Raw genomic sequence first — 57,671 nt, 5'->3', positions numbered from 1 at the left:
CGAACAACTCGCGCCCGAATCCGAACTCATTGCCGATGAGGTCGGCTTCCGCCGTGCGGCGCAGCGCGAACTCCGTCCCCGGCACCAGCACCTCCAGCGTGCCGGCATCCGCATCGAGGCGGATGATGTCGCCGTCATGGATCCTGGCGATCGGCCCGTCCTCGACCGCCTCCGGCGTCACATGGATCGCCGCCGGCACCTTGCCGGAAGCACCCGACATGCGCCCGTCGGTCACCAGCGCCACGCGCTGGCCGCGATCCTGCAGGATGCCGAGCACAGTAGTCAGCTTGTGCAGTTCCGGCATGCCGTTGGCCTTCGGCCCCTGAAAGCGGATCACGGCGACGAAGTCGCCGGTAAGCTGGCCGGCCTTGAAAGCATCATTCAGGCCCTGCTGGCTGTCGAACACCTTGGCCGGCGCCTCGATGACGCGCCGTTCGGGCTTGACCGCGGAGGTCTTGATCACGGCATGGCCGAGATTGCCCGAAAGCACCTTCAGTCCGCCGGTCGGCTGGAACGCTTTCTTGACCGGCGCAAGCACCTTCTCGTCGCCGCTGTTGAGCGGCGCCGCTTCGCGCAGCACGCTGCCGTCGTCGCCAAGCCTCGCCTCGACCGCGTAGGGCCGCAGCCCTTCGCCCCACACCGTCTGCACATCTTCGTGCAACAGGCCTTCGTCGAGCAATTCGCGGATCAGGAAGCCGAGCCCGCCTGCCGCGTGGAAGTGGTTCACGTCGGCAAGCCCGTTCGGGTAGACGCGTGCGAGCAGCGGCACGGCCTCCGACAGGTCGGAAATGTCCTGCCAGGTGAGCGCAATGCCGGCGGCGGCGGCCATGGCGATGAGGTGGATCGTATGGTTGGTCGAGCCGCCGGTGGCATGCAGGCCGACGACGCCGTTGACGATCGAGCGCTCGTCGATCATGCGCCCGACCGGCGTATAGGCGTTGCCGAGCGCGGTGATCGCCAGCGCGCGCTTCGCCGCTTCCCTGGTCAGCGCGTCGCGCAGCGGCGTGCCCGGATTGACGAAGGAGGCGCCGGGCGTATGCAGGCCCATGATCTCCATCAGCATCTGGTTGGAATTGGCGGTGCCGTAGAAGGTGCAGGTGCCCGGCCCGTGATAAGACTTGGACTCCGCCTCAAGTAGTTCGGCGCGGCCGACCTTGCCTTCGGCATAGAGCTGGCGGACCTTGGCCTTCTCGTCATTCGCGAGGCCGGTCGTCATCGGCCCGGCCGGGACGAAGACGGCAGGCAAATGCCCGAAGGTGAGTGCCGCGATCACCAGCCCGGGCACGATCTTGTCGCAGACGCCGAGGAAGACGGCCGCGTCGAACATGTTGTGCGACAGGCCGATCGCCGCCGCCATGGCGATCACGTCGCGCGAGAACAGCGAAAGCTCCATGCCGGGCTGGCCTTGGGTGACGCCGTCGCACATCGCCGGCACGCCTCCCGCGACCTGAGCGATGCCGCCCGCTTCCCGCGCTGCTTCCTTGATCAGCGCCGGGAACGTCTCGAAGGGCTGATGTGCCGACAGCATGTCATTGTAGGAGGTGATGATGCCGAGGTTCGGCACGCGGTCGCCCCCGAGCGCGATCTTTTCGGACGGGCTGCACACGGCAAAGCCATGGGCGAGATTGCCACAGCCCAGCACCGCGCGGTTTGCGGTGCGGCTGGAAGCCCCCGCGATACGGCCGAGATAGGCTTCGCGGCCGGCTTTCGAACGGTGGCGGATGCGTTCCGTGATGGCTTCGATATCGCGTCTGGCTGTCATGCTCCGTCCTTTCGAGCCCGGCGACGTCCTCCCTTTGTCACCGGACTGTCCTCATCTGAAATCAGGGTGCCCAGAACACCTCTATCCGTCTCGGCGCCGCCTCGAGCACTCTGCGGATGGGCTTTTTCGCGCCGGGACCAATCGCGCCGTTGAACGCGGCGCGCTTGTCCTCGCCTTCGATATGGAGCGCGACGAAACCGGCGGCGATGATGCGCGCCATCGACAGCGTGAGCCGCGGCTCGCCGCCGCTCTGCGCATGCACCGGCAGCACGATCCGCTGCGAGGCCGGGTCGAGCAAGTCCTCGAGATTGCCGGCATCCGGGAAGAAGGATGCCGTATGGCCGTCGGCGCCCATGCCGAGGATCACCACGTCGAGCGGCCAGGGCAGCGATCTGAGCGCCTCGCTGTCCTTTGCCGCCGCATCCTCAATGCTTGCCGCCTCATGATAGAGCGGTACGAAGCGCGCCGCGGCGGCCTTGTTCTGGAGCAGGTTCGCCGCCACCAGCCCGGCATTCGAGCGCGGCGAGGACGGCGGCACGAAACGCTCGTCGACCAGCGTCACGGTGACCTTGTCCCAGGTGATGCGCGTGGTCGACAGCACGGCGAACAATTTCGCCGGCGTGGTGCCGCCGGACACCGCGAGCAGCGCCGTGCCGCGTTCCGCGACGGCGCTGGTTAACCGGTCGGCAATCTGTCCGGCCAGCGCCGTCGCCAGGTCCTGTCGGTCGGCAAAGCCGTTCCAGCCGTAGCGGACTTGGCTCAATTGCTCTCGTGCCATGTCCGTCCGTCACGTTCGATAAGAGCGATCGAGGCCGACGGCCCCCAGGTTCCGGCCGTATAGCCCTGCGCCTCCTGCCTGGCGCTCTCCCAGGCATTCTGGATCGGGTCGATCCATTTCCAGGCCGCCTCGACTTCGTCGCGGCGCATGAACAGCGTCTGATTGCCGCGCACCACATCCATGATCAGCCGCTCGTAAGCGTCCGGCGCACGGCCTTGGAAGGACTGCGCGAAGCTCATGTCGAGCGAGATCTGCCGCAGCCGCATGCCGCCCGGCCCCGGATCCTTGATCATGATGAACTGCTTCACCCCCTCGTCCGGCTGCAGGCGGATGACCAACTGGTTGGGGAAGATCGGCCCGGCGCTGTCGCCGAATATGGAATAGGGGATCGGCTTGAACTCGATGACAATTTCCGAGACGCGGGTGGCGAGCCGCTTGCCGGTCCTCAGATAGAAGGGAACGCCGGCCCAGCGCCAGTTGCCGATCTCGGCCTTTACAGCGACGAAGGTCTCGGTGTTGCTGTCCTTGCCGAGCTCCTCGACATAGCCCTTGACCGGCCCGCCGGCCGAAGCGCCGGCTCGATACTGGCCGCGCACCGTGTGCTTCGGCGCCTCGTTGCCGTTGATGCGCTTCAGCGCCCGCAGCACCTTCAGCTTCTCGTCGCGCACCGCATCCGCGTCCATCGACGACGGCGTTTCCATCGCCACCAGGCAGAGCAGCTGCAGAATGTGGTTCTGCACCATATCGCGCAACGCGCCTGCCTTATCGTAGTAGGTGACGCGATCCTCGAGACCAACAGTCTCGGCGACCGTGATCTGAACATGGTCGATCTGGGCGGAGTTCCACAGCGGCTCGTAGAGCGCGTTGGCAAAGCGCAGCGCCATCAGGTTCTGCACCGTTTCCTTGCCGAGATAGTGGTCGATGCGGAAGATCTGGCTTTCGTGGAAATCGTCACCGACCGCGTCATTGAGCGCCCGCGCCGAGGTCAGATCGCGGCCGATCGGCTTTTCCAGCACGATGCGCGAGTTCGGCGTGATCAGCTTGTGCTCCTTGAGCTGGTGCGAAATGTCGCCGAACAGCGCCGGCGCCACCGCAAGGTAGAAGGCGCGGATGCAGTCGCTGTCGCCGATTGCCTTCTTCAACTTATCGAAGCCGGCGCCAGTCGTGGCGTCCGCCGACACGTAGGAGAGCCTTGCCAGGAATATCTCCAGCTCCTTCGGATCGATATCGGCAGGTTTCACGTGGTCTGATATCGCCTTCTTGGCGAAGGTCTGGAATTCGGCATCGGTCATTTTGGCGCGCGAGGTGCCGATGATGCGCGTCGGCTCGGAGAACTGGTGACCGCACTGGCGATAGTAGAGCGACGGCAGGAGTTTGCGTTCCGACAGGTCGCCGGTGCCGCCGAAGATGATGAAATCGAAAGGATCGACAGGGATGATCTGGCTGGTCATGGTCAGTCCGATTTGATGCCTACGCCGGCAGCATGGTTGGTATATTCTAATCGATTAAATTTTCCAGTGCCATGGTGTCACAGGCAGGACCAATCGCTTGCTGTTGCATCGGCCTACCTGTTTGCGGACACTTGCGCCGCCGATCGGCCTGTCGGCAAAGCCATGGCTTCCGGCAACGTTCGCGGCCGCACCATAGAACGCGAATGTGACGAAAGCTAAGGGAGATAGTTGCGGAATCCAATGAGCGGGAAAACCATGCGTCTGGAAAACAAGGTAGCCATCATCACCGGTGCCGCGTCGGGCTTCGGGGAGGGCATGGCGAAGCGCTTCGCCGAAGAGGGCGCGCGCGTGGTCGTCGCCGACCTCAACGCCAAGGGCGCCGAGCGGGTGGCCGAAGAGATCGGTCCCAACGCGATCTGGACTCAGACCGATGTGTCCCAGCGCTCCGAATTCGACGAGATGATCTATGCCGCCGAGAGCGCCTTCGGCCGCATCGATATCATGGTCAACAATGCGGGCTTCACCCATCGCAACGGCGATATGCTCGGCGTCGACGAGGAAACCTTCGACTTGATCACCGCGGTCAACATGAAGGCGATCTATCACGCAGCGCTTGCCGTCGTGCCGATCATGGACCGGCAGGGCGGCGGCGTGATCCTGACCACGGCCTCGACGGCCGGGCTTCGACCGCGGCCGGGCCTGACCTGGTACAACGCCTCCAAGGGCTGGGCGATCACAGCCACCAAGTCGATGGCGGTCGAACTGGCGCCGAAGAACATCCGCGTCAACTGCCTCTGCCCGGTCGCCGGCGAAACCGGCATGCTGGAGAAGTTCATGGGCGCCGACACGCCTGAAATCCGCGAAAAGTTCCGCGCCTCGATCCCGCTCGGCCGGCTCTCGACACCGCTCGACATCGCCAACGCGGCGCTGTGGCTGGCCTCGGACGAAGCCGCCTTCATCACCGGCGTGGCGCTGGAGGTCGATGGCGGCCGCTGCATCTGAGCCGCCTCAGGTGGTGCATGCGGTCAGGCGCCGGTCTTGACGTAGCTCTTGTAGACCCAGCCGTGCTTGCCGTTATAGACGATCTCGCACCATTTCTTGCAATTCATCACCTGCACCGATGCCTTGGCCGGCACCGTAGTGATTACGGCGGCACCTTTCTTCGGGCCCGAGCGCATGGTCACAGCCCTCAAGACGCGCCCGTTTGCGGCCGCGCTGGCCTTTTCAGCTTTCGGCTCGGGCTGTGCCGAGCTGTCCGTCGCTGCCGGCTGCGGATCTGCAACCTGCGGCTTGGCTTCGGGAATGGCGGCGGTTTGGGCGCCATCCATCGTGTCGCCCGGCTTCTTCGCTGCTGTCTCGCTGGCGGAACCGGCGACCTGCGACAGCGCGTTCGCGGCCTCGTTCTCGGCATCGGCCTCGGCAAAGGCCGTATCGGTCGATTGCGCAGGGGCCGTGTCGGCTGCCTGCTTGGATGGAGCTGGCTGGTTCTCGGCCGGGGCAGGTGGCGTCTTGGCGTCGGAAGCCGTCCAGCGAGGGTTGTTTGATGCCAAGGCAGGAATGTTGGCTTCGCGGGCCGCCGTCGTGGGCGTCACCGCATCCCCCTTGCGCGCGGCCTGCGGCGCCGTCGCCACGGCGACCGCCGCTGCCGCCGGAGCGACTTTCGTGGTCTTCACCGGAATTGTCGGAACGATCTGCGCGGCATTTGCCGCAGTCACTTGCCGGTCACTGCCCGGAACGCACAGCCACAGCGCCACCGCGGCCACGCCGAGCAGCGCGGCGGTGCCGACCGCCGCAATGACCAGATGCGCGTTCGATTGTACCTTCTGCCAGAAGGACGGTCGTACGCTATAGCCGAACTGCATTGTAAAGCGCTGCCGTTCCGGCGCGCCGAAACTGAAGGGCTCGTTCACTCAAACCACCTCCAACAAGCGGGCCGACGTTCTATCGATCATTGCCGTAAGGATCGGCATCGGTCCCTAAATCACTGCGGGCAACGCCCGCTAAATCCCCGAATTTTCGCCCATGATTGCACCTTTTACTGCTGATTATGGCATGAGTGAGCCAAATTGCGAAATTCTGCGTGACTGTTAAGGCTTCCACAACCTGCCGCATGGAAGCCGCCGGCCTCGAATCGAGGCTTAGGCTGGGCAGCCAGCTTCAAATCCTGTCACGCAACGCGAACCAGTTGAGCGCAAGAAACAAGAGCGGCGCACGAAATCGGCGGCCGCCGGGGAAGGCGGGGATTTTCAGATCCTCGATCAGTTTCAGCCGGTCGCGATTGCCGGCAACGGTCTCGGCATAGAGCTTACCGAAGAAGTTCGACAAGATGACGCCGTGGCCGGAATAGCCGCCTATCGAAATCACCTTCGGCATCACCTCGCGCACGAACGGCTTTCTCGGCACCGTGATGCCGACATAGCCGCCCCAGCCATGCGTGATCTCGACATCCTTCAGGTCCGGGTAGAGCTCGGCGATCTGCCTGCGGATGTGGATATGGATGTCCTTCGGATCGTTGACGGCGTAGACCTCGCGGCCGCCGAACAGGAGCCGCCCCTCTTTCGACTTGCGGAAATAGCGCACCACGAAGCGGGAATCGTCGACCGACTCGCCGCCCGGCAGCACCTTGGGGGCCGCGCCGAGCGGCACGGTCGCGCCGATGAAGGAGCCGATGGGCATGATGTGCGCCGCGCTCACCGGCTCCAGATTGCCGCCATAGGCATTGACCCCGATCAAGCATTTGTCGGCCGTGATCGTGCCTCTGGGCGTGTTGACCGTCACCTTGCCGCCATTGGACACGATGCCGGTGGAGGGCGTCTGCTCGAAGAGATGCGCGCCGGCGGCCGCCGCCACTTTCGCCGTGCCGATCACCAGCTTCAGCGGGTGTATGTGGCCCGTGCCGGTGTCGCGGGTGCCGCCGAAATAGCGCGTCGAGCCCAGCCGTTCCGCCGTCTCCGCTGCGTCCATGAAGCTAATATGTGGATAGCCGAAGCGGCTCGCCATGACCTCGGCGTGTCGCCTGTAGTCGTCGACGTAGCGCCGTTTGTGCGCGACCGAAAGCTGACCCGGCATATAGTCGATCTCGATGGCATTGGCGGCGGCGAAGTCGAACAGATGCGCCTTGGCTTCTTCGGCCATGTCGAACAGCGCTTTGGCGCGGGAGAGACCGTACTCGGCCTCCAATTCTTCCGCCCAGGCCCGCTGCCCGGTACCGAGCTGGCCGCCATTGCGCCCCGACGCGCCGTCGCCGAGGCGATGGGCTTCGATGAGGACGACATTTGCGCCTGTCTTCGCCAAGTGCGCGGCTGCCGACAAGCCAGTGAAGCCGCCGCCAATAATGACGACGTCACATTGGCGATCACCATCTAGCGAAGGGTATTCGGGCCGAGGCCCGGCCGTATCCTCGTACCACGAGCGGCCGGGAGAGATGGGGGATTGGTAGGGCATGATCAGTGCCCTATACGTTCAACAAGAGATACTCCCGCTCCCACGGGCTGATCACTTCCATGAAGGTCTCGAACTCGGCGCGCTTGATCGCGGTATAGGTGGCGGCGAAGGATTTGCCGAGGATGGCGCCGAGCTCCTTGTCGTCCTCGAACAGGCCGACGGCCTCCAGAAGGCCGCGCGGCAGGTCGATTTCATCCGCATTGGCGGTCGTCAGGACCGGCGGTTCCGCCTTGATCTTGTTGTTTATGCCGACCAGCCCGCAGGCAAGTGACGCCGCCAGCGCCAGGTAGGGATTGGCGTCGGAGGAGGGGATGCGGTTTTCGACGCGTCGCGCCGCCGGATCCGAGCGCGGCACGCGGAAGGCGGTGGTGCGGTTGTCATAGCCCCATTTGTTGTTGACCGGGGCCGAGGCCTGCTGCGTCAGCCGGCGGTAGGAATTGACGTAGGGCGCGAACATCACCAGCGCGTTCGGCACGTGCTTCTGCATGCCGCCGATAAAGTGAAAGAACGCGTCGGTCTCGGAGCCGTCCTCGGCCGAGAAGATGTTTTTGCCGGTCTTCTTGTCAATCACCGACTGGTGGATGTGCATGGCCGAGCCCGGCTGCCCCTGGATCGGCTTGGCCATGAAGGTGGCGTAGATCTCGTGCTTAAGCGCCGCCTCGCGGATGGTGCGCTTGAACATGAAGACCTGGTCGGCGAGTTCGATCGGATTGCCGTGGCGCAGATTGATCTCGAGCTGGCCGGCACCCTCCTCATGGATCAGCGTGTCGATCTCCAGGCCCTGCCGTTCCGAGAAGTGGTAGATGTCGTCGATCAGTTCGTCGAACTCGTTGACGCCGGCGATCGAATAGCCGGCGCCGCCGCCGATCGGCCGACCCGAACGGCCGACGGGCGGTGTCAGCGGATAGTCCGGATCGGGGTTCTTGCGCACCAGATAGAATTCTATTTCGGGCGCCACCACCGGCTTCAGCCCGCGCTCGTCATAGGCCGCAAGCACGCGCTTCAGCACGTTGCGCGGCGTGAACTCGACCGAGCGGCCGTCCTGGTGAACGAGATCGCAGATCACTGCTGCCGTCGGGTCTTCTTCCCAGGGCACGACAGTGAGCGTCGAGAGGTCGGGCAGAAGCTTCAGGTCGCCGTCATCCTCGGGATAGTGGAAGCCGTTGCCGTCCTCGGGATAGCCGCCGGAGATCGTCGTCATGAAGACGGCCGAAGGCAGCGCCAGCGAGGTGTTGGAGGTGAATTTCTTCGACGGCATCATCTTGCCGCGGGCGACGCCCGCCTGGTCAGGCGTGATGCACTCGATGTCCTCGATGCCGCGCCATTCGAGCCAGGCGCTGGCTTCCTTCCAGTTCTTCACACCGCGTTGGTTCTTCAGGAAGGCAGGCGTGCGGGCGCGTCCCCCCCGGCTCGACGGACGGACTTCCTTTTTCTCAGGCGGCATCATTCACCAGATTGTGTTGCGGATTTCGAACTATAGCCGGGCGCCACGGCGGAAGGGAAGGGGAGGCGCCAGGTGCACGTCCGTCTTCAGGCTGGCGGCGGGCCGTAACAACGGCTAAACCGGCCGTCCATGAAGAACGGTTCGCATATGCCCGCCTCTCACCTGACGACGATAGGCTTCGATGCCGACGACACGCTGTGGCAGAACGAGCAGTTCTTCCGCATGACCGAACAGCGCTTTATCGCCATGCTTACCGAGCACGGCGACGCAAGCCGGATTTCCGCGAACCTGCTTGAAGCTGCAAAGCGCAATCTCGGTATCTACGGATTCGGCATCAAGAGCTTCACGCTCTCGATGATCGAGACGGCGATCGAGGTTACCGAAGGCCGTGTTCCGGCCTCGACCATCGCGGAAATCCTGACGGTCGGGCGCGACATGCTCAGCCATCCGATCGAGCCGCTGCCGCATGCGCGTGAGACGGTCGAGAAGCTCGCCGGCAGCTATCGCCTGGTGCTGATCACCAAGGGTGACCTCATGGACCAGGAGCGCAAGCTGGCGCAATCGGGATTGGGCGAGCTTTTCAACGCCGTCGAGATCGTCAGCGACAAGAGCGCCGCTACCTATGCCCGCATCTTCAGCCGCCATGGCGACGGACCGCAAAAGAGCATGATGGTCGGCAACTCATTGAAGTCGGATGTCATCCCTGCCATCGATGCTGGCGCCTGGGGCATCTATGTCCCGCATGAATTGACCTGGGCGGCCGAGCATGCCGAGGCGCCTGTCGCGGCGCCGCGTTTCCGCCAGATCGCCGACTTGAGCGAACTGCCGGCGCTGATCGAACGCATCGCCTCGGCGTTTGACCGAATTTAGCGAGCCGCCGCCTTAGCCGCGCCCGACCAGGCGATCGACCACCGGTTGCAGCCTCTCGGGCGTGATCGGCTTGGCGACCACCGCATCGACCACGCTCGACAGGCCAAGGCTCTCCGGCGTGCCATTCCTGGTTGAAAGTAGGATCACCGCCGGCAACGGCTTGCCGGAGGCGCGCCGCAGCGCGTCGATTGCCGACATCAGCCGGTCGCAATCCTTGTTGTCTGGCCCGCCGTCCAGGATGACGGCGCAGGGCAACTGGCCGGTGAGCGTCTTCTCGGCGGTTTCGGGCGTTTCCGAGATCGGTTTCAGTCCCGATTTCTCGACGATTTTGGATACCACCACCCGGTTGATCGACGATTTTCCGACGACGAGCACCTTGGAAAAATTCGCCGCGATCGCGCCGGCCCGGGCTGCCGGTTTCGGATGTTTTTCGGAATGGTCGTCACTGTCGGCGGGACACATCGGCGGGCAGGCACTCTGGTTCAATGCAGGGTTGAAACCTGAGGCACAATTGGGTGAGATCGCGGCCGGTGTCAAGCTGAAACGGTAGAGGTCGAAAATATAGCAAGAAATTCCGGAATTCAGCGCAAGTCCTACCTCTTGGCGACGAACGCAAATCGAAAAAATGCGATAGTCTCCCCAACGTATAGCGCGCGGGAGACTATCGCCGAAACTACTGACGTTACGTCAAGTATGACTCTGCTGGGTAACGATCACCGGGATCAAAAGATCTCCCCAGTTGCCGTCGCCGCCATGGTGCCTCGCCGAACGCACCAACTCCACCGAGACGCCGGCCTCGACTGCCTTCATGACCGACTGGTTGAGCCTGTGCAGATCGTTGGCGAGCATGCGGATCGTCGCCTGCTGGTCGACGCTCATCGCGCTCGATTGCTCTTCTGCCCTTTCCTTCACGCGGCTTATCGATGCCATCGCTCTTCTCCTCGATGTAGATGCCCTGCGGGCGTTTCCTCTGGTTGTTATCCGTTACTCGGCCGCCGGCCTGAACTGGGCGTGCTCGGTCGATTCATGCATGGCGGTGGTCGACGACTGGCCGCCGGTGATCGCCATCGACACGGCGTCGAAATAGCCGGTACCGACCTCGCGCTGGTGCTTGGTCGCGGTATAGCCGTGGGCCTCGGCCGCGAACTCGGCCTCCTGCAGTTCCGAATAGGCGGCCATCTGGCGATCCTTGTAGCCGCGCGCCAGCTCGAACATGCCGAAGTTCAACTGGTGGAAGCCGGCGAGCGTGATGAACTGGAACTTGTAGCCCATCGCACCGAGCTCCTTCTGGAACTTCGCGATCGTCGCGTCGTCGAGGTTCTTCTTCCAGTTGAAGGACGGCGAACAATTGTAGGCGAGCAGCTTGCCCGGATGGTGCCTGTGCACGCCTTCGGCGAATTTCCTGGCCTGCGCCAGGTCCGGCTTCGAGGTCTCGCACCAGATCAGGTCGGCATGCGGCGCATAGGCCACGGCGCGCGCGATGCAAGACTCGATGCCGTTCCGAACATTGTAGAAGCCCTCGACCGTGCGGCCGGCGTCGTAGTCGACGAAGGGCCGGTCGCGCTCGTCGATATCGGAGGTCAACAGCTTCGCCGCCTCGGCGTCCGTGCGCGCCACGACCAACGTCGGCGTACCCATCACGTCGGCCGCAAGGCGCGCCGCGTTGAGGTTGCGGATATGCGCCGCCGTCGGGATCAGCACCTTACCGCCGAGATGGCCGCACTTCTTTTCCGACGCCAGCTGGTCCTCATAGTGGACACCGGCGGCGCCGGCCTCGATGAAGGCCTTCATGATCTCGAAGGCGTTGAGCGGGCCGCCGAAGCCGGCTTCCGCGTCGGCCACGATCGGCGCGAACCAGGTCTCGACCGACAGCCCGTCGCCTTCGGATGTCTCGATCTGGTCAGCGCGCTGCAAGGTGCGATTGATGCGCTTTACGAGTTCCGGCGCTGCATTGGCCGGGTAAAGCGACTGGTCCGGATACATCGCCGAGGCGGTGTTGGCATCCGCGGCGACCTGCCAGCCGGAGAGATAGATCGCCTTCAGCCCGGCCCGAACCTGCTGCATGGCCTGGTTTCCCGACATGGCACCCAGCGCGTTGACGAAATCCTCCTCGTGGATGAGCTTCCACAACCGGTTTGCACCCATCTCGGCCAGCGTCTGGCGAATCTGCACGGAGCCGCGCAACCGCTTCACATCCTCCGGCAAGTAGGGGCGCTCGATGCCGTCGAAACGGCCTTCCGGCGCGGAGGGGACGAGGTTGTAAAAATCGGTCATTGGTCACTCCGGATCGTTTGGGAACTGCGTCAGCGCTGCATCGCAAAAGCATGTTCTGCGACGCCTGCGTATGACATCCTTTACATTGCAGCGCGAAAGGTAACCTAGAAAAACCGCAAGATGCCACGGAAAATAAAGGAAAATCTGTGTTGCCATTGACAAGTCAGCTATGTAAATTTGTCACGATTGTAAAAGCGGCGAAGCGAGCGCCGGACTCGATGTTAATGTAAATTCTTGTCAAGGATGGCAGCGATGGCCGACCAGAAGATCTTCGCCGGGCCGCGGCTGCGCCGGCTGCGCAACGCCAGGAGCCTGACCCAGACGGCGATGGCCGAAGGGCTGGGCATCTCGCCTTCCTATCTCAACCTGATCGAGCGCAACCAGCGACCGCTGACGGTGCAGCTCATCCTCAAGCTTGCCTCCGTCTACAAGGTCGATCCGCACGAACTGCAGGGTGAGACAAAAGGCTCGATCGCGGCATTGCGCGAGGCCTTCAGCGATCCGCTTCTTGCTGGCGAGCTGCCCGGCGATCAGGAACTGATCGACCTTGCCGAGACGGCGCCGAATGCTTCGGCGGCGATGGTGAAGCTCTTTCGCGCCTATCGCGAGCAGGCCGAGCGCTTGTCCGATCTCAACCAGCTTCTGGCCAAGGAGGGCAGGGCAACCGCGCTGTCCGGCGCGCGCCTGCCTGCCGACGAAGTCCACGAAGTGTTCGAGCGCCGGCCGAACCACTTCGCTTCTCTGGAGGAGGAGGCGGAGGCTTTCACATCGGTCCTCGAGCCCGGCGACGACCTGTCCGGCGCGCTGAAGGCCTGGCTGAGGCGTGAGCACGGCATCGTCGTCAAGGTCTTGCCGGTCGCCACCATGCCCAACTGGCGCCGCCGTTATGACCGCCATTCGCAGCGTCTGTTCCTGTCCGAGCGGCTGTCGCCTTTCGACCAGCTGCGCGAAGTCGCCATGGAGGCGAGCCTCATGCGCATGTCGGTGGCCATCGCGGGCGAGATCCAGGCGCTGAAGCTCGGCACCGACGAGGCGCGCCGGCTCGCCCGCTTCGAGCTCGGCCGCTACGCCGCCCATGCGCTGATGATGCCCTATCAGGCTTTCCATGCCGCCGCCCTTCGCGCCCGCTACGATATCGACGTCTTGCGTTCCCGTTTCGGCGTTTCTTTCGAGCAGGCGGCCAACCGGCTGACCATGCTGCAGCGGCAGAGTGCGTCGGGAGTGCCGTTCTTCATGCTGGAAGTCGACAATGCCGGCAACCGCTTCCGCAAAGCCGGCAGCCAGGGCTATCCGCAGAGCCGCTTCGGGGGCGGCTGCCCCAAGCTTCCCATCCATGCGGCCTTCTCGCAGCCGGGTCAAATCCTGGTCGAGGCGGTGGAAATGCCCGATGGTGCCGAGTTCCTTTGCATCGCCCGCACGCTGGAAGGCCCGCAGGGCGCTTTCTCCGAGCGGCCGCGTCGCACCGCGCTCCTGCTCGGCTGCGACATCGGCTTCCGCGACGAGATCGTCTATGGCGCGGCGCTGCCGGTCGGAGCCACCGGCAAATCCGGGCAAGGCTCCGCCACGCCGGTAGGCCCCGCCTGCAGGCTTTGCGAGCGGGTCGGCTGTCTCGCGCGCGCCGAGCCGCCGGTGACGCGCCCGCTCGGGCTCGACGAGATGGTGACGGGTCTCAGCGCCTTCGATTTCCAGGGATGACAGCGCCTTATGTGCGCCAAGCTTCGCCGGACGTTGGATCACGCCGGTTTTACGCCTTTGCGCTACGCGATTGAGACGCAGTTCTTTGTCGTCCTTGGTGCATCGTGTCGAACGCAAGTCGCTGACAGTCATCCGCCATGACCAATACCGCCCCGTCCCCCGTCGCCCCGTCCTCCACCGCCTTGCCGGCCGTCTCTCCGCGCGAGGAGCGGATCGGGATGCTCCTGGTCTTCCTTTCGGCGCTGATGTGGAGTTTCGGCGGCACCATCGCCCGTTTCATCCATATCGGCGACAGCTGGACCGTGGTGTTCTGGCGTTCGCTATGGGCCGTGGCCTTTCTCATCGCATTCATGGTTTGGCGCGACGGTTGGCGCGGCACCTTGAACCTCTTTCGGCACATGGGCCTGCCCGGCCTCGGCGTCGCCTTCTGCTTCGCCACCGCCTCGACCAGCTTCGTGGTGGCGCTTGCCTACACGACGGTCGCCAACATCCTCCTGATGCAGGCCGGCGTGCCGCTGCTTGCGGCCCTCCTTGCCTGGTTGCTGTTTCGCGAACGGGTCGCTCTGGCCACCTGGATCGCGATTGCCGCCGTCATCGTCGGCGTCGCCATCATGGTCTCCGAATCCCTGGGCGGCGCCGTCTCGCCGATCGGCGATGGCCTAGCGCTGCTGATCGCGGTGATGTTTTCGCTGGCGACCGTGATCACCCGGCGCTTTGCCCATGTGCGCATGGTGCCGGCCACCTGTCTCGGCGCGCTGCTTGCCAGTGCGTTCGCCGCTTCCCAGGCCTCGGCATTCGCGGTCTCGGCGCGGGATATGGGCTTCCTCTTCGCCTTTGGCGTCATCAACCTTGGCGTCGGCCTCGCCTTTTTCGCCATGGGCGCGCGGCTGGTGCCGGCGGCGATCGCGGCGCTGCTCGGCACTTTCGAGCCGATCCTTGGGCCGATCTGGGTCTGGCTTGTCCATTCCGAAGTGCCGTCGATGCGCACCATCATCGGTGGCACGGTCGTGGTCACGGCGCTGCTGATCCATATAGGCCTGGAGTTCAAGCGCCAGACGCGGCCGACACGTCCCGGCGTCACCGGCCTGCCGTCGCCCAATTGACGACAGGCAGCCTTCCCCCATTGACAACCCAGTTGCCGGGCGGGCAGGCTGCATTTACGGCAACAACAAGACAGGCGTATCTTGCCAAGTGTCTCCGCCGGCCCGCTCGGGACCGGACTGCATCGTCATAGCTCTCAATACGCCACGGTGAATGCCGTTGACGCCGCCCGGGTGCCTCGCCGGGGAGGCCAAAATGTCTCGAACTCTGATGCCGTTACCGGGCCTTGCGTGGAGAGTTCACGCTTGTCGCTCTCCAGAAAGCTCAATACCCTCAAACCAAAGCCGCCCCGCCATATCGCGACGAGCCGGCAAGGGAACACTCACCAAAGGAGAACACCATGATCCGCAAAGCGCTTTGGCTTTCGGCGACGTCGGCATTTCTGACGCTTTTCACAATAAGCGGCCACGCCGAAGACCGCGTCGTCAACGTCTACAACTGGTCGGACTATATCGACAGCTCGATCATCGACGACTTCACCAAGAAGACGGGCATCAAGGTCGTTTATGACACCTTTGATTCCAACGAGATCCTGGAGACGAAACTGCTTGCCGGCGGCAGCGGTTATGACGTCGTCGTGCCGAGCGCCAACTTCCTGGCGCGCCAGATCCAGGCAGGCGTGTTCCAGAAGCTCGACAAGTCAAAGCTGCCCAACATCTCCAACATGTGGGACGTCATTTCCGAGCGTACCGCCAAATACGATCCGGGCAACGAATATTCGGTCAACTACATGTGGGGCACGGTCGGCCTCGGCTATAACGTCAAGAAGGTGCAGGCCGCGCTCGGCACCGACAAGATCGACAGCTGGGACGTCTTCTTCAATCCGGACAAGCTGGCCAAGCTGAAGGATTGCGGCGTCTATGTGCTGGACTCTCCCACCGACGTCATTCCGGCGGCGCTTAAATATCTCGGCCTCGACCCCAACAGCACCTCGCCCGATGACATTTCCAAGGCCGAGGAGGCGTTGCTGAAGGTGCGGCCCTATGTCCGCAAGTTCCATTCGTCCGAATATATCAACGCCTTGGCCAACGGTGACATCTGCCTGGCGATCGGCTGGTCGGGCGACGTCTTCCAGGCGCGCAACCGCGCCGTGGAAGCCAAGCAGGGCGTCGAGATCGGCTATTCGGTGCCCAAGGAAGGCGCCGAGATGTGGTTCGACCAGATGGCGATCCCCGCGGATGCGCCGCATGTCGCCGACGCGCTCGAATTCATCAACTACATGATGACGCCCGAAGTCATCGCCAAATCGTCGAATTACGTGCTCTACGCCAACGGCAACAAAGCCTCGCAGCAATTCGTCGATAAGGCGATCCTGGAAGATCCTTCGGTCTATCCGGACGAAGAGACGATGAAGAAGCTGTATACGATTGCGCCATACGATCCCAAGACACAGCGCATCATCACGCGCACCTGGACCAAAATCGTCACCGGCCAGTGAGCATTGTGACACGACCCCGGCAGCCAACTGCCGGGGTCGCTTTCTTTTGGGGATTTTCTAAGAAAGTAACGGAGTGGGGATCATGAAATCGCTTGGCAGCATCCGCAGGGATTTCGCGCCATGGAACGATCCGAATGCCAAGCCATATATCCAGTTCGACAAGGTCACCAAGAAGTTCGGTGATTTCATCGCCGTCAACAATCTGTCGCTGACCATCTTCGAGCGTGAATTCTTCGCCCTGCTCGGCGCTTCGGGCTGCGGAAAGTCGACCCTGCTCAGGATGCTCGCCGGCTTCGAGGAGCCGTCCGCGGGGCGCATCCTGCTCGACGGGCAGGACCTGCGCGGCATTCCGCCCTACAAGCGGCCGGTCAACATGATGTTCCAGTCCTACGCGCTGTTCCCGCATATGACGGTGGAGAAGAACATCGCCTTCGGCCTGAAGCAGGAAGGCATGCCCGGACCGGATATCGAAAAACGCGTTGCCGAGATGCTGAAGCTCGTCAAGCTCGAGCAGTTCGCCAAGCGCAAGCCGCACCAGCTCTCGGGCGGCCAGCGCCAGCGCGTGGCGCTTGCCCGCTCGGTCGCCAAGCGGCCCAAGGTTCTGCTGCTCGACGAACCGCTCGGCGCTTTGGACAAGAAGCTGCGCGAGGAAACCCAGTTCGAACTGATGGACCTGCAGCAGGAACTCGGCCTCACCTTCGTCGTCGTCACCCACGACCAGGAGGAGGCCATGACCATGGCCGACCGCATCGCCATCATGGACAAGGGCGAGGTGATGCAGGTCGCGACGCCTGCCGAGATTTACGAGGCGCCGACCTCGCGCTTCGTGGCGCATTTCGTCGGCAATGTGAACATGTTTGAAGGCAAGATTGCCGAGCGCACGGCAAGCACGACCCGCATCACCGGTGCGACCGGAGCGCAGATCGTCGTCGACAATGGCGGCGCCGCCGCTGCCGGTTCCGACATCATCTTCGCGATCCGGCCGGAGAAGATCAGGGTTTCCTCGAAAAAGCCAACCGATGCCGTCAACGCGCTCGAAGGCGAGGTCTATGACGTCGCCTATCTCGGCGACATGACCGTCTATCATATCAAGCTCGACGACGGGCAGATGGTGCGGGCGAGCGCATTGAACGCCTCGCGGATCACCGAGGATCCGCTCACCTGGAACGACCGCGCCTGGGTCTCCTTCCGGCCGGACGCCGGCGTCGTTTTGACGAGGTAAAAGCGGGTCATGACCAACATCGCCGCCACCGCATCCTCGTCGACCGAAACCGCCGCAGCCCCGCCGACGACATTGGCGAAGGGCTTCGTCAACCGCCTCGTCATCATCATTCCCTATCTCTGGCTGCTGTTCTTCTTTCTCGTTCCCTTCATCATCGTCTTCAAGATTTCGCTGTCGCAGACCGCGATTTCGATGCCGCCCTACACGCCCGTGCTCGACTTCAAGGACGGCGTCGCCGGGTTCTTCGTCGGCTTCCGCGAGCTCAACTTCGACAACTACACCTGGCTCACCCAGGATGCGCTCTACTTCAACGCCTATGTGACGAGCCTGATCATCGCGGGAATCTCGACGGTACTCACGCTGATCGTCGGCTATCCGATCGCCTATGGCATGGCCCGAGCGCCGGCCACGATCCGCCCGACCTTGCTGATGCTGGTGATCCTGCCTTTCTGGACCTCCTTCCTGATCCGCGTCTATGCCTGGATCGGCATCCTGAAGCCCGAAGGGCTGCTCAACCAGGTTCTGCTCGCCACCGGCCTGATCAGCCAGCCGCTGGTCATTCTCAACACCTACACCGCGATCTTCATCGGCATCGTCTATTCCTACCTGCCCTTCATGGTGCTGCCGCTCTATTCCTCGCTGGAGAAGATGGACTACTCGCTGATCGAGGCTGCGCAGGACCTCGGCTGCCCGCCAACCGGCGCCTTCTGGAAGATCACCTTCCCGCTGTCGCTGCCCGGTGTCGTCGCCGGCTGCCTGCTGGTGTTCATCCCGGCCGTCGGCGAGTTCGTCATCCCCGACCTTCTCGGCGGCTCGCAGACGCTGATGATCGGCAAGACGCTCTGGAACGAGTTCTTCTCGAACCGCGACTGGCCGGTGTCGTCGGCGGTGGCCGTCATCCTGCTTCTGGTGCTGACCATTCCGATCATGTTCTTCCAGCAGGCGCAGGCGAAGGCACAGGAGCAGGGCAGATGAACTCGACCTGGAGCCGCTTCAACATCACCTCGATCGTGCTGGGCTTTGCCTTCCTCTATCTGCCGATCGTGCTTCTGATCGTCTTTTCCTTCAACGAATCCAAGCTCGTCACCGTGTGGGGCGGCTTCTCGACCAAATGGTACGTGTCGCTGTTCCACAACCAGGGCCTGATGGACGCGACCTGGGTGACCGCGCGCGTCGGCGTCATCTCGGCAACGGTCGCAACCGTGCTCGGCACGCTCGCCGCCATCACGCTGACGCGCTACACGCGCTTTAAGGGGCGGGTGCTCTTCTCGGGCATGGTCTTCGCGCCGCTGGTCATGCCGGAAGTCATCACCGGCCTCTCGCTGCTCTTGCTCTTCGTCGCGGTCGGGCTCGACCGCGGCTTCGTCACAGTGACGCTCGCCCATATCACCTTCACCATGTGCTTCGTCGCCGTCGTCGTGCAGTCGCGACTGGTGACGTTCGACCGCTCGCTGGAAGAGGCGGCGATGGACCTCGGCGCGCCGCCGGTGAAGACCTTCTTCCAGATCACCTTGCCGGTGATCCTGCCGGCGATCATCTCCGGCTGGATGCTGGCTTTCACGCTCTCGCTGGACGATCTGGTGATCGCGAGCTTCACCTCGGGTCCCGGCGCCACCACCCTGCCGATGAAGATCTACAGCCAGGTGCGTCTCGGCGTGACCCCGGAAATCAACGCCGCCTGCACCATCCTGATCGCGGTGGTGGCGATCGGCGTCATCATCGCATCGATAGCTAACAAGCGCCGCGAGATCCAACGGCAGCTCGACGAACAGGCCGCGCAGCGCGGTTGAGCGACGGGGGGCGGGCGCCCCCCCATTTACTGGCCTGAAACGCCGGGCGCGATCGGCGAGATGAACGGCGCGCTCCAGTTGCCGCCGACGAAGAACAGCGACTGGTTCGGCGGAGGGGGAGGCGGACTGGCCGCCTGGCCGTTGGCCTGTTGGGTCTGCTGCGCCGGCTGTACGCTGGGCACCACTCCGCCCGAGAGCGCCAGCCCGCGTCCGACATAGGAGGCAATGCCGGACAGCCAGATCTTGTATTTCTGGGCATTGATCTCGGCCTTGTCCAGGCGCGCCATGCCCTTCGAAATGCTCGCCTTGATCTCGGCCCCGTCGATCGGCAGCGAACCGTTGGCGACGTCGTCAAGCGCAAAGAAGCCGCCTTGCTGGTTGCGCTTGAGGAAGGCCGGCAGGTCGAGCCCTTTGAGCATGCCCGGCCCGAACGTCGCCGAGAACGATCCGTCGGCATTCTCGAAGATGGAATTCCAGGCCTTGCCCGGCCCCTTGAGGATGACCGATACCGTGCCCGTGCCGGCCGGCACCAGCCGCGTCATTCCGGCTGCCATGGCGAAGGCTCCCGTATCCACATCCGACGCCAGGAGCCGCATCTCGACCTGCGTGCCTTCCGGCTTGCGGTCGAAGCGCAGGCTGCTCTGGATGGTGCCGTTGAAAGCCGACGCGTCGGATATGTCGAACACGGCAAGGCCGTTCTTGACCTGCGCTGTGGCAGCGACGTCGGCAAGTTGGACTGTTCCTACAGTGGCATGGGCCGCCGACAGCCTGAGGTCGAGGTTGATGCGGTCGGCGAAGCTGGTGTCGATGTCGCCGGGGCCGTCCTGGCCCGCGGGCGCGACAGGCGTGAAAGCCGACAGGAACGATCTCAGATCCAGCGTATCGAAGGCGAGCGTGCCGGCAATCACCGGGCGCCCCTCGGCAAAGGAGAAGTCCAGCGCTCCCATGCCCGGATTGTTGTTGAGCGTGACCGTGGTGTTCTCGAATTTCGCGCGCCCCGACGAGGCGTTCACCTTGCTGCTGACCGAGACGGCGCCGATCGCGGCACCCGGCGCGATGCCGGCCTGCGACCACTCCAGCACGCGCCGCAGCGACGGCGCGGCGAACTTCGCCTGGCCGTCCAGATAGGCGTTTTCCGACATCGAGGCCGTTCCGTCGAAGGAGAATGTCGCGGGCGCCGCCTTGAAGGAGAGCGTGACGGGAGCTGCCCCTCCGGCGAAAAGCACCAGCGGTTTCGCCGAGGAGCAATCGAGCTGCACGCTTTCGCCGCGCCAGATCCCGGTCGCGGTCAGCGATGCATCGCTGTTCATCGCTTCCCAATTGACCTGGCCGTTCAGGCTGCTCAGGATTTCGGCCTCCTTGCCGTCAACCGAAGTCACCACGCGGCCATCGCGGAATTCGACGGTGCCGAACGGATCAGACGGCAATTTGCCGAGATCCGGCTTCTGCGGGTTGGCGGTGACGACACCGCGCGCGGTGTCGATCGAGCGCGTGATGCGCCCACCGGTCGGAAGCGGCGGCAGATAAAAGCCGCTCGCCGTGCGCTGCACCCTGATCGTCGGGCGCACAAGCCTTGCGGTCGAGAAGGCGACGTTGCCCTGCAAGGCCGCCATGGCGGAGAGATCGACTTCCACGCGGTCGGCCTCGACCACGGGCGGCGTTTCGGTCTCGGTCCACTGCGATAGCGTCACGTCGCTGAGGATCGCCCGGAATTTCGGCCACACCTCGATGCGCGGCGAGCCATCGATCGTGACCCTGAAGCCGCTCCAGGCACTCAACTCCCAGGCGATGCGGTCGCGCACGATGCGGGTCGAGGCAATCAGCGGCAGCGCCGCGACCGCGAGCGCGATGACGAGCACGGCAACGCCGATCGCCCACACCCCGCGCCGGATCAGAGATGATCGCATTTCGCCCCGTATGCTTTCGTTGCCGACAAATCGCCCGACGGGTGTAACCGAGCGCCGACGCTTTTCAAGTCTTTATGGCCTTGCGATGGCATTTGCGCAGTGACAGCCATGGGGCGCTCGAACAAAATCTTGCTCTGCTGCGCTGCAATAGGCATAAGCGGGCTGCACGATCCCGATCCGCAATCGCGCGCCGTTTCTGGGACGATGGCACAGGCGACGATGAGCTTAACTGGCTCGAACGCGACGCGCTTTGGGAGGAGCGATGATGGCCGCCGACACACCTTTGTGGACCCCGACGCAGGAGCGCATCGACGCAGCGCCCCTAACCGCGTTCATGAAGGCCGCGGAAGCGAAGGCTGCGCTTTCCTTCTCCTCCTATGCCGACCTCCATCGCTGGTCGATCGACAATCGCGAAGCCTTCTGGAGCCTGGTCTGGGATTTCTGCGGGCTTGTCGGCGACAAGGGCGAGCGGCACCTCGTCGACGGCGAGCGGATGCCCGGCGCCAGCTTCTTCCTCGACGCGAGGCTCAATTTCGCCGAGAATCTTTTGCACAAGACCGGCGGTGGGCCGGCCATCGTCTTTCGCGGCGAGGACAAGGTCGAGCGGCGGCTTTCCTGGAACGAGCTCCACGCGCTGACCTCGCGGCTGCAGCAGCTCTTCCTGTCACTCGGCGTCAAGGCCGGCGACCGCGTCGCCGCCATGATGCCGAATATGCCCGAAACCATCGCCGCGATGCTGGCGGCAAGCGCGATCGGCGCTGTCTGGTCGTCGTGCTCTCCCGATTTCGGCGAGCAGGGTGTGCTCGACCGCTTCGGCCAGATCGAGCCGGTCGTCTTCATCGTGCCCGACGGCTATTGGTATAATGGCAAGGCGATCGAGGTGGCCGACAAGGTCCGCGCGGTCGCGGCCAAGCTTGGCACGCTGCGCAAGGTGCTGATCGTCGACTATCTCGGCACCTCTCAGGACGTCGCGGCCACGATCGACAAGGCGACCGCGCTCAACGATGCGCTCTCGCCCTTTGCCGTAAAGACCGTCAGCTTCGAGCGGCTGCCCTTCGCGCATCCGCTCTACATCCTGTTTTCCTCGGGCACGACCGGCATCCCGAAATGCATCGTGCATTCGGCAGGCGGCACGCTGATCCAGCACGTCAAGGAGCACCGGCTGCATGCCGGCCTGCTCGACGGCGATCGCCTGTTCTATTTCACCACCTGCGGCTGGATGATGTGGAACTGGCTGGTCTCGGGCCTGGCCTCCGGCGCGACGCTGCTGCTCTATGACGGCTCGCCTTTCTACCCCGACGGCAATGCGCTGTTCGATTTCGCCGATGCCGAGAAGATGACCTATTTCGGCACCTCGGCCAAATTCATCGATTCTGTGCGCAAGGCCGGCCTGAGGCCGATCGCGAGCCACGATCTGTCGAGCGTGCGCACCATCTCCTCCACCGGCTCGCCGCTGTCGCCGGAGGATTTCCGCTTCGTCTATGACGGCATCAAGAAGGACGTGCATCTGGCCTCGATCTCGGGCGGCACCGACATCGTCTCCTGCTTCGTGCTCGGCGTGCCGACCGAGCCGGTCTGGACCGGCGAAATCCAGGGCCCTGGCCTTGGGCTGGCGGTCGACGTCTGGGATGATGACGGCAAGCCTATCCGGCAGGAGAAGGGCGAGCTGGTCTGCACCAAGGCCTTCCCGTCGATGCCGATCGGCTTCTGGAACGATCCCGAAGGCAAGAAGTATCACGCGGCCTATTTCGAGCGTTTCGATAATGTCTGGTGCCATGGCGACTTCGCCGAATGGACAGAACATGGCGGCATGATCATCCACGGCCGCTCCGACGCCACGCTCAATCCGGGCGGGGTCCGGATCGGCACGGCCGAAATCTACAACCAGGTCGAGCAGATGCCGGAAATTATCGAGGCGCTCTGCATCGGCCAGGATTTCGACAATGATGTCCGTGTCGTGCTGTTCGTGCGGCTGGCCGCAGGCGTTGCCCTGGACGAGGATCTGGAAAAGCGCATCCGTGCCAGGATCCGCTCCGGCGCCAGCCCGCGCCATGTGCCGGCCAGGATCGTCGCCGTCACCGACATCCCGCGCACAAAGTCCGGCAAGATCACCGAGCTCGCGGTCCGCGACGTGGTTCACGGCCGCATGGTCAAGAACAAGGAAGCGCTCGCCAATCCCGAGGCGCTGGAGCTGTTCCGCGACCTGCCGCAATTGGCAAGCTGACCGATGTGGTTAACGAAATCTGCCCGGCGAATTTACCTAGATTTCACGGGTGGTACACATTCGTAAATTTTTTCGCGGCCCGGTAAGGAGTTGTTAAGGGACGACCCTGATAGTCGCGGGTAACTTGAGGGAGAAATCCCGTTCCTCATCCCCTGAGGTTCAGCTCAAGCCCCCGTTGTGACAGCATCCCATTTCTCAAGGCGTCCCCCAGGACGCCTTTTTCTTTGGCCGAACGCTTCCTGCGAAGTTATTCGGCGAGCACGCGCGTCGAGGGGAAGCCGACCTCGACCAGGGTTCCTTCGCCTGGCGTCGAGGTGATGGCGAAGCGGGCGCGGTTCGCCTCCACCATGGCCTTGGTGAGGGGCAGGCCAAGGCCGGTGCCGTCGCCGCGTCCGCGCTTCAACGCATTGATCTGCTTGAATGGCTTCAGCGCCTGCTCGATCTCGGCCTGGGTCATGCCGATGCCGGTGTCGCGCACGCGCATGACGACATCGCCGGAGGCTTCGTAAGCGGTCGAGACGATCACCTGGCCACCGGCCTGGGTGTAGCGGATGGCGTTGGACAGGATGTTGAGGGCGATCTGGCGCACGCTTCTCAGATCCGCCACCACTTCCGGCAGCCGCGAGGCAAAGCTGGAGCGGATGATGACGCGTTCGCGATTGGCCTGCGGCTGCATCATCGCCACCGTCTCCGCCAGCGTATCGTTGAGCGACACCGCTTCGTAATCCATCTCCTGCTGGCCGGCCTCGATCTTGGAGATGTCGAGCAGGTCGTTGACGAGATCGAGCACATGATTGCCCGAGCGGTTGATGTCGCGCAGATAGTCGCGGTAGCGGTCGTTGGTGATCGGACCGAATTTCTCGTCCACCATCAGCTCGGAAAAGCCGATGATGGCGTTGAGCGGGGTGCGGATCTCGTGGCTGATGCGGGCCAGGAAATCCGTCTTCTGCGAGGAGGCGCGCTCGGCCACCGCGCGTGCCTGCGTCAGGTCTTCCTCGGCCCGCTTCCATTGCGTGATGTCGCGCACCACGGCGCAGAAGCCGCTGTCGTTGGGCAGCCGGCCGATGGTCATGAACAGTGGGATGAAACGCCCCTGCGCCTCGCGGCCGATGACTTCGCGGCCGTCATTCAAGACGCTCGCAACGCCCGGCTCCGAAAGCCCGGCGAGATAGTCGCGCGCCGCGCGCTGGCTTTCTATGGCAAACAGCGAGGCGAAGGGCTTGCCCGCGACCTCGTCGCTGTCGAAACCGAACAGCGCTTCCGCCGGCCGGCTGATCGAGCGGATGTTGCCGTCGCGGCCGATCAGCACGACGCCGTCCGTAGCGGTGTCGATGATGGTGCGCATCTCGGCGATGCGCGATTTCAGTTCCGGCACGTCCGGCTGCAGCGCCGGTTCGTCATTGGCGGCGGTGAAATGCGTCGCGTCGTCCTCGCCGGAGCGCCGCACCACCAGCATCAGCGCCTTGCCGCCGCGCCACGGCACCGAGCGCAGCAGCGCGTCGATCGGGAATTCCATGCCCTGGCGGGTCTTGAGCTTCAGCGAGTGGTCGCTTTCGTCGGTCGCGGTGTCCTCGGCATAGGGATCGGCAAAGAGCGCGCCCAGGCCCCCCGCATCCGCGAGCTCGTCCAGCGCGTCGTAGCCGGTGAGTTCGAGGAAGGCGTCATTGGCATAATGCAGCACGTCGCCTGAATGGATGAGCAGCGGGACCGGCAGCCTGGCGAGGATGGATGTATCGGGGGCCTTGGCTTCCTCTCCGGTCGAAAACGCGGACGGCACAAAACCCGATACTTTGAGCGGCGGCACGTCGAGGCGCGGCCGCGCCGGCACCTCTTTCGGCTGTTCTTCCGCGGCCTTGGCGGCATCCGGGTCGGAGCCCGCCCAATCCTCATTCTCCTGCGCATCGCGGAAATCGTCGGCGGTCATGCTGTCGTCGGCCGTAGCCTCAGGGGCGGACTGCCCGGTAGCGACCAGCTGCGCGGCGGCCGGCTGCTGCGGCTCCACGGCAGCCTGCCGGGCGTCCTCTGCCTGTTCGGGCTGGGAAACCGGCGCGCCTCCAATTTTCTCGGCGGATTTCTCCTCATCGGCATAGTCGAGCAGCGACCCGGAACCGGCCGAGGTCCCGGTCTGGCCGGCGGCGCCCGTCTCGGCGGCATCATCGATGCCGTCGAGCCGCGCCAGGTCTTCCTGGTCTTCCGCCTCGGTCTGCGCCTCCGCGGTCTCCGCGTCGGCCTTCGCGTCGTCGGCTTGCGATGCGGACGCCGGGCTTGCTTCCGGCGCGGAATCGTCGCGCTCCGACACATCAGGGGCAAGCGGCTGGTTTGCGTCGGCCCTCGCTTCGTTGGCCGGTTTCTTCACGGCCGCCGTGTCCCCGCCGGCGGCTGCCGTATCGGGCCGCTTGTCGGCTTCCGGGGCATTCGGCTCGGCAGGCGTGGAACTGTCCCTGCGCAAGCGTTCACCGATCTCGCGGAAGGCACTGCGCTCGAGGACCGACAGGCTCCGCTGATTTGCCGGCGTGTCGCTTCCCGGCTGCTTGTCGTTGGCCGGATGGCGATGCTCGGCCAGCCTTATCACCTTGTCGGCGAAGCGCCGCTCCGGCTTCGGCACGATGCTCAGCGCCGGCACTTCGCCCTGGAACGGATCTTCGGGCTTCGGCTGTTCCGGCGGCGTCCGCTCCGCCGGCTGCTCGGCTGGCGGTTCGGTCCCGCCGGAGGCGGCCTCAGTCGGGCCGGCATTCGGCACCAAAGCCATCCCAAGCGCTTCGGGATCGACCACGGCGTCAGCGCTGCGCGCGACGCCGAAACCGCGAAAACCTTCGAAGGCGCGGCTGCGGCCATAGACGGGCAGCGCCGCCAGATCGACGGGGATCTTCAGACCGGTTCCGGCCACCGGCCACAGCACCGAGCGGCCGGACCAGGTATCGCGCCGGTCGAGCAGGCCGGCGATCTCGCCCGAGGCGTCGAGACCGAAAGTGGCGGCGACATCCCTGAAGCGGCGGCCGATCACATCGGCGGCAGGCTGGCCGACGACATCGGCGAATTCCGGCGACAGCGCGCTGAACCTGCCTTCGGCGTCGGTGCGCCAGACGAAGCGCAGCGGCGGCGCGGAGCGGTCGATTTCGCGGGGCGGGGTCAGCCGGGCTGATTTGGCGGTTCCGCCTCCGCCGGCTTCGGCGCCATCCTGTCCTTGGCCTTCCGCCGTGGCAGCGCCTTCCGGTTCGTCCTTCGCCGGCGCTGCCGGTTGAGCATGCCCGGCGCCGTCCTCGCCGGCATTGAAATACCAATGGTCGTGCTGGCCGGCGCCTGCGTCGGCGGGCTCCCGGCTGTAGTCAGCGGCGTCGGCCTGACGGCCAGGCTGAATGGGCCGCTGCTCGGCCAAGCTACGGCTTTCAGCGTCCGGCCGTGCGTCTGGGGCCGGTTCGGCCTTTTCACCGGCCGCCGCGGCCGGCACAGGGCTGTCTGGGGCGGACTGGGACTCGGGCGCAGCCTTTAGATCGCTGGTCTGATCGCCCTGGTCGGTGGTCGATCGATCTGCTTGGTCGCTATCCGAGTCGTCGAGCTGGTCCTCGTCAATCACCACCAGCAGATGGCGCGTGTCGGTGAGCCGCGCAAAACCGGCCGGGTAGGCGGTGTCGGCGCCAGGCACGAGGCGCTTGACGACGCGGTCGCCGCTGCTTGCCACGTCCGCAACCAGGGCCGCCAGCGTCCGCGGCTCGATGCCGAGCGCCGCGAAGCCGTCCGAGGCTGCTTCGACCTCGCCTTGCGCGTCGACGAAGGCAATGAAATGCCCGGCCTCGGTGAAACCGCCGATGGCGCGGCCGGCGATCTCGCCGGCGCTCCGCGAGCTCGTCTGCGCCGCCGGTACCGCGAGCAGGATTGCCTTCTCGCCGTCCGGCATCGTTACGGCGCTGGCCAGGAAGCCGACGGCGCGGCTCACCATTCCTGTGGCCAGCCTCACCGTAATGGCGCGGTCGCTGCCGATATCCGGAAAACCGCTGGTCGCCATGATCTGCCGCCGGGCGACCAGCGGCAGCTGCGCCGACGTGCCGATGATGGCTTCGATATCCGGATAACCGAATACCGACGCCCCCGGACCGTTCGCCCAGATCACCTGTTCGAGGTCGGCCGAAAAAATGGCCAAGGCGTCGCCCGCGGCAAAGCGCTGGCGCACCGCGTCGAGCACGGCGACGTCGAGGAAGGAGTAGTTTTCAGGCGGCATGCGCTGGCCGACCCTCCGGAGCGGGCATTTTCAGTTAACGCTTTGTTAATAAAAGCCCGTGGCCTTGAGGTCCACAAGCCTGGGCTTGCATCGGTCGAAATCTCTGGGCTCGTGGTTAACGGCCCTTACGGCTGACGTATGGGAAGATTTTTATGGTGCACTGCAACAAAGATGTTGCAACGCACAAAGAAACCGTTATATTGCCACCATACATGAACGAGACGGCTTTCTGTCAAAGCCGCTATCCCGAAAAGGTTGGAAAATGTCCAAGACCACTGCCAAGACCGCAGAGACCATCGAAAACGTCGAATTCCCGAGCTTCGACGCTTCCAAGGCCACCGACCAGATCCGCGCCTTCGCCGAGAAGGGCGTCGAGCAGTCGAAGGAAGCGTACGCCAAGCTGAAGACCGGCGCCGAGGAGACCCAGAAGGTTCTGGAGTCGACCTACGAGACCGCCAAGACCGTTTCCAGCGACGTTTCCCTGAAGGCCATCGCCGCGCTGCGCGCCAATGCCGAGGCCAACTTCTCGCACCTCGAAGCCCTTGTCGGCGCCAAGACACTTTCGGAAGTCGTCGAACTGCAGACCGCGTTCCTGCGCAAGCGCGTCGAAATGGCTGTCGAGCAGGCCAAGGAATTCCAGACCGTTGCCACCAAAGCGGTCGAGGATGTCTCCAAGCCGGTCAAGACCGCCTTCGAGAAGGCGATAAAGGACGTCAAGGCTGCCTGATTTCGGCGCGCAACCCTGCGATGCATCAAAACGTCGCATTTCGTCAGACAAATAGTCGTGCGATAGGGTTGAAGATCAGATACCCGGGGATGGAACCTCCTCCCTCCGTCTCCGGGGTGACCAGCCAGCACCTCCTCCCGCTGGCTCGGAACAGGAAAAGGCCGGCACCTCCTCCCGCCGGCCTTTTCTTTGCCCTGACGTAGGCGGATGAGGAAACCCGTCCTTTACCTCATCAAGGCCCTTGAATTAGAATCCGATAGCCCGTATTTGACGCATCGCCGAACGACAGGGCGGATCACGGAGAAAGACGCTTCACCTCGATCCAGCTCAGGCACGCGTGCCGTTGTAGCTCAGTTGGTTAGAGCACCAGATTGTGGATCTGGGGGTCGCTGGTTCGAGCCCAGCCAACGGTACCATCGCCATCCTCGTTTAACGCGCGCCGTCCCCAATGTTCCCGCCGACCGGGCTGCTTATTTCTGCACGCTTCCCTATTATTCGTATCGAGCCGGAACAAATTTCGCGTGTTGAGATTATGAGCGGTTGGTTGCGGGGGACTGCGCGATGCTCCTTGCCTTGGATGATGCGATCTCAACGGCTGTTTTGGCCGGCAGAGGTGCAGGCGCTGAGGTTTTCGGCATCATCGACCTCAACAGCAAAATCGAAACCCGGATCAGCGCCATCAGCTTAGGACGAGCCATCCAGTTCGTCGCTAACGCATCAGTGCTTGGATACGATGTTCGCAATGCAATGGTCTTGTATGGCGAACCAGGAACGCCAAGTTTGAGGGCGTGGGATTGCGAACACCTTTGGGCGCAATATGGTGGCGTTCTGCTCCAGCCATAGCGGGCTTTCAGGCGCAACCGTGGCCGTGCGGGTGAAAAGAACCCGAAAAAGGCCGTACCGAGGATCAAGGTGCCGCGGCTCACTTCCGATCGATCAGCGGGTAGCCGGACGGAACGATGCGGATGTTAGGAGTTTTCCGGCGCCCATAACGCGCCGACAATGGGATTCCCATCCATTCAGCCCGACTGCCTGTTTCATCGCTCGGCGGTTCTGCACCGAGCGGCCCGGCACTCTGGCGGCTCGAGTCGCCAATGCGCCGGGCCTGACCGGTGGGCGCTGGAACGAAAAACATGGCGCCGGCTGAACCAAGACATATCAGCTCTTGCTGATTTTTTTGCCATGCGAACGAAGGACGCCGACGGCCTAAGGACGTGCGGTCAGGCGGGCACGCCTCGTTTTCCGGAAGCTGAAGCATGTCGCGCAGAAAGTGTGCGGCGGTTCTGGGACAACGACATGCATCAAAAACAAAGACTTAAAGCGCGTCGCCTGAATCCGTTTCAGCGCGACGCGCTTTAAGACGCGCAGGTATGAAGGAGTGGCGGCGGCGCAAGCGCCGGATCGGACCCTGTGTTTGCCTACCGGAAAGCGCGTGACATTTGGTCGGTGAGCGGCTTCAGCAGATAAGACCAGACACTGCGCTGGCCTGTGCTTATATGAACCTCGGCCGGCATGCCGGGCTTGAGCACCTTCGCATCCCTCAGGCACCCCGTCTTGTTGTCGACGCTGATGCGTGCCGAGAAGTAGGAGAGCTGGCGCTGCGGGTCCTTGATCAGGTCTGCGGAAATCCACTTCACCGCGCCCTCGCAGGCGGGTGTCGTGCCGGCATCGAATGCCGGAAAACGGATTGAGACCGGCTGACCTGGCTGAACATCATCCACCCGCGCCGGAGGAATGAGCGCGTCCACGACAAGATCGTCCGTATCGGGGACGATCGTCATCAGCAATTCCCCTGGAGCGATTACACCGCCAATCGTGTGGACAGTGGATTGCTGTATCGTTCCCGATTGCGGGGCGCGGATTTCAGTTTTGGTCAGCTCGTCCTGAGCCACGATCTTGCGTTCGGCGAGCTCGGTCCGTTTGGCTTCCGTTTCGCGCAGCTCCTTGGTTACTTCGCTGCGCCTTTGCTCGTCAAGCTGCAGAACCTGCAACTCGGTTTCGGTGATCTTGACCTGCGCTTCCGCCACGGCCGCCGCCAGCCGCCCGGACTCTCCTTTGGCGCGTGTCGCGTCCAGCCTGACGTTGCTGAGCCTCTCTTTCGAAACTAGTTTCTTGGAGTAGAGCGCGTCTACATCGGTGAGATCGCGGCCTAGCAAAGCCGCGGATTCGTCCATCGCGGCCTGCTGGGCCTTTAGGCCTTCGAGCTGTCGCTGGATCTGTTCGGTCTGGCTGCGAAGAAGCGTTTTTTGACCGGCCAATTCCGAAGCCCGCGTCTCGAGCAAGGCGCGCTCACCATTGACCAGCGCCACCACGCTTGGCTTGTTCATCTCCGCTTGAAGAGCGGCTGGAAGCTGCATCGTCGTCAGCCCCTGACGCTCCGCCTCCAGACGGGCAAGCCGCGCTGTGGCGCGATCGAAATCCTCGCTGATGATCTGAAGGTTTGTGCTTGCCAGCGTATCATCCAGCCTGACCAATACGTCGCCCGCCCGGACATGATCGCCATCCTGTGCAAAGATGCCGCTGATCGTGCCGCCGGCCTGGTGCTGCACCTTCTTGGTGTTGCTTTCAACCACCACGGTCGCGGGGGCGATCACGGCACCGGCAATCTCCGTCAAGCCGAGCCACAGCCCTCCGCCAGCCACCAGCAGGCAAGTCACCCCCAGGCCAAGAGCCAAGCTTGGACCGAGGCTGCCGGGCGGCTTCAACACGTTCGCGCCTGTGGAGCGCGAAGCAGCACCGAAGCCAGCATAGGACCGCAGGTCCGCAAAAACGCGAGGCAAGACGTCACGCATGGCCGCTCACTCCTCTTTGGGTCGGAATGATCGGACGGTGGCTGGCGGGAGCGGGTGGTCGCGCCATGCTCGACAAGACCTCCTCGCGGGAGCCAAACGAGCGGACCATGCCGTTGGCCAGCACCAGAACCTGATCAATATTGGTGAGAGCGGACGGGCGGTGGGCGACAACAATCACAATGCCTCCGCGTTGACGCACGGCCAGAACCGCTCCGGCAAGTGCGGCGTCACCTTCGACATCGAGATTTGAGTTAGGCTCGTCCAGAACGACCAGAAACGGCTCGCCATAGAGCGCCCTGGCGAGACCGATCAATTGCCTCTGGCCTGCCGACAGGGCCCTGCCTCCCTCGCCGATGCGGGTTTGGAAACCCTCCGGCAGATGCATGATCATCGAATAGACGCCCGCTGCTCTCGCGGCTGCGAGCACGCCTTTGGGATCGCTCTTGCCGCCGAACCTCGAGATGTTGTCCGCCACTGTACCATTGAAAAGCTCAACGTCCTGCGGCAGATAGCCGATATGAGCGCCGAGCGAATCCGGGTCCCACTGATCGAGAGGGGCCCCGTCCAGCCTTACCTTGCCGTTGAGCGGCCTCCAGGCTCCGACCAAGGCCCGCACGAGCGTCGTCTTCCCGGAACCGCTCGGGCCAACTATGGCCATGCCCGCGCCGCGAGACAGTTGGAAACTTACGTCGAGCACGGTCGGCTTTGGCGTGCCGGGCGGCGCTACCGTCAACGTCTCGACGGTCAGCCGCGTTTGCGGCCGGGGCAATTCCAAGGGTTCGATCGGGTCCTCGAACGAGTCGAACATCGTCTTGAGTTGGAAATAGCTATGCCGCGTCGCCAGAAAGCCTTTCCAGTTTGCGATCGCCGCATCGACCGGAGCAAGCGCGCGGCCCAGCAATATCGACGATGCGATGATCACACCGGGGGACGCTTCGCCGCCGATGACCAGATAGGCGCCGAGGCCCAGCACTGAAGACTGCAGCGCCATCCTCAGCGCTTTCGACAATGAACCGGTCCCTCCAATGATGTCGGAGAGCCGCTCCTGATGCGTCAGGTAGCTATGAACGATGTCGCTCCAGCGTCCGGCCAGTCTGGAAGAGAGGCCCATCGCGTGGACAACCTCCGCATTGCGGCGGCCGGACTCGGCGAGGGCGCGCTGCGAGATCATGGCTTCGGATGTCAGTCTGGCAGGCCCGCGACCGAAGATCTCCGCGACCGCGGTCAGCGCCACCACGACAAGAGCGCCGATCGTCGCCAGCACGCCAAGCGACGGGTGCAGCAGATAGATGATCAGCAGATAGAAAGGAATCCAAGGCGCATCGAAAATGACGGTCGGCCCGGATCCCGAGAGAAAGCCACGCAGGTGATCAAGATCCCGCAACGGATTGAGCCTGTCCGCCTCCCGTCCGGCCTTGAGCGGCAGAAGCACCGATATCGCGAATGCCCTTTGGTGCAGGTTTCTGTAAAGCCGGCTGGCAATGCGGACCAAGAGACGAAGCCGCACGAAATCGAGCAGCCCGTAGGCCGCGTAAAGGCCCAGCATTCCAATCGTCAACCCGACCAGGGTCGGAACACTCTGGGAGGGCAGCACCCGATCGTAGACCTGGAGCATATAGAGGGACCCGGTCAGCGCCAGCAGGTTCGTCACCGCTGAAAAAAGCCCAACGCCAAACAAGCCTTGAGCGCAGTCCGACATTGCGATCCGTAAAAGAGAGGAGAATTCTTGCTTTGTCTTCATTGCCTTCCGATTCACGCGGAAACCGCGCGGCTTTGTTGGCCCTGCCCGATATGGGAAGCTTGACTGCATGGATATGTCAGGTCCGAGCGATTGCCGGACGTGAGGCGTCACTAATGTAGCCTACTTTAATCGAAATGAAGCGAAATCGTGACCTGTCCCAAAATGGGAGCGGCTGAATCGGTGAAAATTGGGGATAATACCGGGAGATACGCTTCCTGATACGCCGACTAACGAAGCGCGACCGGACTGAAAACGCTGAGTTTTTTCTCCAGGAGATCTAAGACGGAACTGGACGCGATCAATTATTTTGACTGGCGAAATATGTATGTGACTTTTTCCTAATGTAACTTTCGTCTACTCAGGCGGCGCCGGGGGGCCTCGCCGAATCAAAAAGAAAGAAGGAGCGCCTATGGCAACTCTCCATTATGCCGCGGGTGGATCTACCGCCGACGTGGCAGCTGCAGGATTCAATCTCGTCGATGTTCAATATGTTTCGCAGGTAAACGCGCTACCTGACGGAATGAAGGCCTTGGTTTATCTCAACGCCCGTGATGGCGCCACTTCGTCCTTCATTGATAAAGTCACCCCTTTCCTAAACAATCCAAAGGTGTTCGGATTCTACCTCTGCGACGAGCCCGACCCGACCGGTCACTGGCATCCGCTGGCGACCGCGGCAAATCTGAAGGCCGAATCCGACTGGATTCATTCTCACTTCCCGGGCGCAAAGACCTTTATCTCGATGATGAACATGGGGTCCAACGCCAATCCGAGCTTCGCCAACACTTACAATCCGGCGAACACGGGCATCGATTATTACGGGATGGGTGCCTATGTGATCCATTCCGATACGGGCAGTACTCCTGACTACTCCATGATCGATCGCTTGGTTACGGCCGCGGTTGCAGCAGGCATTCCGGCTGACCGTATCGTCCCGGAATTCCAGGCTTTCGGCGGTGGAAACTGGGTAAGCGAAAGCGGCTCTGCCTTCGCGGTCCCGACCGCCGAGCAGGCGAAGGCAGTGTTTGATCACTGGGCCAAGCTGGTCCCATCGCCGGCGTTCGACTACACCTATGCATGGGGTGCGCAGAACGGCGACACCGCGCTTGAGAACTCTACGGAATTGCAGGCAATCTTCCGCGAGCACAACACCAGCTCGACGTCGTCGACGCTGCCCGCGACCACTGAGCCGACGCCGCCGACAACTTCCGAGCCCACGCCGCCAGCCTCCGAACCGACGCCGCCGACGTCCAGCGCGACGCCGCCGACATCCAGCCCGACGCCCACGACATCCGGCGCGACGCCGCCAACAAGCACAGACCCTTCTCACACCGATCATGTGATCCAGGGTGGCAAGGGCAACAACACCTATCACGTCAACAATGCGCATGACAAAATAATGGAAGCTAACGGTGGCGGCTTTGACAAAGTGATGGCCTCGGTCAGCTATGCCCTGTCCGCCGGCTCGCATGTCGAGCAACTCTCCACCTCCAAAACGGCAGGCAAAACCGCCATCAATCTGACCGGCAATGAGTTCGGCCAGACGATCCTTGGCAACAACGGCGACAACAAGATAAATGGCGGCGGCGGATCAGACCTGTTGAAGGGGTATGGCGGACACGATGCCTTCGTGTTCAGCACGGCGCTTGGAAAGTACAATATTGACAGGATCGCCGATTTCGACGTCTCTCGAGACAAGATCAATCTCGACCACGGCATATTCGCCGGGCTTCAGAAGGGCGCGCTTGCAGCCGGCGATTTCCACATCGGCCGCGGTGCACATGATGCGAGCGATCACATCATCTATAACAGCGCGACAGGAGCGCTTTCCTTCGACAGCGACGGAGCAGGCGGCCATGCGCAGGTCCAGTTTGCCAGTCTCTCCCCACATCTGCACTTGGGCGAAAGCTCCTTTGTTGTGATCTGACAAGGCGCCTTACCGATAGGAGCCCGAGGCTCCTATCGGTCTGGCCGTCAGAACCGGCCTCGCGCCGGCCGATAAGCTCGCAAAGCCAATGCGGGCCGACCCCATTGGTCTCCTCTGCGGTCCTCAGTTGCCGCTCCCGGCATCAAATCTGCTGCCAACTTAATCAACTCTCGCGTGTGCCGGTCTCTAGCTCTCGCCTTTATCTCGAATTTGTGGAACATTTCCCCGCGATCGAAGTTTGATTGGCTGGCCTGAGATAAGGGTGCGGGAGGATGGCATGCCGAGCTACGAGGTCGAGGAGATCTTCGCCGGAAAGGTGATCGTCTCCCACAAGATTGTTGCGCCAACGCCATTCCGGGCCGCAAAGCTCGCTACCAATCGGGACGTTACGCTGCGAAACTCCGAGGTCCGATGGATACGGGTCTTTGAAAAAGACCGGCGGCACCGGGCGTATGAATACACCGTCATTGAACGACCGCAGCTTGCATCGCGAACTGGGCCATCATAGAGCCTCGGCGTCCTGTCGGGATCACGTCTATGACCAGCTTCCTGCGAGGAGCCATGCTGTGGCTCCATTCCCGCGTTCGATAGCGAGAGATCTCTCGTCCGGCCAGCAGTAAACCGCCTGGGCGTTCTCGCCGAACCCGCATCGGTTTCCGACACCCATTGCCCTGATCCCCGCGCCGAACCGACTGGTTCCGTCATTCGAACGGACGAGGACAAGCTTAGGACCCCCCCGTAGCTTTCATGACCGATTGAACGCATTCCTCGCAAAGACAGCGGGCCATGAGAGACTATCCAAGTTCCAGCCACTTTGGGCCGGCGGACCGCAGCTTTTTGGGAGGGGTGGCAAAATGAAGCCCCACCTGGTCTGCGTCGGCGGTGAGGATCACGCGCTTAGAATTCCGTTTCTCATGGAGATGCGCGAGAGGGGCTTTCGGGTCACGGCAGTCTCAAGCGGCGAGGAAGCTCCATTCCTGCGCCACGGCATCGCGCACCGGAGCTACAGGTTTGACCGCTTTGCCACCGGTGGCGGCAATGCTGGCACGGTCAGAACACTTCGCAGACTGATATCGGAACTGCGTCCGGACATTGTCCAGAGTTTCGATACGAAGCCCAATCTCTTGACGCCGCTGGCGGTGCGTGGACAGGCACCGGTCGTCCGCACCATCAACGGGTTGGGCTGGACGTTCTCATCACTCCAGCCGCGCGCCTTGGCTCTTCGTCCGGTCTTTTGCGGCCTGCAATGGCTTGCGTCCCTCTGGACTGCTGCGACGGTCTTCCAAAACCGCGACGACCGGACATTTTTTGAGCGCTATCGGCTGATCGGACGCGGGGACAGTATCCTTATCGGCGGTTCCGGTATCGACATCGGCGCATTCGCCGCCGCGAGACGGCTTGGTCCATCGGCGGCAAGATTGCGCCAGGAATTCGGACTGCAGTCGGCTGAAGTCGTCATGTTTGTCGGCCGGTTGACTCGTCAAAAAGGAATACCGACCCTCCTCGCGGCGATTCCAAAAGTTCTCGCCAAAAGACCAAATGCACGCTTCGTCTTTGTGGGTCCGTGGCAGTCAGAGGGCCCCTTCGCCGTCGAAGCATCGGAATTTGAGCGCTTCGCGTCTCACGTGGTCGTGTTGGGCAAACGGCAGGACGTTCCTGCTCTTCTGGGCATGGCTGACATATTTGCCTTCCCAACCGAATACCGCGAAGGGATCCCGCGTGTGTTGCTGGAAGCCGGCCTCGCAGGATTGCCGACAGTTGCGTCCAGAATGCCCGGTTGCAGCGATTTCATCGAAGACGGATGGAACGGCTACCTTGTCGCGCCGCGCGACCCCGATGCGCTCGCGGATCGCATAATCGAGCTGCTGTCGGATCGGTCCCTTGCAGCGACTCTGGGCAGCCGCTCCGCCGCAGTTGTTCGGGAACGCTTTGCGTTGCCGTTGATAGTCGACCAGTACTGCGACCTCTACGATAAAACCATCAACGCCAGATCCCAAGGGGGCGCTGTTCGGTCGCGATCCGCGACTGCGCCTAGCCGCGACCTGGCGGATCGCCGGCTGGGTGGAATGCACGGATGATCCGGGACATGCTCCTTGCCCTTGGCGCCGTGATGGCCGGTGCGACGCAGCTCATCCTTCCGGGCTCGTCCTTCGGCTATGGCGAACTGTTTCTGGTCCTCTGGATCGTGCTGTCGATCGGACGGATACTCGCCGGCGGGCGTACCGTGCTTACACCTGCCCTGACCAAACTCGCCGGCTTCTGGCTGGTGATGGCAGTCGCTTTGGCTTTCGGCACCGTCGTCGCCTATTTCACCTCGATCGTATACTCGACCGGACTGGTACACGATACCGAAGCGTATCTTCTGTTGGCCTGCATTACATGCCTGGCTGCCGCAGAGCCCGATGCCGGTCGCCATTTGCGCCGCAGCGCGTGGTGGTTGATCGCAATCGCGAATGTGACACTTGCGATTCAGGTGGCTCAAGGCTGGGGGTGGCTCCCCCAGTCTAATGTCGAGTTATGGTACTGGGATCGTTTTCGCGGCTGGTCGGAAAATCCAAATCAACTCGCACTCTACTGCGCGATCTATGGCACGCTGGCTTTGCATCTCGGGACGACCACTAGCAATGGTTGGGCTAGGCTCCTTGGCATCGCCAGCGTGTTCTTCACCTTCTATGTGGGAAGGCTGACGAAGAGTGACGCCTATTTATATACCAGCATTCTGACGTGCCTGACGTTCCTCGGGCTGAGAATCAGGACATGGCTCAAGACAGATGACAACAAAGTCAGTCTTTCGCGGCAAGCCGTCCTTCTGTTGCTCATCGGCAGTTTACCGATGGCGGTCTCGATCACTCCCTACATTCTGTCGGAGGCGAACACCCTCGAAAACTTCGCCAAGAGCCTGACCAAGGACAATGGCGGCGAAGGGACAGCAGAAACCGCCGAGCTCCGCCTGTATCTTTGGGGCGCGGCGTTGGAGGACGGCGTGCAAACAGGATCGATGGGCCTCGGTCCGGGCCCGCATGTCAACCGTCCCCCAACCTGGCAGAGGCAGTTTGATTTTCTGACCCGACCCTTTGAGGCCCACAACACGATACTCGATCTGTACACTCAAGGTGGTGTCATCTCCGTTCTGGCGCTGGTCTGGCTCGTTGGCACCGCCATCATGTCGGCGTGGCGCGCGAAGCTGGACGCGCTGTTGGCGCTTATGGTGTCGATCGTCATCTTCAGTATGCCGCACCTGATCATCCGCCACCCGATCGTGTGGTTTGCGCTGACCTTATGCCTTGTTGCGGGCAGGCCTCGCGAGTTCGCTCCGAGGTTCGAGCCTATAAGGGTTGTGTAATGTGTGGGATCTCTGGAATTCTCCTCGCTACCGCCGCCGCGAACACGAAGCCGCTCGAGACAATAGGCCAGTTGACGTCGGCGCTTCGGCACCGTGGGCCCGACGGCGAAGGGCTCTGGACAGATCGTGAAGCGGGCATTGCGCTGGGCCATCGGCGACTGGCGATCGTCGACCTCTCGGCGAAAGGTCGTCAGCCCATGCGTTCCGCTAGCGGCCGGTATGTGACCACCTTCAACGGCGAGATTTACAATTTCAGGGACCTGCGGCGCGAACTTGAGGACGCCGGACATCAGTTTCGCGGCACCGGCGACACGGAAGTCATGCTGTGTGCGGTCGAGGCTTGGGGCATCGAGGCCGCCCTTAAGCGCTTTGCGGGCATGTTTGCGTTTGGGTTGTGGGACCTGAAGACCAGAACCCTTCATCTCGCACGGGATCGAATGGGCAAAAAGCCGCTTTATGTGGCATTGGTCGGGCATGCTCTGGTCTTTGCGTCCGAGCTGAAGGCGATCCGGTGCTTTCCGGGTTTCTCCGCCGAGCTCGACCTGGATGCGACCGCTGCCATGCTTTCGAGAGGGTGGGTGCCAGACCATAGATGCATCTGGCAGGGTGTGTTCAAGCTGCCGCCCGGTTCCCTGCTCTCCGTCAGACCCACCGATTTGGCCGAAGCCGGTGGCGCCGACGCTCTTCGCCGCCGGGTTAAACAGTGGTGGTCGCTGGCCGAGGTCGCCGCCAAAGGCCGTGAGAACCAGATCGCCGGCAGCGACGAGGATCTGACCGACGAACTGGACAACCTGCTTCGGCTCGCCGTTCGCGAACGGATGATCGCCGACGTGCCATTGGGCGGCTTTCTGTCGGGTGGCATCGACAGCTCCACGGTCGTGGCGCTGATGCAGGCTCAATCCAGAAGTCCGGTGCGCACATTCACGGTGGCCTTTGCCGAGGGCGGCTTCGACGAGGCCCCTTATGCGGCCGAAGTAGCACGGCACCTGGGAACCGATCACACCGAACTTCACCTTTCCCCGGCCGCCGCACGCGATGTCATTCCAGAATTGCCGCGTATCTGGGACGAGCCTTTCGCCGACGAATCGCAGATTCCAACGCTGCTGGTGGCGCGGCTGGCCCGCCAGCATGTAACCGTGGCGCTGTCGGGTGACGGCGGCGATGAATGTTTCGCGGGATATGGCCGCCATTTCATGGCGGAGAGGCTGAAGCGGCAGCAGGGGCTGCCCATACAGTTGCGCCGGGCCTTGGCGGCCGGGGCAGGGTTGCTTGCCCGCGCGGTCCGTCACGAGATCGTTGGCAACCTGCCGCTTTCGGCGAGTGTGCGGCATGCGCTACGCGGCGACCGGCTTGATCGGCTTGCTCCGCTGCTCGCCGCAACCAGTGAAGACGAGTTGTATCAGAGGCTGAAGGGATCGGCGGTCGAAAACCTCGCCCGGCAGAAGCTCCCCACATCGAGCGATGGTGCGCCGCAGCTCGACGGGTTGCTGTCGCGTCTCTTGTACGACGACATGGCGGGTTATTTGCCCGGCGACATACTGGTGAAGCTGGATCGCGCCACTATGGCCAATGGCCTCGAGGGACGATGCCCGCTGCTCGATCATCGGGTTGTCGAATTTGCCTGGCGCCTTCCCTCCAATGTGAAGGTTCGCAATGGTGGCGGCAAGTGGATCCTTCGTCACCTGCTGCATCGCTACCTTCCGGAGCGGCTGATTGACAGGCCAAAGCAAGGTTTCGATGTGCCCATAGCGGTCTGGCTGAGAGGTCCGCTGCGCATTTGGGCCAACGAACTTATCACCGGCATGCGCAATTCCGGAGACCGGATATTCGACCTTGCGAAGGTGGATGCGTGCTGGCGAGACCACGTCGACGGCAAGCACGACCATTCGCGCGAATTGTGGCCGGCGCTCATGTTCCAGGCCTGGCACGAAGAGGCGAGCAGGTCGCCGGTGTCAGAAGCGGGGCTTTCTCAAATGCCCGAACTTACAGGAGTATAAGATGGAAGGTTCCAAGGTTAGCCGCATCCATCTTCCGCATGCTACCGAAGCGCCTCCGACCGTACGCGAAATCAACCCTCGCATGAGACGGCCGTTGGGAGAGCAGATGGACACGCAAACGCCGCTCCATCAGCTCCTCATTACCCTCCAACGAAAAAAATGGTTCCTGCTTGCCATGGTCGTCGCAGGCGGCGTCCTTGCCGCGCTCTTGGGGCTTGCGCGGCCTGCCTTATACGAGGCCACCACACAGGTGCTCGTTGATGCGCCCAGCCGGGCGGCTCCGGCAGGCGGCTTGAGTTCCAGCCAGGATTTGCTGGAATCCAGCATTGACGACCATATAACCATGCTCTCGTCGCAGAGCCATCTGCGAAGCGTGGTGGCGGCACTGCGCAAAATAGATGCCGCCAATGTTGCCGGAGCCGCCGACGGTACAAAACGAGCCGATGCCGCGACCGCAACCTCTTCTCCCAATCCTGGCCGCGTCGAGCCGCCGAAATCGCGCTCGATTCTAGATGGTCTGCTGGAAAAAATCTGGCCGCGAAGCACGCCAGCGGAGCCAGATGCAGCTGAACTAAAGGTGCTGCGCGAGGGCATAAGGATTGGGCAGGAACTGAAGTCTAGAGTGATCAGTGTCGGCTTTACCGACAAGGATCCGGCGCGAGCCGCTCTTGTGGCCAATACGTTTGTCCAAGTATATATCGGCGATCTTGCAAGGAGAAATCAGGCTTCGGACGAACAGGAACTCGACTCGATAGTTGCCACGCTGCCGACTATACGAGACAGTCTCGCAGAAGCGACGGATCGGCTTGAAAGGTACCGGCTGACCCATGGCGCGGTAGATCAAGGTGCGGCGGACAACGCGGCCAAGGAGACGGCCGAACTCACTCAGCAGATATCGATGTCCAAGGCTGACCTCGCCGCGCAGGAATCCCGCCTTCAGCGCATTCAGGATCTCCGTAAGCAGAACGCACCGTTCGCATCGCTGGCCCAGGCGATCGGTACGCCCGAATTGGCCGATCTTGCGGCTCGCCAAGCCGCCGCGCCGGCAGATAAGAGCCTGGGCAAAGCGGTTGACAGTGCTGTAGAGCAAGCTCTCGCTCGTGTTGCCGCTGAGGTTGACATTTATCGCGCTCAGATCGGGGCTCTGGAAGATCGCAAGAAAGTTCTCGATGCGGTTGTGGCGGATACGGCCGGTCGGCTCTCCGGGTTGCGCGCTCTCGAGCCGCAGGTGAGCATCCTGACGCAGCGATACAACGACCTGTTGGCCCGTCAACAGGACTTGAAGCGGCAGATTGCAAAACCCAACCCCGGAGTCGGAATTCTTTCTGCAGCGTGGCCGCCTGCCAATCCAACGACTTTTCCGCCGATTTTCCTCGTTCCACCGGGCATGATCATGTTCGGCCTGATTGGAGGAATTCTCGTACTCCTGCGCCGACACTTCGATCGCACTTTACGCGGCGAGGCTGAAGCTGAAGCGGCGCTCGGGGTTCCGTGCCTGGCGCTCATACCGCAGGCCGCCACCCCGCACGCCAAGCGACTGAAGCAGTTGGTACTAGGCCAGCAGGAGTCCGGATACAGCCGCGCCGTGACGTCGCTGCTTGTCGCGGCAGCTCCAAGTCGACTGAGCGCTCGCTCCTCGCAGATCATGCTTGTGACATCCAGCACGCCCGAGGATGGGGCGACCGAGCTCGCATGGAGCTTGGCATTGGTTGCGACGCGCCTGGGCGGCCGAGTCCTTGTGGTCGATCTTGAACCCAAGGCCGCTTGGCTCACTCTTGAGTTTCTGAACCAGTATGGTGGACCCAAGGCTCGCCATTCTTTCGCGGACTATGTTTGCGATCGGTGTACCTTGGGAGATGCTGTCACCGGCATGCCTGAAGTCGGCGTCGACCTGATGACCCTCGGCCCTTCGGAGGATCTGCTGACCCTGCTGTCCCGCGGGAACGGGTCCGAACTGATGGAGGAGCTACGCTCGGTTTATAGCGTCGTTATCTTAAATGGGCCATCCGGGCTTGGGAGGCCGGAAGCCAGATTCCTCACCGAATGGGCGGACGTGGTGCTTTTCGCCGTCCGGTGGGCGAAGACGCCACGCCATGTCGCTCGCGGTGTGCTGGAACTGCTTCAGGGCGAAGATTCTGTTCCAGTACCCGTCGGGAGCGTTCTTACGCGGGTGAATCTCAGAAAGCATGCCGGATATCGGCTCGGGGACAGCGCCGACCTCCTGCGCGAGAAGGTGACTTGAGGAATTGGGAGACCTGGATCGATTGGGCGAGCAAGTTGCGGGCAATGCCGTGCGCTCTTCAAACGTGCGGCCTCCGTCCTCATGGCCGCGGCTGTCTATCTTCTGTTCCGTTCGTATGACGCACCATCCTGGGCACCGCTTGCCCTGGGGGTGACCGCAGTCTTTTCAACTTCGAACTGGTTCCGGATCCCTCTCAAATACGGGGTGGGAAGGTGCCCTTCTTGCCCTGGCCCTGGTCTACCTTGACAAGGCCCAACCAATTCGAACGAACACGCCGGCTTCGATGCTTCGCCCGGCTGATCTTTGATGACTTTGCGGTTCAGGGCGGCCAGTGGCACAACGCGATCTTGTAGCGTTCCCTCGCTCGCATGGCGACAACTGATCGGGCCAGCCTCCCCCGCTAAGCGACTACCCGAACTCCTCCGGGCGGAAAAACTGTTACGCGCTTTCCTTGAATTGATCTGGCCGTTCATTGCAGCCTGATTTGATGGCTCCGTAGCTCGGCGAAGAGACCTTTTCGACCGGCGAGGAGACTTTGTCGATCCTCGCCCAGAGTGCGTTCCCGCCCAGCGTCGACGCGTTGCTAACCGCATATGCCCATGCCGGCAGGCGTGACGGTGAAATCGCCAAAGCGGTCACGCCTTGCGCAATCCGTTGAGCTTTGCTTCGCGGCAGGGCGCGGACGAACTCACTCAGGCTGCCAGGCTTTTCTCCCTTACGCAAATAGCTGTTCACAATATCTTGCTTGAGGAAACTAAGCAGGTTGAAGGGTTCCCGCTCACATTTGGTCAGTTGCAAGCCATGCCGCCGACAAATCGCATCAAAGGCTTCCTTCGTCCATCGGCCGATATGATTGGGGGGCATGTCTATGAGGGATCCATGAGACTCCATATAGTATGTTCTGTTTTCATTTGGCACCGCAATGAAGACAGACCCTTGTGGCTTAAGCAGGAATTTCAATCGAGCGAAGACGTCGTCCACTTTGTCCATATGCTCGAACACCTGAAACAAGCAGATGAAGTCGAATGATTCCTCCAACTGGTCAAAGCTGTCTCCACGAATGTCGCTCGAGAACGTCGTGAAACCCTTTGACGACAACATCGACTGCGATGTTTCGTTATAATCGACTGCGGAAATATCCGAAATTTTGAAGAATTTATTTTTGACGCGATCGAGAAAATACCCGAAGCCGGCACCCACGTCGATAATCGTTTTTCCGTCAGTCCGCAGGCCCGCTAGTTCTTCGATGGTTCTTGCATATTCCCATCTCATGGTCGGATAGGAAGGATACGCCCAGGCGAGGTTGTAGAATTCAACCCCGCCTGCAACGAACGGATCTGCAAAACCGAATCCGCAATCTGAGCATTTGCGGATATCGCATGTGTCGCTTCCCCAGAGATCCGACAAGTGGCTCTTCAGGTTCCGAAAGCGATCGGGTTCCTGGCGCGGGTTGAGAAAATGTCGAGAGGCTTCGTCAGCCGTCACTTCGAACAATTTCGCAGTCGATGTACCGCAACACGCCGGACAAATGGTCATTTCGCTTGTCCCTAAAGCCTGACCGAAGCTGCGATTCCGCATTGAACAATGGAATTGGCGCAAGCTTAGGATGGGCACCGAACGCCACCATCATCCATCTGAATGAGATCATTCGGCGGAGCGGCGGCGCAAAGTATTCCCCACGCTTTGTCGTAGCGAATGCCGGAGTTTGAGAGCCGCGCCTTGCGACGGCTTACCTCAGGCAGGACAGCACAAATTCGCGATCCAGCCGCTCCGCCAAATCGTGTCATTCAGATGGATGATGGTGGCGTCCGATGCCCATCGTAAGCTCCCGGAACCGCGAAAATCATGCCTCTCGGAAGCGCGAACTCATGTCAGACAGGGCCAGCGACATTCTGAGATCGAGCAAAGTCCCCAGGGCTGAGAAAGCAATCATCGATATTCCGCCGAGCTCGATCCGCAACGTTATTCGCGCGGCTGGGGGGGTATCGGCCATGGCCATCACCGGCCAGCTTATTCTCGTTGCGACTATTCCGGTGCTGACTCGGCTTTATTCCCCGACGGATTTCGGCGTATTCACGATTTATCTTTCGATCGTCAACATGCTGGGCGCCGTCGCCGCGCTGCGCTTCGAACCTTCTCTCTATGGGGTCAAGGACACCGGGCAGACCTATGTCACGGTCAAGCTAATTCTGCTGGCCGTGTTCGCCACCGGTGTGCTGACCTTTTTGGTCGGGCAGGTCTTCTTGAGTGCTGCGCCTGCCCAACTCAGACACCTGGTATGGCTGGTGCCTATCGGGATGAGCGGCGCAGCACTCGTAGAAACGATGAATTGCTGGGCGCTACGGGCGGGCATGATGCGCAACTTCGCCATCGGCCGGCTGATCCTGCCAGCAACCATGGCCGTGCTGCAATTGGCTTTTGGTTTCGCACGTTTTGGGGGCGGGGCGATGGTATACGCTCATATCCTCAGCCAGTTCGCCTTTCTTGCCTTCATCGGTCTTCAGATCCTGTCCTGGGAGGATCTGCGCGGTATCGTCCGGGCCCCGTGGAGAAGCGTCTTTGACAAAGCCAAAAGGGAGTACAAATTCCCGCTGTTCGACATTCCCGCGACCCTCGGGAGCTACGCCATCAACAATCTTCCCGCGATTCTAGTCGGCTCCTTTTTCGGCGCCGCCTTTGCCGGTTATCTCGGCGTCGCGACACGGCTGGTGACTGGGCCTATCGTGCTGATAGCCACACCGCTAAGCAACGTGTTTGTCGCCGAGTCGAACAAGAGCAGCGATCGTGGGCATATGCTCGGCGTCGCGCGCGGCCTACTGATGCTTGCCGCCGGTCTTTCTGCGTTGCCGATACTGGCGCTTGGGCTGGCCGCCCCATACCTGGTCGTGCCGCTCTTGGGCAAGGCTTGGATTCCGACGGCCCAAATCATGACTGCTTTGGCATTCATGGGGGCCGTGCAAGCATTGTCGACACCGCTCAGCGAGGTTCCTTCCCTGTTGCGGCGGCAGGAAGTGCGGCTGGTCGTCGACGCCGCGCGGATGGTGCTTGTCTTCGGTCCGCTGCTCGCCGGCGCCAAGGCAGGGTGGGCACCTATCGACGTCATTTATCTCATGGCTGTTGGCGGGATGGTTGGGTTTGCCATTAAAACCGCGGCCTCACTGTATCTTCTGAAACGGGACATCGAACCGGCCCAGGTAACATTGTCCAGTCCGTATCCAATCGCGAGGAAACAGCACGATGAAGCTCCTGTTGAATAGCGACGAGCGCCCTGAGAGACCTGTGCCGTCGCTTGAGCCGGTGGCCAGCGGCAAAAATGAAATAAATCTGTCGGCGCTTGGTCCTATGGCCAATGTCGCTCATGCTGTTGACGCGTCACCCGCGCGCCCATTCATTTCCGTTGCCGTTCCGACGTTTCGCCGGCCGGACACCATCAGGCGCACCATCGACAGTGTCGTGGGGCAGGACTTTTCCAACTGGGAACTCGTCGTCAGCGACGACGAAGGGCAAAAGGGGTCGAGTTGGGCCATCTTGGAAGAGTATGCGCGACGCGACCCGCGCATTCGGATCGTCGAAAACTGCAGAGGCCGAGGGCAGGTGGAGAACACCAACAACGCCATGCTTGCCTGCACAGGCAAGTGGATCAAATTGCTGCATGACGATGATTGGCTGGCCCCGGGAGCTCTGAAGAGATTTGCCGAAATCTCGGTAAAATATCCGTCGGCGGCGTTCATGACCTGCGCGGCGCATGTTGTCGAGGAAGACCGGATCGTGATGCGGTCGGACCCGCCGGAGCAAAACCGGGTTTCGCTCTATTCCAGCCAGCAGTGCCTGACGGACCTCTATCTGGTACGGGTGACCAGGAGCCTTGGCATCATCCCTTCGACGCTCCTGATCAACACCGCCGTCATCCACGCCGGGTGTCAGATGCGAGCCCATAAATCCATCCCGGCCGGCGTCGATCAATTATTCTTTGTTGATCTGGCCCGTTACGGCGAAATGGTGGCAATCAACGAAGGGCTGATCTTCTATGATGCGACACATCATCCGAGCATAACGACGTCGAAAAGCTACGAGGACGTGGATGAGGTCACTCTTGCCGTCAAACAGCTGAATTGGGATCTGATCGAGGATAGAAAGGGCCTCCCGAAACCGGAGACGCTTCTACGTGCGCTGCGGGTCGCCCGCATCCCGGCCAGATTCCGACATCAATCCTGGCGAACGACGATGCGAGATGCCGTCCAGATCCTTCGGCCGTCCGTGATGAAGATCGCGAACCAGTATGCCCTGGAATACCTGTTCAGGATCCGACCAAAACTCGGCGCGGTGCAGACCCGCAAACGCTGATGCGACCGTGATGCTGGGCCTACCGTAGGAATCGTGCGCGCGTTCGCATGACAGCTCGATGGCCGGCAGCATGCGCGAACCATCGGGCGCATCGGGTCGACGAATCTCATCCGGCGAATGTCGCAGGAACAATTCCGGGCGGCGCAGTCATTTGCGTCAGAGCAATCCCAGGAAAGTATGGGGCGGATTCCGTCCGGAAGTGCGTCGACACTAGAGATAGAGCGGTTCGCCGTTTCGTGAAACGGTGAAACACTCGACGCAGACGTGGAGCAGTGGCGCGCTACCGGAAACCCAGGCGCGCCAGATGGTCGGGAGGTTCTACGGCAGGACCGAGATGCGCCCTAAAAGAGCGACCAATTCCGCCTGGCGCCTCGTCTCTGTCTTGGCGAACAGCGAGGCGAGCTGGGTGCGGATCGTGGTCCGGCTGAGCCGGCTGCGCTCGGCAATTTCCAAGGGGGCATCGCCGCTCGCCAAGCGCAACGCCAAATGCGTTTCGGCGCCCGTCAATCCAAACATTTTCCGCAGGGTTTCCGGATTGGGTCCGGTTCTCGGCTGGCGATCAAGGAGTGCGACAATGATCGACCCATCGGGAGTGACGACGCCTTCCTCATTCATGATGACCGGCCGGTCGCCGGCGCTGCGGATCACGATCCAGGACAGCGATCCGGCAGCAAAATGAGCAGGCACACCAGCTATCAGGCTTCTCAGTGCCGCCGATAGATCGCCGGGGGAATCTAGAGAATCCGCACAGGCCGTGAGAATGGTTTCGGCGGCTGAGTTCCATTCAAGCACTCTTTTCGACTCGCTGAGCACGAGCCAGCCACAACCTATGCGCTCAAGCATGCCGGTTATTGAATCAAGACACGGCCGCACGTATTTGCTCGCCGTGGTCGGCCTGAGGGTATTGCGAGGCGCGCCCCCCCTGGCAAAGGCAGTCATAGTCCGGCTGCCCGGACCAGGCGGTATCATGCCAGGCCTGGCGATAGATCTTGTGTCGTTCTGTCCGCTGACCAGATTCATGAATCCTCCATCCTCGTTTCTATTTCTGCTATCGGTGCTGGACGACCGACAGTCAGAAGATCGGGTGCTGATGTTATAAGGCCTTGATTTTTGGCGATCCGAAAGCGAGCAGATGGACTAGCTGCTCGCTCAACGGTCTAAGCTCGACGGGCTAGACCGAAAGTTGTAGGTAGGTTGGATGAGGTTGCCGAGGAGGTCCGATCCTGTCGCGAACTCACCTAGCGTCGACGGCTGTACTGATCGCTACGCTGCTCTTCGAGGTAAGGGTATCCTTAACGGGCACCACAGACCCGGCTTTTCTTGAATTTGTTCCGGCGATAATTGTCATCGCCTTCCTGGAAAGCCGCCGGATCGCAGTCGGATCAACGTTCCTGATGGCGGCCGCCGGCCTGGGCGCTCGGATAATTTTGCATCGCCAGCCTCTCGCCGATGATTGGGTGCGCGCCATCCTGTTTGTGCTTTCCGGTGGGATGATTGCCTTTCTTTTCGATCGCTCCAGGCAGAGCTTACGGGCCGCACTGGACGTTAAGCTCGCTGCCGTCGAAGCCGCAGAGTCGCGTTACCGACACGCTTTTGAACGAGCCGCGCTGGGCTTTGCGACCGCGAACGACCGCGGAGAATTGCTACGGCTGAACAAACGTCTCAGCGATCTGCTCGGCTATATCGAAGACGATCTTGTCGGGCGGCGCATAGACGAGCTTGTCCATCAGGATGATCGAGCGCTGCTCAAAAACTCGCTCGCCGCATTGACGGCCGAAGCGCCGTGGTTCGGCTCGGAAATGCGCCTGACCAGAAGCGACGGCGGCACGCTTTGGGCCTGGTTGACGCTTTCTCTTTCTGCGTCCGACACGGTGCCGTCGGACAGCCTGTTTGTAGTCGTAGACGACATAACCGAGCGAAGAGCCGCCCGCGAAGCGCTCATAGCTCAAAACGAATGGCTCGACCTTGCGCTGTCAGCCGGCCGGTTGGGCACCTGGCGCATAGACTATGGCCAGGACGTCATCTCGGGCTCACGCCAGTTTTGGGAGATTCTTGGATTGTCCCCGATGGCATTCCGCCCTCTTTCCGATCTGTCTTCGATCGTCCACCCAGCGGACTGGGGTAAGCTTGCATCGCCTTCAGGAACCGACCCGCGGGGGGCCAATTACGACGTGGAGATTCGTCTCAAGCGACCCGACGGCCAAGTCCGTTGGATCGCCTTGCGGGGACGCGAGGAAAACCAGGATGGCCGAGACCAGCGCGTTGGCATCGCGGCGGATTTGACCGAGCGACGTCAAACCACGCTGCTGCGGGCTGCGGTAAGGCGGCAAGAAAAATTGATGCTGGAGCAGCGCCACCGGTTCAGCAATCTGTTCCCCGTCATCACGGCGATAGTGAAGATGCTGGACGCACCGGAGGGCAGTCTCGCCAAGTTCAAGGAGACGCTGGTCGAGCGAATTCATGCGCTTGCGGCGACGCATATGCTGCTCACGCGTAGCGCGGATGGATCATCCACCATCCGGGATCTCGTCATGCAGGAACTGAAGCCCTTCTCGGACGCTGGCAGAACGATAGTCGCAGGCCCCGACATCAGGATTTCAGGCGGAACGGCGGAGAGCTTCGCAATGATTATCCACGAGCTCACGACCAACTCGATCAAGCACGGCGTGCTCGGCGATGCGCACGGCAAGGTTGAGGCACGTTGGGAGTTCACATCAGCCGAGGCGGGCGATGAGATTGTTTTTGAGTGGATAGAAACAGGGCGCCGACGCGCGGCTCCCTTCAGGCGTCCGGGTTTCGGATCTGTGGTTCTGGGAGTCGAGGGAACACCCCTTGTGGGCCATTCCTCGCAATTCGAGGTGCGGGAGGATGGATTGCGATATTCCCTTCGACTGTCTTCGAAGGAAGTGCATGCTTAACTCACACCGTTCCCAACCAGGTCTTTATCAGGACTGCGGCTTCCGTACGGTTTCGAACCCCCAATTCCCGCATGATTGCCGCCGCATGAATCTTTGTCGTAGCCTCGGCGATATCGAGATCTCTCGCGATCTCCTTGTTCGAATATCCTTCCGCCATCAGCCTTAGTACATCCTTTTGCCGCGATGTGAGCCTTTCGAGAGCGCCGGCGCCGGCGATGCTCCCGTGACGGATCTCGAGGGACTGCTCGTGGCTTCCCAAGTGCCGGGACAGGAGCGCCGGCACGTAGATGCGGCCTGCCAGGATTTCCTTCACCGCCAGGACGACCTCTTCGTCACTTTGCGATTTCACGATATAGCCGTGCAGCCCCACATTGAGAGCGGTCAGGATTTCAGAGCGTGAATCGTTTCCCGAAACGATCGCAAAGCGCGTGTCGGGATACGCAGCCAAAACATCGCCAATCACTTCCTGAGTGAAGAGCCCCGGCATGTTCAGGTCAAGCATCGCTAGGCTGACGCACTCGTGTTCGGCAAGAAGCCCCACCACGGCATCGAAGCACGCGGCCTCAAATATCTCAACGCTTTCAATGCCGGCGGTCAGCGCCAACCGTAAGCCACGCCTGTAGAGACCGTGATCATCGGCGATGACGATTTTGTACATTTTACCCCAACGCACACGCTTTCGGCCCGGGGACTATGACACGCGTCCAGAACGTTTTTTGCCTACGGGGCTAGTTCTGTGACGATGCGGGACTTGTCCGCCAAGCCGGAACCCAACAGAAATGTGCCTCTTCCGAAGGAAAAAAGCTACTCTGCGTTTACTATATTGCAAAGTCGGACCTTGGTCCCTAGCCATCGCTGCGTCCGCGCCCGGGCCCACGCTCCTGCACCGCCCGTCATTTCACTGTCGGCCAGTTGAGCGCCATTCGAACGCACGACGACAGGCGTACAGGCTGAGCGTATTTCTCGCTCAATTCGGAGCACGTTCGGCAGATCGGGTGGCGGGACCCGCATAGCCGCATGCGTGAGATTTCCGGACGCCGAGCTTGATTGTCGGCCTGTGTCGGCCGTGTGCGCAGGGAGTATCAAATGAAAGCGGTTATCCAATGCGGTGGAATGGGCATGCGTCTGCGCCCGTTCACATCGGTTCTGCCGAAGCCTCTGATGCCGATCGGTGCCCGGCCGGTGCTTGAGCTGCTGCTCAAATGGTTGCGGCGCAACGGCATTGAGAACGTCTACGTCACGACCGGTTACCTGGGCCATCTGATCCGCAGCGTGTGTGGCGATGGTTCGCAATGGAACCTCAAGATACGCTATACGCAGGAAATGGAACCGCTCGGAACCATCGGCCCACTCTCCTTGATCCGCGATGAACTGGACGAACCGTTTCTGGTCCTCAACGGCGATGTGCTCACCGATCTGAGCCTCAGCCGTTTCGTCGCGGCGCATCGGGCGCACAAGGATCTGGTTACGATCGCGACGGCGGCGCGTGTCACCAAAATGGACTTCGGCGTCATCGACGAGGTGAATGACACTGTTCAGGTATTTCGCGAAAAGCCTTCGCTCACGCATCTGGTGAGCATGGGAATCTACTGCATGGATCCGGCGGTTCTGCAGTTCATTCCGTCCGGCATTCCCTTCGGCTTCGACGATCTTATGCTGCAAATGCTCCAGGATGGGCAGGTCGTGCACGTCTACAAGCATGACGGGCTTTGGCTGGACATTGGCCGCGTCGAGGACTTCCAGAAGGCTCAGGCGGTTTCCTGGGAGGAGCAGTCGGCTTCGATCGAGGTCGCCGCGGCTGCCGCGTGAGGCGCTTTTCTACTCGCGAGAGTTCACCGGGAGGTTGGGATGCTCTTGGTTAGTGCTCCCTTGTTGGGTGTGCCGGAGAAGGCCGCTTTGTCGAAAGTAATCGACAGCGGCTGGCTGACGATGGGCGAACGCGTCAGGGCGTTCGAAGAAGCGTTCGCCGCGATGCACGGCGCCGACGATTGCGTCGCGGTCAACTCCTGCACCGCAGCTCTCCACCTCATTCTCCATGGACTTGGGATCGGGCCCGGTGACGAGGTTCTGGTGCCTTCATTGACCTTCGTGGCGACCGTAAATGCGGTCTTGTACGTCGGGGCCAAGCCCGTCTTTGTCGATATAGAATCCGACGACGTGCCTCTGATGTCGGTCGAAGATGCGGAGGCAAGCTGCACCTCCCGCACCAGGGCTGTAATCCTGGTCCATTTCGCAGGCTATCTCGCGAACAAACAGGAGTGGCAGACATTTGCCAGCGTGCGAGGGCTCTACATCATCGAGGACGCCGCACATGCTCCTGGCCTGACGGAGGTTGGGACCTTTGGTGCGGGAGCGGCGTTCAGCTTCTACGGCAATAAGAACATGACCACCGCTGAAGGCGGCGCGGTCATTACGCGCGACCCCGACCTGCGGGAGAAGATCCGCCAGGCTCGTGGCCACGGCATGACCACCGGCACGCGGCAGAGATTGAACAGCCGCACGCCGCAATATGATGTGACCATGCTGGGCTTCAATTATCGCATGGATGAACTGAGAGCTGCCATCGGCTTGGTTCAGCTTCGCAATCTGCAGGAATGGAATGAGGTCAGGCGGGTCCTTGTCACATTGTATCGACGTCTCATAGCGATGCGCTGTCCGGCCGTTTCGATGCCGTTTGCCGAGCCGCGCAGCTCTGCCTATCACATCATGCCGATTCTCTTGCCTCGTTACGTCAATAGACAGGACGTCATCGATGAGTTGCGCGCGCAGGGCATACAAACGACAATTCATTACCCGCCTGTGCATCAAATGACCTTCTACCGGGAGCTTTTTCCCGGAATTCACCTGCCGCGCACGGAGGACTTCGCCGACCGTGAGCTGACCATACCGCTGCATCCGCAGATAACATCTCCCGTGGCGGAAGCGGTCGTGGACGCCCTGGCATCCGCCCTCAACAGCGGCGTCCGGGCAGGGACAGCAGCATGAACGCGTTCGACATGCCCATTGGCCGGCTTGCAATGCGCTGCGTAAGCCATGGATTTGGCCGACGCGCCATGGACATCATGGCCGCGTTCGTCGGGCTGGTTGTCCTGTCACCGCTGATGCTGCTTATCGCAGTGGCGCTGCTGCTGGAAAGCGGGCGCCCTGTGCTCTTTGTTCAGCCGCGCATCGGCGCCGGCGGTCAACTTTTCCGTATGTACAAATTCCGAAAATTCTATCCGCGCTGCGATGCGGGAGGCCTTGCGCTAACCCTTGCCAATGATCAGCGCATGACGACGGTGGGCAGGTTTCTCGCTTTCAGCAAAATGGATGAACTGCCGCAGTTGTGGAACGTTCTGAAAGGCGAAATGGCCCTGGTCGGTCCGCGTCCAGAGAGTTTGTCATTCGCTGAGTGCTTCAGGGACGGCTACGAAGCTGTCCTGCAATATAAGCCAGGCCTGTTCGGTCCGGCTCAGATCGTATTCCGCCACGAGGCCCATTTTTATCCTCGAGACGTCGAGCCAACTGTCTTCTACAAGGAGGTCCTGTTTCCGGCAAAGGCGAGGATCGATCTTTCTTATTATGGCCGCCGGACAATCCTCTCAGACATGGCGCTCATCATTCGAGGTGTTTTCATCGTTCTCGGCGTGACTGTGGACCGTTCGGTCGGCGCGTAAGCCATTCGAATGGTTGCCGCAGCATTCGCCGGATTAAGGCCAAGGAGTGCGAGGACTGTCAGGACATGACTTACAAGGGAAAGAGAGTTTTGGTCACCGGGGCGGATGGGTTCATAGGGTCGCATCTGACTGAAGCCCTGGTGCGCGGCGGTGCCGACGTGACGGCATTGGCTCTCTACAATTCGTTCGACAGCCACGGGTGGCTGGATGACCTGCCGGACGAGATCCGAACCCAGCTCAAGCTCGTCCGCGGCGACGTTCGCGACAGTGCCTTCCTGAACCGGATCGTACGTGGCCAGGCCGTCGTGTTCCATCTCGCCGCATTGATCGCCATTCCGTACTCCTACGCAGCCGCCCAGTCCTACGTGGAGACCAACGTCTTGGGCACCGTGAATGTGCTCGAAGCCGCCCGTCAGTGGGATACCGAGCGCATAGTGCACACCTCGACCAGTGAGGTGTATGGCACCGCTTTGACCATGCCGATCAATGAGACCCACCCGCTGCAGGGCCAGTCGCCCTACTCGGCTTCCAAGATCGGAGCCGACATGATGGCGGAGTCCTACGCCCGTTCGTTCGACCTTCCAGTCGTGGTGCTTCGTCCGTTCAACACATTCGGGCCACGGCAAAGCGAACGGGCGATTGTTCCGACCCTGATCAGGCAGGCCATCGACCCAAAATGCCAGGCCATCATGGTGGGAGATACGAGTCCGGTTCGCGATCTTACCTTCGTCGAAGACACGGCCGCGGCGTTTCTCAGCGCAGGCTCCGCCGAGGTCGAATTCGGCCATGCCTACAATGCAGGAAGCCAGCGTGCCGTGACCATATCCGACGTGCTGGACTTGGTGCTGGAGTTGAGCGGTTCCAACAAGCCGGTCCATCGTGACGAGGGCCGGCTGCGCCCGCAAAATTCCGAGGTCCGGGCACTGCTGGCGGATTCATCCCGGCTTGAGAGCGCAACAGGATGGAGGGCTCGAACGGACTTGCGCGAAGGCCTCAGACGGACCATCGCGTGGTGGCGGGCGCGCCTGAGCGAGGGGCGGGTACGTCATGAGATGAGCTATATGACATGAGGCTTCCCGCGTTTTCCGCCGCATTGCTGCTGGTTTGCGTTGCCGCATTTGCCGGCCTGCGGACGGCCGGGGGGGAGGCGAGCGACACGTCCGCCGGCTTCGTGGCTCCGGTGGCGATGGATTTGCCCGACTATCTTCGTCCCGCCATCGACCCCGCATTCGGCACAAGCATTGTTCGCATCTCCAAGCCTGGCCCTCTTGGAAATGGGGTGGTTTGCGGGCCTAAGTATTGCAGCCATCGCTATTCGAGCGCTCAAGCCTGGAACGCGGACCAGACATTGCTCCTCCTCGACAACGGCTGCAATGGAATGTGCTTTCTCGACGGGCACACCTATAAGGCGCTGTTTTGGCGCAAACGAGGGGGCGAGTGCGAGTGGCATCCCCGAAATGCCGAATTGATGATCTGTGTTCAGGACCGGGCAGTCTCGACCTGGGCCCCGCGGACCAATCACGAAGACGTCCTTTTCACATCCGCGGACTACCACGATCTGCAATTCGGTCCATCCAAGGGCAATCCCAGCCGCGACGGTAGCCGCATCGCGGTCCGCGCGGTCCGCAAGGACGGCGCGGACGTCGTTTTTGCCTATGATCTGAACCAGCGGCGGAAGTTTCCTGACATCGACCTTTCTCAGGTGCCCGGAAAGACCAGTTCCTGCACGATCTCTCCACTCGGAACGAGCATTCTCTGCTCCCCAAACCTTATTGACGGCACAGAACAAAGGGTAATTTTTGCCGTTGATGGCACTTTGCTCCAGAGATGGACGGACCACCATCGGCCCGGCCATGGTGACATCACGCTCGACGAGGATGGGAGCGAAATCTTCGTTGGGATCAGCAAATCGGGTCCAGATAGGTATCACATAATCAAGCGCAGGCTGTCGGACGGGAAAGTCACTTCCCTGACCGCGTTCGGCGAAGCCGAGCATGCATCGACGCGCGCACTGAACAGGCCAGGATGGGCATTCCTGAGCTACGGCGGCAATCCGGACGAGATATCGGCCAATCCAACCTGGGCTCCCTATGCGCGCGAGATCGTTGCGCTTCGGCTCGACGGTAGCGGCGCCGTTCGACGCATTGGCCAGACACGAAATGTTCCATTCGACTATTGGAGCGAAACACATGCCTCCCCCTCTCCGGATGGCTCGCAAGTAATCTGGTCAAGCAATTGGGGCGTGCCGGGCGGGCCGGTTTACGAGTTTGTCACCCGTCTCGACTGGTCCGAACAACACAACCCGAAGGAGGTTGTTGCGAATGGTCAACCTTAGCCGGTCATTTCTCGCAGCTCTTGCTCTGCTGGGGGCGCTGCCCACGGCCGCGGCTGCCGATCCGTCAACACCCTATCGGATTTCGCCGGGAGATACGGTTGAAATCGGAATAGTCTCCATTCCCGACCGGACTCAGCGTGCCGTTGTCCAGATGGATGGCACGATCGTGCTGCCCGAAGCCGGCGCGGTCTCGGTCGGCGGTCTCACGCCGCCCGAATTGCAGACGCGTATGCAAGCGATCCTGCCGACCAAGATCTTCCACATCCGCATGCCCGATGGCCGTGAACAGATGGCCGTCGTAAGGCCGAGCGACGTGACTGCGATCATCGCCGAGTATCGCCCGATCTATGTGACCGGTGATGTGCTCACCCCCGGACAACAGGCCTACCGCCCGCTGATGACCGTGCGTCAGGCGATCGCCGTGGCCGGCGGTTTCAGCCTTTTGCGGGCGCGAGGCAACCAGGCAGGCCCGGATCCGACGGATCTGCGACGCGACTACGAGATGATCTGGGGAGAATACACCAGGGACTACTTCCACAGCGCCCGCCTGCGCGCAGAGCTTGACAAGCAGGAAAGCTTCGACATGCAGCCTCCGCAAGGGTCGCCCCTTTCCCCCGCGCTCGCTGCGGGAATAGCAAAGGCTGAAGCGGAGGCGCTCAAGCTCTCCCTGGATAATTTTCGGCAAGAGCAGAGCTTTGTCGAAAAGGGCGCCAAGGATGCCGCGGCGCAGATCCAAACCCTGATCAAGCGTGCGCAGGATGAAGCGGATGCCGTTAAGGCCGATGAAGAGGACCTGGAGCAGGTCACCAAGGCGTTCAAGGCTGGAAACCTGACGAACAACAGGCTCGCCGACGTCCGGCGCGCCGTCCTGCTTTCATCCAGCCGGGCGCTGGAAACCTCCGTCGAGTTGATGAGAACAAAGCGCCAGCAGGAAGACTTTGCCAGGCAGATGGAGCGCAATGAGAACCAAAGGCGCATCGGCCTGCTGAACGAATTGCGGGACACCGAGGTGCGACTGGCCGACATCGGCACGAGGCTTCGCGCTGCGAGCCAGAAGTTGCAGCCCCTGGGTGCAACCGCTGCGCCTCTGTCAATCGCCGGCGAGACGGTTCGAGCCCAGATGACGCTCATTCGCAATGTCGATGGGCAATGGCGCAAGCAGGCGGCCGACGAGGACGCCGAGGTGGCGCCGGGAGATACGATCGAGGTCAGGTTCAGCAACGAACTGGAGAGCGCGGCGGCGGCACAGTAGCGCCGGCGCTTCTGCACCGCACGGTGAGCGCTGGATCCGGTTGTGGAGGCAGGTCTTGAGCCAGGACATCGATGTCGCGGACGCCTATAGCAGAGGCAGCGCGGTCTTCATGGGCATGGAGATGCTTGTCGCGTCCGGCGCACTTGTGCCGAGGCCGGAGACGGAGCTGTTGGGCTCGTCCGCGGTCGACGTGTTGCATCAAATGAACCTGCCGGCGCCGCGCGTGGTCGACATGTGCTGCGGCGCCGGCAATCTCGCTTGCGCCATCGCCCATCAGGTTCCGGCGGCGCGGGTCTGGGCAAGTGATCTTACCGATGGATGTGTCGAGGTGGCGCGCCGAAATGTCGTCCACCATGGCCTAGCCGAGCGGGTGTCGGTCCACCAGGGCGATTTGTTCGAAAGTCTCTCCACTCTGGTGCCTAAGGGCTCGATCGATGTTGTCGTGTGCAATCCGCCCTACATCTCGGAGAAGCGGCTTGAGGGTGACCGCTCCCATCTGGTCGCGCTCGAGCCGCGTGAGGCTTTCGCGGCCGGGCCCTACGGCATCGCTATCCACATGCGCGTGGTGAAGGACGCCTTGGGGTATCTGCGGCCCGGCGGTGCATTGCTGTTCGAGGTCGGCCTGGGCCAGGATCGCCAGGTGGCGAGCCTGCTGGAGCGCAGCAGGAGCTACGAGGGCGTCCGCGCCGTCACCAACCGCGCCGGCGAGGCGCGTGTCGTGCTCGGATACGCCAGGCCGCAGCCCTGAGCGCCTCGCAGCTCATCCCCTCTTGCGGGCGATGAA

The 57,671-nt window shown here is 62.0% G+C and carries 44 protein-coding genes and 1 tRNA gene (2 of these 45 cut by a window edge); 28 read left to right on the top strand and 17 right to left on the bottom strand.

The features are described from left to right. The 3 genes from edd to zwf form a co-directional block, all read right to left on the bottom strand. Positions 1–1,762 carry the 5' portion of a phosphogluconate dehydratase gene (gene edd / locus LB553_RS19155; RefSeq protein ID WP_224515794.1) on the bottom strand. It extends 62 nt beyond the left edge of the window, so 1,762 of the gene's 1,824 nt are visible here — the first part of the coding sequence; its start codon is at positions 1,760–1,762; its stop codon lies off the left edge, out of view. Positions 1,763–1,823: 61 nt separating this feature from the next. After that, positions 1,824–2,540 carry a 6-phosphogluconolactonase gene (gene pgl, locus LB553_RS19150; RefSeq protein ID WP_224515793.1) on the bottom strand — a complete coding sequence of 239 codons (717 nt, stop codon included), beginning with the start codon at positions 2,538–2,540 and terminating at the stop codon, positions 1,824–1,826. Beyond that, complete coding sequence (gene zwf / locus LB553_RS19145) at positions 2,522–3,991, bottom strand: glucose-6-phosphate dehydrogenase (protein WP_224515792.1); 1,470 nt, start codon at positions 3,989–3,991, stop codon at positions 2,522–2,524. Before zwf ends, pgl begins: the two co-directional genes overlap by 19 nt. A gap of 255 nt (positions 3,992–4,246) precedes the next feature. Between zwf and LB553_RS19140 the strand changes: the two genes are divergently transcribed. Beyond that, positions 4,247–4,993, top strand: a complete 747-nt coding sequence (locus tag LB553_RS19140) for an SDR family oxidoreductase (RefSeq protein ID WP_224515827.1) — start codon at positions 4,247–4,249, stop codon at positions 4,991–4,993. Positions 4,994–5,016: 23 nt separating this feature from the next. Here the strand turns inward: LB553_RS19140 and LB553_RS19135 are convergent, their stop codons facing one another. The 3 genes from LB553_RS19135 to LB553_RS19125 form a co-directional block, all read right to left on the bottom strand. Beyond that, complete coding sequence (locus tag LB553_RS19135; RefSeq protein WP_224515791.1) at positions 5,017–5,901, bottom strand: SH3 domain-containing protein; 885 nt, start codon at positions 5,899–5,901, stop codon at positions 5,017–5,019. 247 nt (positions 5,902–6,148) lie between these two features. After that, positions 6,149–7,435 carry an NAD(P)/FAD-dependent oxidoreductase gene (locus tag LB553_RS19130; protein ID WP_224515788.1) on the bottom strand — a complete coding sequence of 429 codons (1,287 nt, stop codon included), beginning with the start codon at positions 7,433–7,435 and terminating at the stop codon, positions 6,149–6,151. 10 nt (positions 7,436–7,445) lie between these two features. Next, complete coding sequence (locus LB553_RS19125) at positions 7,446–8,882, bottom strand: glutamine synthetase family protein (protein WP_411962247.1); 1,437 nt, start codon at positions 8,880–8,882, stop codon at positions 7,446–7,448. 126 nt (positions 8,883–9,008) lie between these two features. Here LB553_RS19125 and LB553_RS19120 point away from each other — a divergent pair, with 126 nt between their 5' ends. Further along, the gene (locus LB553_RS19120) at positions 9,009–9,749 is read left to right on the top strand and encodes an HAD family hydrolase (RefSeq protein ID WP_412033358.1); all 741 of its coding nucleotides are present in this window, start codon (positions 9,009–9,011) and stop codon (positions 9,747–9,749) included. Between the two features lie 12 nt (positions 9,750–9,761). Here the strand turns inward: LB553_RS19120 and LB553_RS19115 are convergent, their stop codons facing one another. Further along, positions 9,762–10,088 (bottom strand): response regulator, encoded by a 327-nt coding sequence (locus LB553_RS19115; RefSeq protein ID WP_412033359.1) that lies wholly within the window; start codon positions 10,086–10,088, stop codon positions 9,762–9,764. Positions 10,089–10,095: 7 nt separating this feature from the next. On the opposite strand from LB553_RS19115, the gene LB553_RS30705 reads away from it, so the two are divergent. Beyond that, the gene (locus LB553_RS30705; protein ID WP_224515828.1) at positions 10,096–10,299 is read left to right on the top strand and encodes a hypothetical protein; all 204 of its coding nucleotides are present in this window, start codon (positions 10,096–10,098) and stop codon (positions 10,297–10,299) included. A 137-nt stretch (positions 10,300–10,436) separates the two neighbouring features. Here LB553_RS30705 and LB553_RS19105 read toward each other — a convergent pair whose 3' ends face one another. Both LB553_RS19105 and aceA read right to left on the bottom strand, forming a co-directional pair. Then, positions 10,437–10,679, bottom strand: a complete 243-nt coding sequence (locus LB553_RS19105) for a hypothetical protein (protein ID WP_027168360.1) — start codon at positions 10,677–10,679, stop codon at positions 10,437–10,439. Between the two features lie 54 nt (positions 10,680–10,733). Next, positions 10,734–12,023, bottom strand: a complete 1,290-nt coding sequence (aceA, locus tag LB553_RS19100) for an isocitrate lyase (protein WP_224515785.1) — start codon at positions 12,021–12,023, stop codon at positions 10,734–10,736. A 252-nt stretch (positions 12,024–12,275) separates the two neighbouring features. On the opposite strand from aceA, the gene LB553_RS19095 reads away from it, so the two are divergent. The 6 genes from LB553_RS19095 to LB553_RS19070 all read left to right on the top strand — a co-directional run bounded on the left by LB553_RS19095 (position 12,276) and on the right by LB553_RS19070 (position 19,269). Continuing rightward, a complete protein-coding gene (locus tag LB553_RS19095) occupies positions 12,276–13,718 on the top strand; it encodes a helix-turn-helix domain-containing protein (RefSeq protein WP_224515783.1) in 1,443 nt (480 codons plus the stop codon). Positions 13,719–13,855: 137 nt separating this feature from the next. Then, positions 13,856–14,821, top strand: coding sequence for a DMT family transporter (locus tag LB553_RS19090; protein WP_224515781.1), 966 nt, complete (start codon positions 13,856–13,858; stop codon positions 14,819–14,821). Between the two features lie 338 nt (positions 14,822–15,159). Continuing rightward, the gene (locus tag LB553_RS19085; RefSeq protein ID WP_140839470.1) at positions 15,160–16,257 is read left to right on the top strand and encodes a polyamine ABC transporter substrate-binding protein; all 1,098 of its coding nucleotides are present in this window, start codon (positions 15,160–15,162) and stop codon (positions 16,255–16,257) included. 82 nt (positions 16,258–16,339) lie between these two features. Next, complete coding sequence (locus tag LB553_RS19080) at positions 16,340–17,479, top strand: ABC transporter ATP-binding protein (protein WP_224515778.1); 1,140 nt, start codon at positions 16,340–16,342, stop codon at positions 17,477–17,479. A gap of 9 nt (positions 17,480–17,488) precedes the next feature. Then, a complete protein-coding gene (locus LB553_RS19075) occupies positions 17,489–18,454 on the top strand; it encodes an ABC transporter permease subunit (protein ID WP_224515776.1) in 966 nt (321 codons plus the stop codon). Beyond that, positions 18,451–19,269: an ABC transporter permease gene (locus LB553_RS19070; protein WP_224515774.1), complete on the top strand. Its 819-nt coding sequence runs from the start codon at positions 18,451–18,453 to the stop codon at positions 19,267–19,269. Before LB553_RS19075 ends, LB553_RS19070 begins: the two co-directional genes overlap by 4 nt. 26 nt (positions 19,270–19,295) lie before the next feature. Here LB553_RS19070 and LB553_RS19065 read toward each other — a convergent pair whose 3' ends face one another. Next, positions 19,296–21,176 (bottom strand): AsmA-like C-terminal region-containing protein, encoded by a 1,881-nt coding sequence (locus tag LB553_RS19065; protein WP_224515772.1) that lies wholly within the window; start codon positions 21,174–21,176, stop codon positions 19,296–19,298. 265 nt (positions 21,177–21,441) lie between these two features. Here LB553_RS19065 and LB553_RS19060 point away from each other — a divergent pair, with 265 nt between their 5' ends. Beyond that, positions 21,442–23,400, top strand: coding sequence for an acetoacetate--CoA ligase (locus tag LB553_RS19060; RefSeq protein WP_224515771.1), 1,959 nt, complete (start codon positions 21,442–21,444; stop codon positions 23,398–23,400). 247 nt (positions 23,401–23,647) lie between these two features. On the opposite strand, the gene LB553_RS19055 is transcribed toward LB553_RS19060, so the two are convergent. Continuing rightward, on the bottom strand, positions 23,648–27,616 hold the full coding sequence (locus tag LB553_RS19055; RefSeq protein WP_224515770.1) for a PAS domain S-box protein: 3,969 nt from the start codon (positions 27,614–27,616) through the stop codon (positions 23,648–23,650). 262 nt (positions 27,617–27,878) lie between these two features. On the opposite strand from LB553_RS19055, the gene LB553_RS19050 reads away from it, so the two are divergent. The 3 genes from LB553_RS19050 to LB553_RS19040 all read left to right on the top strand — a co-directional run bounded on the left by LB553_RS19050 (position 27,879) and on the right by LB553_RS19040 (position 29,186). Beyond that, on the top strand, positions 27,879–28,343 hold the full coding sequence (locus tag LB553_RS19050) for a phasin (RefSeq protein ID WP_224515769.1): 465 nt from the start codon (positions 27,879–27,881) through the stop codon (positions 28,341–28,343). A 339-nt stretch (positions 28,344–28,682) separates the two neighbouring features. Beyond that, positions 28,683–28,759: transfer RNA gene (locus tag LB553_RS19045), tRNA-His, on the top strand. A 145-nt stretch (positions 28,760–28,904) separates the two neighbouring features. Then, positions 28,905–29,186 (top strand): hypothetical protein, encoded by a 282-nt coding sequence (locus LB553_RS19040; protein WP_224515768.1) that lies wholly within the window; start codon positions 28,905–28,907, stop codon positions 29,184–29,186. Positions 29,187–29,761: 575 nt separating this feature from the next. Here LB553_RS19040 and LB553_RS19035 read toward each other — a convergent pair. After that, positions 29,762–31,135 carry an HlyD family type I secretion periplasmic adaptor subunit gene (locus tag LB553_RS19035; protein ID WP_224515767.1) on the bottom strand — a complete coding sequence of 458 codons (1,374 nt, stop codon included), beginning with the start codon at positions 31,133–31,135 and terminating at the stop codon, positions 29,762–29,764. Next, positions 31,128–32,876 (bottom strand): type I secretion system permease/ATPase, encoded by a 1,749-nt coding sequence (locus LB553_RS19030; protein ID WP_224515766.1) that lies wholly within the window; start codon positions 32,874–32,876, stop codon positions 31,128–31,130. The genes LB553_RS19035 and LB553_RS19030 overlap by 8 nt, the downstream gene beginning before the upstream one ends. A gap of 409 nt (positions 32,877–33,285) precedes the next feature. Here LB553_RS19030 and LB553_RS19025 point away from each other — a divergent pair, with 409 nt between their 5' ends. The 5 genes from LB553_RS19025 to LB553_RS19005 all read left to right on the top strand — a co-directional run bounded on the left by LB553_RS19025 (position 33,286) and on the right by LB553_RS19005 (position 42,382). Continuing rightward, positions 33,286–34,800 (top strand): calcium-binding protein, encoded by a 1,515-nt coding sequence (locus tag LB553_RS19025; RefSeq protein WP_224515763.1) that lies wholly within the window; start codon positions 33,286–33,288, stop codon positions 34,798–34,800. A gap of 854 nt (positions 34,801–35,654) precedes the next feature. After that, on the top strand, positions 35,655–36,878 hold the full coding sequence (locus tag LB553_RS19020; protein ID WP_224515759.1) for a glycosyltransferase family 4 protein: 1,224 nt from the start codon (positions 35,655–35,657) through the stop codon (positions 36,876–36,878). Next, positions 36,875–38,143, top strand: a complete 1,269-nt coding sequence (locus LB553_RS19015) for an O-antigen ligase family protein (protein ID WP_224515758.1) — start codon at positions 36,875–36,877, stop codon at positions 38,141–38,143. Before LB553_RS19020 ends, LB553_RS19015 begins: the two co-directional genes overlap by 4 nt. Then, positions 38,143–40,140, top strand: a complete 1,998-nt coding sequence (gene asnB, locus LB553_RS19010; protein WP_224515755.1) for an asparagine synthase (glutamine-hydrolyzing) — start codon at positions 38,143–38,145, stop codon at positions 40,138–40,140. The genes LB553_RS19015 and asnB overlap by 1 nt, the downstream gene beginning before the upstream one ends. Before the next feature lie 106 nt (positions 40,141–40,246). Then, the gene (locus LB553_RS19005; protein ID WP_224515752.1) at positions 40,247–42,382 is read left to right on the top strand and encodes a GumC family protein; all 2,136 of its coding nucleotides are present in this window, start codon (positions 40,247–40,249) and stop codon (positions 42,380–42,382) included. A 438-nt stretch (positions 42,383–42,820) separates the two neighbouring features. On the opposite strand, the gene LB553_RS19000 is transcribed toward LB553_RS19005, so the two are convergent. Continuing rightward, positions 42,821–43,867 carry a class I SAM-dependent methyltransferase gene (locus LB553_RS19000; RefSeq protein WP_224515824.1) on the bottom strand — a complete coding sequence of 349 codons (1,047 nt, stop codon included), beginning with the start codon at positions 43,865–43,867 and terminating at the stop codon, positions 42,821–42,823. A 383-nt stretch (positions 43,868–44,250) separates the two neighbouring features. Here LB553_RS19000 and LB553_RS18995 point away from each other — a divergent pair, with 383 nt between their 5' ends. After that, positions 44,251–45,639: a lipopolysaccharide biosynthesis protein gene (locus LB553_RS18995; RefSeq protein WP_224515748.1), complete on the top strand. Its 1,389-nt coding sequence runs from the start codon at positions 44,251–44,253 to the stop codon at positions 45,637–45,639. After that, complete coding sequence (locus LB553_RS18990) at positions 45,620–46,726, top strand: glycosyltransferase family 2 protein (RefSeq protein WP_224515746.1); 1,107 nt, start codon at positions 45,620–45,622, stop codon at positions 46,724–46,726. The genes LB553_RS18995 and LB553_RS18990 overlap by 20 nt, the downstream gene beginning before the upstream one ends. A 318-nt stretch (positions 46,727–47,044) precedes the next feature. Here the strand turns inward: LB553_RS18990 and LB553_RS18985 are convergent, their stop codons facing one another. Next, the gene (locus tag LB553_RS18985) at positions 47,045–47,569 is read right to left on the bottom strand and encodes a helix-turn-helix transcriptional regulator (RefSeq protein ID WP_224515744.1); all 525 of its coding nucleotides are present in this window, start codon (positions 47,567–47,569) and stop codon (positions 47,045–47,047) included. A gap of 551 nt (positions 47,570–48,120) precedes the next feature. Here LB553_RS18985 and LB553_RS18980 point away from each other — a divergent pair. After that, positions 48,121–49,644: a sensor histidine kinase gene (locus LB553_RS18980; RefSeq protein WP_224515742.1), complete on the top strand. Its 1,524-nt coding sequence runs from the start codon at positions 48,121–48,123 to the stop codon at positions 49,642–49,644. Between the two features lies 1 nt (position 49,645). Here LB553_RS18980 and LB553_RS18975 read toward each other — a convergent pair whose 3' ends face one another. Continuing rightward, positions 49,646–50,302, bottom strand: coding sequence for a LuxR C-terminal-related transcriptional regulator (locus tag LB553_RS18975; RefSeq protein ID WP_224515741.1), 657 nt, complete (start codon positions 50,300–50,302; stop codon positions 49,646–49,648). A 428-nt stretch (positions 50,303–50,730) separates the two neighbouring features. Here LB553_RS18975 and LB553_RS18970 point away from each other — a divergent pair, with 428 nt between their 5' ends. From LB553_RS18970 to LB553_RS18940, 7 genes are all read left to right on the top strand, one after another. Continuing rightward, a complete protein-coding gene (locus LB553_RS18970) occupies positions 50,731–51,453 on the top strand; it encodes a nucleotidyltransferase family protein (protein WP_224515823.1) in 723 nt (240 codons plus the stop codon). Between the two features lie 39 nt (positions 51,454–51,492). Then, the gene (locus tag LB553_RS18965) at positions 51,493–52,629 is read left to right on the top strand and encodes a DegT/DnrJ/EryC1/StrS family aminotransferase (RefSeq protein WP_224515740.1); all 1,137 of its coding nucleotides are present in this window, start codon (positions 51,493–51,495) and stop codon (positions 52,627–52,629) included. Further along, the gene (locus LB553_RS18960) at positions 52,626–53,300 is read left to right on the top strand and encodes a sugar transferase (RefSeq protein WP_224515739.1); all 675 of its coding nucleotides are present in this window, start codon (positions 52,626–52,628) and stop codon (positions 53,298–53,300) included. The genes LB553_RS18965 and LB553_RS18960 overlap by 4 nt, the downstream gene beginning before the upstream one ends. 65 nt (positions 53,301–53,365) lie before the next feature. Next, complete coding sequence (locus LB553_RS18955) at positions 53,366–54,370, top strand: SDR family NAD(P)-dependent oxidoreductase (protein WP_224515738.1); 1,005 nt, start codon at positions 53,366–53,368, stop codon at positions 54,368–54,370. Next, positions 54,367–55,635: a hypothetical protein gene (locus tag LB553_RS18950; protein WP_224515737.1), complete on the top strand. Its 1,269-nt coding sequence runs from the start codon at positions 54,367–54,369 to the stop codon at positions 55,633–55,635. The genes LB553_RS18955 and LB553_RS18950 overlap by 4 nt, the downstream gene beginning before the upstream one ends. After that, positions 55,622–56,887: a polysaccharide biosynthesis/export family protein gene (locus LB553_RS18945; RefSeq protein WP_224515736.1), complete on the top strand. Its 1,266-nt coding sequence runs from the start codon at positions 55,622–55,624 to the stop codon at positions 56,885–56,887. Before LB553_RS18950 ends, LB553_RS18945 begins: the two co-directional genes overlap by 14 nt. Before the next feature lie 55 nt (positions 56,888–56,942). Continuing rightward, the gene (locus LB553_RS18940; RefSeq protein ID WP_224515734.1) at positions 56,943–57,635 is read left to right on the top strand and encodes a N5-glutamine methyltransferase family protein; all 693 of its coding nucleotides are present in this window, start codon (positions 56,943–56,945) and stop codon (positions 57,633–57,635) included. A 12-nt stretch (positions 57,636–57,647) separates the two neighbouring features. On the opposite strand, the gene LB553_RS18935 is transcribed toward LB553_RS18940, so the two are convergent. Continuing rightward, a protein-coding gene (locus LB553_RS18935; RefSeq protein WP_224515733.1) for an acyl carrier protein crosses the window boundary here: on the bottom strand, positions 57,648–57,671 show its 3' portion. The gene runs 252 nt beyond the window's last position; only the last 24 of its 276 coding nucleotides appear in the window; the start codon falls outside the window, past its right edge — the gene reads right to left on this strand; its stop codon occupies positions 57,648–57,650.

Origin of the sequence: Mesorhizobium sp. CA8 (genome assembly GCF_020164955.1) — a bacterium.
Lineage (GTDB): Bacteria > Pseudomonadota > Alphaproteobacteria > Rhizobiales > Rhizobiaceae > Mesorhizobium.
The sequence above is the reverse complement of the archived record's forward strand: the minus strand, read 5'-3'. Positions and strand labels throughout refer to the sequence as shown.

Coding starts and splice junctions, on each gene's coding strand:
- pgl (WP_224515793.1), bottom strand. CDS start 2,540: ATGGCACGAGAGCAATTGAGCCAAGTCCGCTACGGCTGGAACGGCTTT.
- zwf (WP_224515792.1), bottom strand. CDS start 3,991: ATGACCAGCCAGATCATCCCTGTCGATCCTTTCGATTTCATCATCTTC.
- LB553_RS19140 (WP_224515827.1), top strand. CDS start 4,247: ATGCGTCTGGAAAACAAGGTAGCCATCATCACCGGTGCCGCGTCGGGC.
- LB553_RS19130 (WP_224515788.1), bottom strand. CDS start 7,435: ATGCCCTACCAATCCCCCATCTCTCCCGGCCGCTCGTGGTACGAGGAT.
- LB553_RS19125 (WP_411962247.1), bottom strand. CDS start 8,882: ATGATGCCGCCTGAGAAAAAGGAAGTCCGTCCGTCGAGCCGGGGGGGA.
- LB553_RS19120 (WP_412033358.1), top strand. CDS start 9,009: ATGAAGAACGGTTCGCATATGCCCGCCTCTCACCTGACGACGATAGGC.
- LB553_RS19105 (WP_027168360.1), bottom strand. CDS start 10,679: ATGGCATCGATAAGCCGCGTGAAGGAAAGGGCAGAAGAGCAATCGAGC.
- aceA (WP_224515785.1), bottom strand. CDS start 12,023: ATGACCGATTTTTACAACCTCGTCCCCTCCGCGCCGGAAGGCCGTTTC.
- LB553_RS19095 (WP_224515783.1), top strand. CDS start 12,276: ATGGCCGACCAGAAGATCTTCGCCGGGCCGCGGCTGCGCCGGCTGCGC.
- LB553_RS19090 (WP_224515781.1), top strand. CDS start 13,856: ATGACCAATACCGCCCCGTCCCCCGTCGCCCCGTCCTCCACCGCCTTG.
- LB553_RS19085 (WP_140839470.1), top strand. CDS start 15,160: ATGATCCGCAAAGCGCTTTGGCTTTCGGCGACGTCGGCATTTCTGACG.
- LB553_RS19080 (WP_224515778.1), top strand. CDS start 16,340: ATGAAATCGCTTGGCAGCATCCGCAGGGATTTCGCGCCATGGAACGAT.
- LB553_RS19075 (WP_224515776.1), top strand. CDS start 17,489: ATGACCAACATCGCCGCCACCGCATCCTCGTCGACCGAAACCGCCGCA.
- LB553_RS19070 (WP_224515774.1), top strand. CDS start 18,451: ATGAACTCGACCTGGAGCCGCTTCAACATCACCTCGATCGTGCTGGGC.
- LB553_RS19065 (WP_224515772.1), bottom strand. CDS start 21,176: ATGCGATCATCTCTGATCCGGCGCGGGGTGTGGGCGATCGGCGTTGCC.
- LB553_RS19060 (WP_224515771.1), top strand. CDS start 21,442: ATGGCCGCCGACACACCTTTGTGGACCCCGACGCAGGAGCGCATCGAC.
- LB553_RS19055 (WP_224515770.1), bottom strand. CDS start 27,616: ATGCCGCCTGAAAACTACTCCTTCCTCGACGTCGCCGTGCTCGACGCG.
- LB553_RS19050 (WP_224515769.1), top strand. CDS start 27,879: ATGTCCAAGACCACTGCCAAGACCGCAGAGACCATCGAAAACGTCGAA.
- LB553_RS19040 (WP_224515768.1), top strand. CDS start 28,905: ATGCTCCTTGCCTTGGATGATGCGATCTCAACGGCTGTTTTGGCCGGC.
- LB553_RS19035 (WP_224515767.1), bottom strand. CDS start 31,135: ATGCGTGACGTCTTGCCTCGCGTTTTTGCGGACCTGCGGTCCTATGCT.
- LB553_RS19030 (WP_224515766.1), bottom strand. CDS start 32,876: ATGAAGACAAAGCAAGAATTCTCCTCTCTTTTACGGATCGCAATGTCG.
- LB553_RS19025 (WP_224515763.1), top strand. CDS start 33,286: ATGGCAACTCTCCATTATGCCGCGGGTGGATCTACCGCCGACGTGGCA.
- LB553_RS19020 (WP_224515759.1), top strand. CDS start 35,655: ATGAAGCCCCACCTGGTCTGCGTCGGCGGTGAGGATCACGCGCTTAGA.
- LB553_RS19015 (WP_224515758.1), top strand. CDS start 36,875: ATGATCCGGGACATGCTCCTTGCCCTTGGCGCCGTGATGGCCGGTGCG.
- asnB (WP_224515755.1), top strand. CDS start 38,143: ATGTGTGGGATCTCTGGAATTCTCCTCGCTACCGCCGCCGCGAACACG.
- LB553_RS19005 (WP_224515752.1), top strand. CDS start 40,247: ATGGACACGCAAACGCCGCTCCATCAGCTCCTCATTACCCTCCAACGA.
- LB553_RS18995 (WP_224515748.1), top strand. CDS start 44,251: ATGTCAGACAGGGCCAGCGACATTCTGAGATCGAGCAAAGTCCCCAGG.
- LB553_RS18990 (WP_224515746.1), top strand. CDS start 45,620: ATGAAGCTCCTGTTGAATAGCGACGAGCGCCCTGAGAGACCTGTGCCG.
- LB553_RS18985 (WP_224515744.1), bottom strand. CDS start 47,569: ATGCTTGAGCGCATAGGTTGTGGCTGGCTCGTGCTCAGCGAGTCGAAA.
- LB553_RS18980 (WP_224515742.1), top strand. CDS start 48,121: ATGGCGGCCGCCGGCCTGGGCGCTCGGATAATTTTGCATCGCCAGCCT.
- LB553_RS18975 (WP_224515741.1), bottom strand. CDS start 50,302: ATGTACAAAATCGTCATCGCCGATGATCACGGTCTCTACAGGCGTGGC.
- LB553_RS18970 (WP_224515823.1), top strand. CDS start 50,731: ATGAAAGCGGTTATCCAATGCGGTGGAATGGGCATGCGTCTGCGCCCG.
- LB553_RS18965 (WP_224515740.1), top strand. CDS start 51,493: ATGCTCTTGGTTAGTGCTCCCTTGTTGGGTGTGCCGGAGAAGGCCGCT.
- LB553_RS18960 (WP_224515739.1), top strand. CDS start 52,626: ATGAACGCGTTCGACATGCCCATTGGCCGGCTTGCAATGCGCTGCGTA.
- LB553_RS18955 (WP_224515738.1), top strand. CDS start 53,366: ATGACTTACAAGGGAAAGAGAGTTTTGGTCACCGGGGCGGATGGGTTC.
- LB553_RS18950 (WP_224515737.1), top strand. CDS start 54,367: ATGAGGCTTCCCGCGTTTTCCGCCGCATTGCTGCTGGTTTGCGTTGCC.
- LB553_RS18945 (WP_224515736.1), top strand. CDS start 55,622: ATGGTCAACCTTAGCCGGTCATTTCTCGCAGCTCTTGCTCTGCTGGGG.